Source organism: Desulfosporosinus acidiphilus SJ4, from assembly GCF_000255115.2.
In the GTDB taxonomy this organism is placed as follows: domain Bacteria; phylum Bacillota; class Desulfitobacteriia; order Desulfitobacteriales; family Desulfitobacteriaceae; genus Desulfosporosinus; species Desulfosporosinus acidiphilus.
The window spans coordinates 346,028-403,698 of record NC_018068.1 but is presented as its reverse complement, the minus strand read 5'-3'; the positions used below and the strand labels follow the sequence as shown (position 1 = coordinate 403,698).

At 40.8% G+C, this 57,671-nt stretch carries 57 protein-coding genes (1 of these 57 cut by a window edge); 20 read left to right on the top strand and 37 right to left on the bottom strand.

Going from position 1 to position 57,671, the window contains the following annotated elements; all coding sequences use genetic code 11:
• The 3 genes from DESACI_RS01960 to DESACI_RS01950 form a co-directional block, all read right to left on the bottom strand.
• On the bottom strand, positions 1–257 hold the 5' end (the start) of the coding sequence (locus DESACI_RS01960) for an NADH peroxidase (protein WP_014825481.1). 292 nt of this gene lie to the left of the window's left edge; the window shows 257 of its 549 coding nt (coding positions 1–257); its start codon is at positions 255–257; its stop codon lies beyond the left edge, outside the window.
• A gap of 143 nt (positions 258–400) precedes the next feature.
• Entirely contained in the window at positions 401–1,075 is a 675-nt protein-coding gene (locus tag DESACI_RS01955; RefSeq protein ID WP_014825480.1) for an SOS response-associated peptidase, read from the bottom strand.
• A 122-nt stretch (positions 1,076–1,197) separates the two neighbouring features.
• Positions 1,198–1,746 (bottom strand): hydrolase, encoded by a 549-nt coding sequence (locus DESACI_RS01950; RefSeq protein ID WP_014825479.1) that lies wholly within the window; start codon positions 1,744–1,746, stop codon positions 1,198–1,200.
• 324 nt (positions 1,747–2,070) lie between these two features.
• Here DESACI_RS01950 and DESACI_RS01945 point away from each other — a divergent pair, with 324 nt between their 5' ends.
• From DESACI_RS01945 to DESACI_RS01915, 7 genes are all read left to right on the top strand, one after another.
• Positions 2,071–2,292 (top strand): hypothetical protein, encoded by a 222-nt coding sequence (locus tag DESACI_RS01945; RefSeq protein WP_014825478.1) that lies wholly within the window; start codon positions 2,071–2,073, stop codon positions 2,290–2,292.
• A gap of 271 nt (positions 2,293–2,563) precedes the next feature.
• Positions 2,564–3,913: a YeiH family protein gene (locus DESACI_RS01940; protein WP_014825477.1), complete on the top strand. Its 1,350-nt coding sequence runs from the start codon at positions 2,564–2,566 to the stop codon at positions 3,911–3,913.
• 542 nt (positions 3,914–4,455) lie between these two features.
• The gene (locus tag DESACI_RS01935; protein WP_014825476.1) at positions 4,456–5,805 is read left to right on the top strand and encodes a YeiH family protein; all 1,350 of its coding nucleotides are present in this window, start codon (positions 4,456–4,458) and stop codon (positions 5,803–5,805) included.
• Positions 5,806–6,094: 289 nt separating this feature from the next.
• Positions 6,095–6,463 carry a hypothetical protein gene (locus tag DESACI_RS01930; RefSeq protein WP_014825475.1) on the top strand — a complete coding sequence of 123 codons (369 nt, stop codon included), beginning with the start codon at positions 6,095–6,097 and terminating at the stop codon, positions 6,461–6,463.
• Positions 6,464–6,503: 40 nt separating this feature from the next.
• Positions 6,504–8,639 (top strand): ATP-binding protein, encoded by a 2,136-nt coding sequence (locus DESACI_RS01925; protein WP_014825474.1) that lies wholly within the window; start codon positions 6,504–6,506, stop codon positions 8,637–8,639.
• A 4-nt stretch (positions 8,640–8,643) separates the two neighbouring features.
• Complete coding sequence (locus DESACI_RS01920; RefSeq protein ID WP_014825473.1) at positions 8,644–10,056, top strand: sigma-54-dependent transcriptional regulator; 1,413 nt, start codon at positions 8,644–8,646, stop codon at positions 10,054–10,056.
• Positions 10,057–10,138: 82 nt separating this feature from the next.
• A complete protein-coding gene (locus DESACI_RS01915; protein WP_014825472.1) occupies positions 10,139–11,002 on the top strand; it encodes a pyridoxamine kinase in 864 nt (287 codons plus the stop codon).
• A gap of 109 nt (positions 11,003–11,111) precedes the next feature.
• On the opposite strand, the gene DESACI_RS01910 is transcribed toward DESACI_RS01915, so the two are convergent.
• Entirely contained in the window at positions 11,112–11,681 is a 570-nt protein-coding gene (locus DESACI_RS01910; protein ID WP_014825471.1) for a DJ-1/PfpI family protein, read from the bottom strand.
• Between the two features lie 144 nt (positions 11,682–11,825).
• Between DESACI_RS01910 and DESACI_RS01905 the strand changes: the two genes are divergently transcribed.
• From DESACI_RS01905 to DESACI_RS01895, 3 genes are read left to right on the top strand one after another with little or no spacing between them, the layout of a single operon-like run.
• A complete protein-coding gene (locus tag DESACI_RS01905; protein WP_014825470.1) occupies positions 11,826–12,194 on the top strand; it encodes a GntR family transcriptional regulator in 369 nt (122 codons plus the stop codon).
• The gene (locus DESACI_RS01900; protein ID WP_014825469.1) at positions 12,194–12,892 is read left to right on the top strand and encodes an ABC transporter ATP-binding protein; all 699 of its coding nucleotides are present in this window, start codon (positions 12,194–12,196) and stop codon (positions 12,890–12,892) included. Before DESACI_RS01905 ends, DESACI_RS01900 begins: the two co-directional genes overlap by 1 nt.
• The gene (locus tag DESACI_RS01895) at positions 12,886–13,683 is read left to right on the top strand and encodes a hypothetical protein (protein WP_014825468.1); all 798 of its coding nucleotides are present in this window, start codon (positions 12,886–12,888) and stop codon (positions 13,681–13,683) included. Before DESACI_RS01900 ends, DESACI_RS01895 begins: the two co-directional genes overlap by 7 nt.
• 199 nt (positions 13,684–13,882) lie before the next feature.
• Here DESACI_RS01895 and DESACI_RS01890 read toward each other — a convergent pair whose 3' ends face one another.
• The 12 genes from DESACI_RS01890 to DESACI_RS01835 form a co-directional block, all read right to left on the bottom strand.
• Complete coding sequence (locus DESACI_RS01890; protein WP_014825467.1) at positions 13,883–15,550, bottom strand: tetratricopeptide repeat-containing diguanylate cyclase; 1,668 nt, start codon at positions 15,548–15,550, stop codon at positions 13,883–13,885.
• A 260-nt stretch (positions 15,551–15,810) separates the two neighbouring features.
• Positions 15,811–16,449 (bottom strand): tRNA (guanosine(46)-N7)-methyltransferase TrmB, encoded by a 639-nt coding sequence (gene trmB, locus DESACI_RS01885; protein ID WP_014825466.1) that lies wholly within the window; start codon positions 16,447–16,449, stop codon positions 15,811–15,813.
• 271 nt (positions 16,450–16,720) lie between these two features.
• Positions 16,721–17,713 (bottom strand): ABC transporter ATP-binding protein, encoded by a 993-nt coding sequence (locus tag DESACI_RS01880; protein ID WP_014825465.1) that lies wholly within the window; start codon positions 17,711–17,713, stop codon positions 16,721–16,723.
• 33 nt (positions 17,714–17,746) lie between these two features.
• A complete protein-coding gene (locus tag DESACI_RS01875) occupies positions 17,747–18,559 on the bottom strand; it encodes an ABC transporter permease (RefSeq protein ID WP_014825464.1) in 813 nt (270 codons plus the stop codon).
• A gap of 2 nt (positions 18,560–18,561) precedes the next feature.
• Positions 18,562–19,350, bottom strand: a complete 789-nt coding sequence (locus DESACI_RS01870; protein ID WP_014825463.1) for an ABC transporter permease — start codon at positions 19,348–19,350, stop codon at positions 18,562–18,564.
• Positions 19,351–19,429: 79 nt separating this feature from the next.
• Positions 19,430–20,287 carry a damage-control phosphatase ARMT1 family protein gene (locus DESACI_RS01865; protein WP_014825462.1) on the bottom strand — a complete coding sequence of 286 codons (858 nt, stop codon included), beginning with the start codon at positions 20,285–20,287 and terminating at the stop codon, positions 19,430–19,432.
• Between the two features lie 332 nt (positions 20,288–20,619).
• Complete coding sequence (locus tag DESACI_RS01860) at positions 20,620–21,168, bottom strand: DUF4153 domain-containing protein (protein WP_041275936.1); 549 nt, start codon at positions 21,166–21,168, stop codon at positions 20,620–20,622.
• Between the two features lie 179 nt (positions 21,169–21,347).
• On the bottom strand, positions 21,348–23,288 hold the full coding sequence (locus DESACI_RS01855; protein ID WP_014825461.1) for an endonuclease MutS2: 1,941 nt from the start codon (positions 23,286–23,288) through the stop codon (positions 21,348–21,350).
• 557 nt (positions 23,289–23,845) lie between these two features.
• Positions 23,846–24,595 carry an AAA family ATPase gene (locus DESACI_RS01850; RefSeq protein WP_014825460.1) on the bottom strand — a complete coding sequence of 250 codons (750 nt, stop codon included), beginning with the start codon at positions 24,593–24,595 and terminating at the stop codon, positions 23,846–23,848.
• Positions 24,596–24,642: 47 nt separating this feature from the next.
• Positions 24,643–25,146, bottom strand: coding sequence for a PaaI family thioesterase (locus DESACI_RS01845; RefSeq protein ID WP_014825459.1), 504 nt, complete (start codon positions 25,144–25,146; stop codon positions 24,643–24,645).
• A 260-nt stretch (positions 25,147–25,406) separates the two neighbouring features.
• A complete protein-coding gene (locus tag DESACI_RS01840) occupies positions 25,407–25,730 on the bottom strand; it encodes a thioredoxin family protein (protein ID WP_014825458.1) in 324 nt (107 codons plus the stop codon).
• A 184-nt stretch (positions 25,731–25,914) separates the two neighbouring features.
• On the bottom strand, positions 25,915–26,154 hold the full coding sequence (locus tag DESACI_RS01835) for a CDGSH iron-sulfur domain-containing protein (RefSeq protein WP_014825457.1): 240 nt from the start codon (positions 26,152–26,154) through the stop codon (positions 25,915–25,917).
• 267 nt (positions 26,155–26,421) lie between these two features.
• Between DESACI_RS01835 and DESACI_RS01830 the strand changes: the two genes are divergently transcribed.
• On the top strand, positions 26,422–27,012 hold the full coding sequence (locus DESACI_RS01830; protein ID WP_014825456.1) for an RNA polymerase sigma factor: 591 nt from the start codon (positions 26,422–26,424) through the stop codon (positions 27,010–27,012).
• A 96-nt stretch (positions 27,013–27,108) separates the two neighbouring features.
• Positions 27,109–27,246 carry a hypothetical protein gene (locus DESACI_RS24720; protein WP_014825455.1) on the top strand — a complete coding sequence of 46 codons (138 nt, stop codon included), beginning with the start codon at positions 27,109–27,111 and terminating at the stop codon, positions 27,244–27,246.
• Between the two features lie 79 nt (positions 27,247–27,325).
• On the opposite strand, the gene DESACI_RS01825 is transcribed toward DESACI_RS24720, so the two are convergent.
• Complete coding sequence (locus tag DESACI_RS01825) at positions 27,326–29,779, bottom strand: CoA-disulfide reductase (protein WP_014825454.1); 2,454 nt, start codon at positions 29,777–29,779, stop codon at positions 27,326–27,328.
• 483 nt (positions 29,780–30,262) lie between these two features.
• On the opposite strand from DESACI_RS01825, the gene DESACI_RS01820 reads away from it, so the two are divergent.
• Together DESACI_RS01820 and DESACI_RS01815 are read left to right on the top strand one after the other, a co-directional pair.
• On the top strand, positions 30,263–30,688 hold the full coding sequence (locus DESACI_RS01820; RefSeq protein ID WP_014825453.1) for a MarR family winged helix-turn-helix transcriptional regulator: 426 nt from the start codon (positions 30,263–30,265) through the stop codon (positions 30,686–30,688).
• Between the two features lie 216 nt (positions 30,689–30,904).
• A complete protein-coding gene (locus DESACI_RS01815; RefSeq protein WP_014825452.1) occupies positions 30,905–31,624 on the top strand; it encodes a DUF169 domain-containing protein in 720 nt (239 codons plus the stop codon).
• A gap of 136 nt (positions 31,625–31,760) precedes the next feature.
• On the opposite strand, the gene DESACI_RS01810 is transcribed toward DESACI_RS01815, so the two are convergent.
• Positions 31,761–32,576 carry a nitroreductase family protein gene (locus DESACI_RS01810; RefSeq protein WP_014825451.1) on the bottom strand — a complete coding sequence of 272 codons (816 nt, stop codon included), beginning with the start codon at positions 32,574–32,576 and terminating at the stop codon, positions 31,761–31,763.
• Between the two features lie 149 nt (positions 32,577–32,725).
• Positions 32,726–33,331 carry a TetR/AcrR family transcriptional regulator gene (locus tag DESACI_RS01805; RefSeq protein WP_041275935.1) on the bottom strand — a complete coding sequence of 202 codons (606 nt, stop codon included), beginning with the start codon at positions 33,329–33,331 and terminating at the stop codon, positions 32,726–32,728.
• A gap of 864 nt (positions 33,332–34,195) precedes the next feature.
• Here DESACI_RS01805 and DESACI_RS01800 point away from each other — a divergent pair.
• A complete protein-coding gene (locus DESACI_RS01800) occupies positions 34,196–35,707 on the top strand; it encodes an IS5 family transposase (protein ID WP_049804021.1) in 1,512 nt (503 codons plus the stop codon).
• Between the two features lie 179 nt (positions 35,708–35,886).
• Here the strand turns inward: DESACI_RS01800 and DESACI_RS01795 are convergent, their stop codons facing one another.
• A complete protein-coding gene (locus tag DESACI_RS01795) occupies positions 35,887–36,981 on the bottom strand; it encodes a plasmid pRiA4b ORF-3 family protein (protein ID WP_014825448.1) in 1,095 nt (364 codons plus the stop codon).
• 48 nt (positions 36,982–37,029) lie between these two features.
• On the bottom strand, positions 37,030–37,641 hold the full coding sequence (locus DESACI_RS01790) for a 3'-5' exonuclease (protein WP_014825447.1): 612 nt from the start codon (positions 37,639–37,641) through the stop codon (positions 37,030–37,032).
• Between the two features lie 152 nt (positions 37,642–37,793).
• On the opposite strand from DESACI_RS01790, the gene DESACI_RS01785 reads away from it, so the two are divergent.
• Positions 37,794–38,030: a DUF2922 domain-containing protein gene (locus DESACI_RS01785; RefSeq protein WP_014825446.1), complete on the top strand. Its 237-nt coding sequence runs from the start codon at positions 37,794–37,796 to the stop codon at positions 38,028–38,030.
• Positions 38,031–38,159: 129 nt separating this feature from the next.
• Here DESACI_RS01785 and DESACI_RS01780 read toward each other — a convergent pair whose 3' ends face one another.
• Entirely contained in the window at positions 38,160–38,372 is a 213-nt protein-coding gene (locus tag DESACI_RS01780; RefSeq protein WP_014825445.1) for a helix-turn-helix domain-containing protein, read from the bottom strand.
• 125 nt (positions 38,373–38,497) lie between these two features.
• Between DESACI_RS01780 and DESACI_RS24950 the strand changes: the two genes are divergently transcribed.
• On the top strand, positions 38,498–38,653 hold the full coding sequence (locus tag DESACI_RS24950; protein WP_207643922.1) for a hypothetical protein: 156 nt from the start codon (positions 38,498–38,500) through the stop codon (positions 38,651–38,653).
• 99 nt (positions 38,654–38,752) lie between these two features.
• Here DESACI_RS24950 and DESACI_RS01775 read toward each other — a convergent pair whose 3' ends face one another.
• The 3 genes from DESACI_RS01775 to DESACI_RS01765 all read right to left on the bottom strand — a co-directional run bounded on the left by DESACI_RS01775 (position 38,753) and on the right by DESACI_RS01765 (position 43,013).
• The gene (locus tag DESACI_RS01775; RefSeq protein ID WP_014825443.1) at positions 38,753–41,983 is read right to left on the bottom strand and encodes a DEAD/DEAH box helicase; all 3,231 of its coding nucleotides are present in this window, start codon (positions 41,981–41,983) and stop codon (positions 38,753–38,755) included.
• A 217-nt stretch (positions 41,984–42,200) separates the two neighbouring features.
• A complete protein-coding gene (locus DESACI_RS01770; RefSeq protein ID WP_014825442.1) occupies positions 42,201–42,662 on the bottom strand; it encodes a hypothetical protein in 462 nt (153 codons plus the stop codon).
• A gap of 96 nt (positions 42,663–42,758) precedes the next feature.
• Positions 42,759–43,013, bottom strand: a complete 255-nt coding sequence (locus DESACI_RS01765; RefSeq protein ID WP_014825441.1) for a DUF7660 family protein — start codon at positions 43,011–43,013, stop codon at positions 42,759–42,761.
• Positions 43,014–43,247: 234 nt separating this feature from the next.
• Here DESACI_RS01765 and DESACI_RS01760 point away from each other — a divergent pair, with 234 nt between their 5' ends.
• Positions 43,248–43,607, top strand: a complete 360-nt coding sequence (locus DESACI_RS01760; protein ID WP_014825440.1) for a hypothetical protein — start codon at positions 43,248–43,250, stop codon at positions 43,605–43,607.
• A gap of 168 nt (positions 43,608–43,775) precedes the next feature.
• Here the strand turns inward: DESACI_RS01760 and DESACI_RS01755 are convergent, their stop codons facing one another.
• The 7 genes from DESACI_RS01755 to DESACI_RS01725 form a co-directional block, all read right to left on the bottom strand.
• Entirely contained in the window at positions 43,776–44,306 is a 531-nt protein-coding gene (locus DESACI_RS01755) for a histidine phosphatase family protein (protein WP_014825439.1), read from the bottom strand.
• A gap of 140 nt (positions 44,307–44,446) precedes the next feature.
• On the bottom strand, positions 44,447–44,920 hold the full coding sequence (locus DESACI_RS01750; protein ID WP_014825438.1) for a hypothetical protein: 474 nt from the start codon (positions 44,918–44,920) through the stop codon (positions 44,447–44,449).
• A gap of 369 nt (positions 44,921–45,289) precedes the next feature.
• The gene (locus tag DESACI_RS01745; protein WP_014825437.1) at positions 45,290–45,553 is read right to left on the bottom strand and encodes a hypothetical protein; all 264 of its coding nucleotides are present in this window, start codon (positions 45,551–45,553) and stop codon (positions 45,290–45,292) included.
• Between the two features lie 192 nt (positions 45,554–45,745).
• Positions 45,746–46,282, bottom strand: a complete 537-nt coding sequence (locus DESACI_RS01740; protein ID WP_014825436.1) for a hypothetical protein — start codon at positions 46,280–46,282, stop codon at positions 45,746–45,748.
• 221 nt (positions 46,283–46,503) lie between these two features.
• A complete protein-coding gene (locus DESACI_RS01735) occupies positions 46,504–46,836 on the bottom strand; it encodes a hypothetical protein (RefSeq protein ID WP_014825435.1) in 333 nt (110 codons plus the stop codon).
• A gap of 352 nt (positions 46,837–47,188) precedes the next feature.
• On the bottom strand, positions 47,189–47,941 hold the full coding sequence (locus DESACI_RS01730; RefSeq protein WP_014825434.1) for an NERD domain-containing protein: 753 nt from the start codon (positions 47,939–47,941) through the stop codon (positions 47,189–47,191).
• Between the two features lie 109 nt (positions 47,942–48,050).
• Positions 48,051–50,309: a DEAD/DEAH box helicase gene (locus DESACI_RS01725; protein ID WP_014825433.1), complete on the bottom strand. Its 2,259-nt coding sequence runs from the start codon at positions 50,307–50,309 to the stop codon at positions 48,051–48,053.
• Between the two features lie 723 nt (positions 50,310–51,032).
• On the opposite strand from DESACI_RS01725, the gene DESACI_RS01720 reads away from it, so the two are divergent.
• Positions 51,033–52,073, top strand: a complete 1,041-nt coding sequence (locus DESACI_RS01720; RefSeq protein WP_014825432.1) for a DUF362 domain-containing protein — start codon at positions 51,033–51,035, stop codon at positions 52,071–52,073.
• 24 nt (positions 52,074–52,097) lie between these two features.
• Here the strand turns inward: DESACI_RS01720 and DESACI_RS01715 are convergent, their stop codons facing one another.
• Positions 52,098–52,307 carry a hypothetical protein gene (locus tag DESACI_RS01715; RefSeq protein ID WP_041275934.1) on the bottom strand — a complete coding sequence of 70 codons (210 nt, stop codon included), beginning with the start codon at positions 52,305–52,307 and terminating at the stop codon, positions 52,098–52,100.
• Between the two features lie 64 nt (positions 52,308–52,371).
• On the bottom strand, positions 52,372–53,202 hold the full coding sequence (locus tag DESACI_RS01710) for a hypothetical protein (RefSeq protein ID WP_014825431.1): 831 nt from the start codon (positions 53,200–53,202) through the stop codon (positions 52,372–52,374).
• An 81-nt stretch (positions 53,203–53,283) separates the two neighbouring features.
• Here DESACI_RS01710 and DESACI_RS01705 point away from each other — a divergent pair, with 81 nt between their 5' ends.
• Positions 53,284–54,519, top strand: coding sequence for a hypothetical protein (locus tag DESACI_RS01705; RefSeq protein ID WP_014825430.1), 1,236 nt, complete (start codon positions 53,284–53,286; stop codon positions 54,517–54,519).
• A gap of 114 nt (positions 54,520–54,633) precedes the next feature.
• Here DESACI_RS01705 and DESACI_RS01700 read toward each other — a convergent pair whose 3' ends face one another.
• The 3 genes from DESACI_RS01700 to DESACI_RS01690 all read right to left on the bottom strand — a co-directional run bounded on the left by DESACI_RS01700 (position 54,634) and on the right by DESACI_RS01690 (position 57,212).
• Positions 54,634–55,089, bottom strand: coding sequence for a TetR/AcrR family transcriptional regulator (locus tag DESACI_RS01700; RefSeq protein WP_242833114.1), 456 nt, complete (start codon positions 55,087–55,089; stop codon positions 54,634–54,636).
• A 71-nt stretch (positions 55,090–55,160) separates the two neighbouring features.
• Positions 55,161–56,528 (bottom strand): MATE family efflux transporter, encoded by a 1,368-nt coding sequence (locus DESACI_RS01695; RefSeq protein WP_014825429.1) that lies wholly within the window; start codon positions 56,526–56,528, stop codon positions 55,161–55,163.
• A gap of 105 nt (positions 56,529–56,633) precedes the next feature.
• Positions 56,634–57,212, bottom strand: a complete 579-nt coding sequence (locus DESACI_RS01690) for a MarR family winged helix-turn-helix transcriptional regulator (RefSeq protein ID WP_014825428.1) — start codon at positions 57,210–57,212, stop codon at positions 56,634–56,636.
• Between the last annotated feature and the right edge of the window lie 459 nt (positions 57,213–57,671).

The following is a 57,671-nucleotide window of genomic DNA, read 5'->3' as shown; positions in this document are numbered from 1 at the left end:
TCACGGTCTGCTTGGCGTGACATCGCAAGATACATACCCACCTCTGTGCATTCACCCATGAAATTTGCTCTTAATCCTTCCAGTAATTCATCATCACATCCTGTTGCTGCAACACCAATCCTGTGTTCATCTGCAAAGTTTAATTCATCGGTCATTTCTTTAAATTTATCTTTGGTGGCTTTACAAATTGGGCAAACTTCCGGTGGATTATCACCTTCATGAACATATCCACAAACAGTGCAAATAAACTTTTTCATGCAAAATTCCTCCATAAAGAAAGTGGTTTTATACAAGTACCAAAAACCTCATTTAATATTATTTCCTCCAAAATATTTGTTATCCAATAAGTTGTCTTTTGGATTTTCATCACACTCTGAAGCCGGCATCATCAAACTGATACTCAAAATAAACTGCTTGCACCTATAACGCACTCGGGACCTTCATAGCTTGGCGAGTTTACCAGGGGCAATACTTCATAGGCATCCATCTGCTCCGCCGGATAGGGTGTCAAAAGGCTCTGAGCCTCACCACCGGAGACAACATCGACATTTAACCAAAGAGCCTCATTTTTCTGAGGCAGGATAACAGGCATTCGCTGATGGATTGTCTCCATCAGCGTGTTCGAAGATGTAGTAACAATCGTACAGGAATTTACCCTTTGTCCCGCCGGTGTCAGCCAGGAATCCCATAAACCGGCAAAGGCAAAAGGCCTGCCGTCGTGAAGTGTAATGCGGTAAGGTTTCTTAACCCGCCCTTCCCTTTTCCACTCATAAAAGCCATCCGCCAGAACCAGACAGCGTCTTTGTTCCAGGGACTTACGAAAGCTCTGCTTTTCCTTTAACGTTTCCCCACGGGCATTAATCATTTTGTTCCCTATACGTTCATCTTTGGCCCAATTGGGTATTAAACCCCAACGAAACATACATAGACGATTGCGGCCATTCTGACGGAGCACACCGGGAACTTGTTGGGACGGGGCAATATTATATCGCGGCTCAAACTCAAATTCTATCTGTTCAAACTCAAAACGCTTTTCAAGGTCCTTGACTTGGATCAAGGAGAATCGTCCGCACATCTTAACCCTCAACCTTTCTAGTGAACTCGTTCAGCTAAAGCTGAACATCGGGGCTTCGATGACGAAAGTGTCCTGTGGACCGTTTCGCCGAAAGCGCCTATCATTTCATCGTTCAAGATGGTCTATTTTATGAGTGCAGAAAGTTCCTTAAAAAGAGGTGTCCCCGCTTGTTTCATTAAATCAAAAAATATAGTCTCAGTATTCGAAACAACTGCTCCCATGGCTGACATAAGGGCTAACCCGTTGCGAAAATTTTCTTTGGTTCTTGAAGATATCGCATCAGTCGCTGCAATAACATGGTAACCTTGAGCCAATAAATCTCTGACCGTTTGGAATACACAAACATGAGTTTCCATCCCGGTTATGATGATCTTTTTTCTCCCCAATACTTGGAGAGCCGAAGCCACTTCGCTGGTACATCCTGAAAACGTAATCTTTTCGAACGTTAAGGATCGGACAAGATTGTTGCTTACTTCCGGCACGGTCTTCCCCAAACCCTTGGGATATTGTTCTGTTACAATAATCGGAATTCCTAATTTTTGAGCGATGGAAATTAAGGTATTGGTGTTTTTAATAACTTTTTCTCCATATTTCATGGATGGGACTAATCGTTCTTGAATGTCGATAACCATGAGAACAGTATCTTCCCCATTTAAATAATACTTTTCCACATTAACACTCCCTCTAAATCATCATCTAATCAATAGCGTTATTCACGCCTATAACGTTTTCTTTACTTCACTGCATTCCTCTTATCCTCATGTCCACGGATCACGGTATAATTTACCATAACTTACGTCATCAACGTCCCTACAAGTATTAACCTAGGTATAAAGTTTTATTAATATTTAGTTAATACTCGAAGTATATAATTAATAGAAGGCAGCGCTCGAGAAAAGGGGTGAGGCTATTACTGCTTGTTGAGTCAGATGTCATTGAAGTCAATACTTTTTTAATTGGACCCTCAACCAATCTTATCAAAGGAGGCTGAATCAATGACCCCTCAATACAAGTTTTCTTTATTAAATACAACCGAGGCCACATATTACCTTGAAGTATCAAGGTTTAAGTTTAAGAAACTAATCCAGGAAGGATTTCTAAATCCTCAGATTTGGACGATACGCAGCGGTAAAGAGCTTCGGCTTTTCGACCCGTTGGAGTTAACGAAAGTCAAAAAAATGTTAAAAAAGGAAGGGTATCGCTACCAAAACGCCTGAAAAATAAGATCTCCTTTTTAAAGAATATTATATCATGGGGGTGCTCAAAAATTATTGGGCGCCTGTTTTTTTCACTTATATGCTTCTGCCATCGCAAACCCAGCACATGTCAAGTTTTCTTGATTAGTGAGTCCCGGCAGTCTTCTTCCCTGTAAATAAACAATAAACCAGAAAAGTAAATTTCTATTAAATCCAAGATTATACTATATCCAGTGCTAACTTAGTATATAATGAAGTTAAGTTAGGGTGGTTGAGTATAGGAGGGGTGCTATTGGGTTATGCAGCAATCAAAAAATCAACAAACCCATCAGGAGGTTGGTCCGACCTTTGGAGACAGGAAGATTATTGGGCCATGTGGTTGGGACTGACCATTGTATTATCAGCCATCATTTTTTGGGGTCTTGGCAATAGCTTTATGAATTGGATTGTACTTAAAATACCTGAATATAGTGATTATAGGACTGCAATAACTTATATAGGCAGCCATAAAAGTGCTCTTTTGGCACTTTACATGTTTTTTCTTGTTTTATTTTCAGTTGCCATGAAAGCCCTTACCGGAGAAGTTAAACGATTTTTCGTAGGATTCACGTTTCTTTTTTTCCTGAGTCTTCTCGTTTCGGTATGGGGTTCTTGGGATGTTATGAAACGCTATAACTTTGAGACTCCGCTCCTGGCACTAGTTATAGGACTAATGATCAGCAATTTCCTGAAAATCCCTTATTGGTTAAGCACCGCTCTCCAAACGCAATTATATGTAAAAATTGGGATTGTCCTGATGGGGGCTTCCCTACCCGTCATTTTAATTCTCCAAGCCGGTTCAACGGCTTTTGCCCAAGCAACCATTATTGCGGTGGCTACATTTCTAACCATCTACTGGACAGGAACAAAAATCTTCTCCCTCGATAAACGCTTTGCTGCAACACTTGCAGCAGGAGGCTCCATCTGCGGAGTTTCAGCCGCCATCGCCGTGGGAGGGACTGTGAAGGCAGAAAAGCAGCATGTATCCATGGCAATTTCCTTAATAATTCTCTGTTCTATCATCATGATTTTCATTCTTCCCCTTGCTATTAAAGCCTTAAATATTTTACCCGGTCCGGCAGGCGCTTGGATTGGCACAGCAGAATTTGCAGATGCTCCCGGAATGGCCGCGGCTGCTGCTATTAATGAACAAGCGATTAAAACCTTTACTCTTATGAAGGTTGTAGGCCGTGACATGTTTATTGGTATCTGGTGTTTTATTATGGCCCTTACTTCAATCACAAGATGGGATAAACGGCATGGCACTACCAATCCCAATGCTCTTGATATTTGGATTCGCTTTCCTAAATTTGTATTAGGCTTTATTATTGCTTCTATTATTATTACCTTATTTGCTGCTTCTTCTGATTTAATGACTTCCAAAGTTCTCAATGATCACATTATTAGTCCTATTATCGAATTAAGAAATTGGGCATTTATTTTTACCTTTCTCTCCATCGGTTTATCCAGCCGCTTAAAAGAACTTGCTTCCGTGGGTTGGAAACCCTTTGCGGCATTTACTGCCGGCGTGTTAGTAAATATTCCTCTTGGATATTTGTTGTCGGTTGTAATCATGGGGAACTATTGGATAACGGTTAAGTAATCTCGTGAAAAATATACAGGGGGCCGGGTAAAAACTTAACTCAGAAAACCCAGTGGGTGTTAAATGGCTAAAGGCGTTCTCACATCACTATTATTAGTGGGGTGAGAACGCCTTTCTTTAATGATTAGGTAAACAAACATCATACAATGACATTTTGTCAGGACAATTTGGCAATAGTGACAAATTGTCACTATTGCCAAACCATAAAGATACGTTAAGTTAAGGAGATAAAAACCCTATCGCGGCGGATTTCCCTTTAAAAAGGAGACTTGGCATAGCAATTGCTTATATGATTATATGGAAATTAAACTAATTGATCCAAGGTATCACGAGTATTGACCAAACTTTTACCTATTTGTAGCGGAGCAATCCAAAGAGTTTTTATACACTGCTGCTTCGAGACGCAGGGATATCCAAAAAGTTTGGGCTCTACAAAAAAGCGGGGGGTGGGATAAGCATATACGTCTCAAAGTATGGCGACTCGTTGAATTCATCTTGTACATTTTTACACTTTCACAAAGTCAAAAAGGAGTGAAAAACATATGAGCACCAACATGTCTACCCAAACAAAACCGTCAGGCGGGCTGGGGGATCTTTTTAAGAAAGAGGATTACTGGGCTGTCTGGTTAGGACTCGGTATCGTCGTAGTCGCTCTTCTCTTATGGATTTCCGGCAACAAGTTTATGAGTTCCATCGCCGTAAATTTCCCCGGAAACTGGACTGATTTTAGCAAAATTACGGCCTTTATTTCGGCCAATCTCACGAATCTTTTTCTGTTATGGTTAGTATTTACCGTTATTTTTACCGTAGCTGTTAAAACCTTAGGCCATAAAGTCGGGGAATTTATTCTAGGCTTTACCCTTCTCTTCATAGCCAGTATTGTTATTTATATTCTCGGGGCAAGCAAATTCTCTAATCACTATAATCTGGAGTCTCCCCTCTGGGCTCTTGTGATCGGTATGATTATCGCTAATCTGTTTAGACTTCCGGAATGGTTTAATACCTCATTAAGAACAGAATTCTATGTCAAGACAGGTATTGTTCTCTTGGGAGCAACTCTTCCTTTTACCATGATAGTTCAAGCCGGACCGGCCGCCTTTTTGCAAGCAACCGTTATTGCAGTATCAACTTACTTAACCATTTACTTTATAGGCACGAGAGTACTAAAACTTGATCATCGCTTTGCCGCTACACTAGCTGCCGGAGGATCAATCTGCGGCGTTTCGGCTTCGATTGCCATCGGCAGTTCAGTTAAATCTGAAAAGCAGCATGTTTCCGTTGCTATTTCCTTGGTTGTTGTCTGGGCTATTGTTATGGTTATTGCCCTACCTTTCGTCATTAAAGCTTTGGGAATTCCTGATGGTCCCGGCGGAGCCTGGATTGGAACCTCTGAGTTTGCTGATGCCGCCGGTATGGCCGCTGCTGCTGCCATCAGCGAACAAGCAATCAGAACCTTTACGCTGATGAAGGTTGTCGGGCGGGATATGTGGATTGGAATCTGGTGTTTCATTATGGCTTTAATTTCTGTAACAAAGTGGGAAAAAGATGAGAACGGAGCTAAACCCCAAGCCGGTGAAATCTGGGCTCGTTTCCCCAAATTCGTTATTGGTTTCTTCATTGCCTCGATTCTTTTAACAATTATCGTTGCATCTTCCGCTCCCGCTTCTGCCGCCTCTGTTACAGCAAATGTTATCGGCCCGATTAAAGTTTTAAGAAGCTGGACCTTTATTTTTACCTTCCTCTGTATTGGACTGACAACTCGTTTCAGAGATTTAACTTCTGTTGGTTGGAAGCCCTTTGCAGCTTTCACCGCGGGAGTATGTGTCAATGTTCCGTTAGGTTTCATCTTCTCAACCATTATTCTCGGAGGATTTTGGCAGGCAGTTAAGTAGTCTTGTCTCTAAAATTTAGTTAGCTGCTAAGACACTGTCTTCTTACTTATTAACCCCTGTTTTAGACCACAAAATAGTAACACCCATGCCGGTGGATAGAATACAACCGAACGTTTTAGTTTCTTTTAGTATCATAATATAGGGCGAAAAAACTTATAGTAGGTTTTTTTGCCCTATACCTATATTCGCAAAACAGTTAAAATAATCCTAGAGCAAATTTGTTTGCAGGTTCACTGGAATACCATAGAACTAAAACACCCTAGAATTGATGAGAATAGGAGCCTGACCTATGAATATTAACAATGAGACCTGTGTACAAAGGGTAATTATTCAACTGTACCACCAGAACTTTCCAAAATTGAAAAACAAAAATAATACCCTTATTACTGAAGTGACCCTGGGAAAAGACGTTAAACCCGAAGATGTAAGGGCTTGGAAAAACTATTTGACTGATCGCTTAGAGCGGATTGCCCAGATGATGGAAATACTTCTAAACGCTCACGATGATTGGGCCATAACCGGAAGAAAAGGTTTTGTTCAGATGGAAACTCAATCTTTCGAGGTCAATAATGTCATCCGCATTTTAAGCGAACATGGTTTCCATAAGGATGAGTACATCATTAAATTGGATTATACCCGCAAATGGGGAGTTCTCTGATAATCGTTTTCGAAGTAAGCCGGTGGACGGAGGCCAAAGGGTGAATAACAGCTCAATTCCTTGGTGGATGCGCATAAAAGTTCATTTTTTATTATTTGGTGTTACCATGTCCATTCTTCCGCTGTTCTTTCTTGGATATTTAGGTTTTACATCCGTGCGTCAAAATCTGGAAAAGGATATCTATGCTCAAAATTTTGAGCAGGTGACAGTCCTGGCTCATGAGTTAAAAGATACCTTTGCAAATCTTGAGAACAGTTTAACCCTAACCAAACCAACCAGCGCCTACGCCCTGGTTGGTAAAGATAAAACGTTGCGCCAGGTTATTCTGGAAACACTTTTGCAAAAGGATCCCTTAATCGAAAAAATTCAGGTCAGCGATATAAATTATAAAGTGATCGACCAAATTTCTTATCAGGAAGGGGTATCTGCTCCCTCTCCTGCTGCAAAACTTGAAAATATTATTTCGCCGGGAACATTCCCGGCAATCAGTAAGGTACTTTACACCCATGATAAACGGCCGAAAATCTACTTAACGGTGACCATTCAAGACCCCGCGACAAAAAGGAACATTGGTTATCTCCAAGCTCAAATTGACGTCAATAGAATCATCAATCGCTATGATAGTCTCCAATTAGGTGAAGGTGAATACATATTTTTCGTGGATCAAACCGGGAATTTAATGGGTACCAGTGACTCCTTTCTTCGTTTGCATCCGGATAAAATACGTGATAATGCTGCCGTCCAAAGCTTTCTGGACGGTAAAGCTTATTCTCAAGGAAGTGAGTACAAAAGTCTCAGCGGGATATCCGTGGTCGGAAGCTATACCTCAGTGGGTTCGCCAAATTGGGCAGTTGTCATTGAGCAGCCCACACGAGAAGCTAATAAACCAATTAATGAGTTTGCCTTACGGCTTATCATAATCGCCATCTTAATTATGGTCTTAGTTATGATTCTGAGCATCGCGTTTGGCTTACAAGTCGTGCATCCCATTGAAAATCTTGAAGCCCAAGTCCAGCAAATTATTTCAACAGGAAACTTAGAATCTCATATTCCGATCGAGAGTTGGGATGAAATCGGAAGACTGGTCAAATCCTTCAATCAACTGCTGAATTCTTTAGATGAGAAAAACGAAAATCTGAAAAATGAAAAGGAACTTTTAACCACTGTCGTTGACGGAGTCGGTGCAGGAATGGTTCTTTTAAATACCGAACGAAGGATCATTTGGTGGAATTCGAAATTTGCTGAATGGTTTGGGGATAATTTAGCAGATAGCCCCTGCGACCAAGTTGTTAACGTCAAAGAATCTGAAAATGTCCAATTGGAAAACGGCCGTACAATCTCCGTTTTTGTGCACGAAGAACGACGGTATTTTCGCCAAATGTATTACAATTTATCGCCCGATAATCCCGAGAATGCGGCTTATTTACTCTTGCTAGACGACGTGACTCAAGAAGTGGAAATGGAAGCTCGCATGATCGAAACCGATAAAATGGCAGCGGTTGGACTTTTGGCTTCGGGGGTAGCTCATGAGATTAACAACCCCTTGGCAATAGTCGCTGCCCATTGTGAAGATTTACTGGACCGCATGAATGAAGAGGAACCTCAACCAACAACTGAAGAATTTAAAGGCGGCTTTAAAATCGTCCTAGAACAAATTGTCCGCTGCAAAAAAATTACCGACCGTTTACTGGGTTTTGCTCGGAAACGCAGTAATGAAGGAACAGACCTTATCGATATTGCTGCCGCCAGCATGCAGGCAGTGGAACTTATTGCTCATAAAGCGAAACAAAAGCAGCTTGAAATAAAACTTCAATTGGAAAGCAGTCTTTACTCCTTGGGTAATGAAAATGAGTGGCAGCAAGTTGTCCTAAACCTGCTTACCAATGCCTTAGATGCCTCTCCTGAAAGCGGTATTATTGAAGTTAAGGGATACCGGGATGGTGAAACCATAAACTTCATAGTCCAAGATTATGGGGAAGGAATTTCTCAGGCCAATCTAAAAAAAGCTTTTGATCCATTCTTTACCACAAAATCCATCGGCCAAGGAACAGGGTTGGGCTTATATGTCAGTTATGGAATTGTTCTGAAAATGCAGGGCGCGATGGCTCTGGAAAGTACGGAAGGACAAGGAACATGCGTCAAAATAACCTTGCCCTTCCATAAGGCAGGTGATTAAATCCATGAAACAATGGCAAAAGATTCTAATCTTAGACGATGAGGAAGCGTTGCGAACCATAATAGCCCAGCGTTTAAAGCGTAAAGGCTACGAGGTTCTGGAAGCCGGCACCGCTCAAGAAGGTTTATCTTTTCTCAAAGAAACCCTGATTGACGCAGTCCTCTTGGACATCAAGCTGCCGGATGGGGATGGACTTGCCCTTTTACCAACCTTTAAACAATTCCAGCCCGATCTCCAGGTCGTGATGTTAACCGGGAACGGTACCATCGAATCAGCCATTGAGGCAATGAAGCTGGGAGCGTATGATTACCTGACCAAACCCTGTAATTTGTCCGAACTTGAAATCACGCTGCAAAAGGCCCTTGAAAAACAAGAATTGCTGCGCGAAAATAAAGGGCTGAGACAGGTGGTGAACCGTCAGACTCCGGAACTAAAAATGATCGCTGAAAGTACGGCCATGTTGGCGCTCCTGGAAATGACCCGCAAAGTAGCTCAAACTGATGCCTCCGTCCTCGTTCAGGGAGAAAGCGGCGTAGGCAAAGAATTAATTGCTAAAACCATCCATTTCTGCAGTTCACGATTTAACCGGCCTTTCATTCCGGTAAACTCAGGGGCCATTCCTGAATCCTTAATTGAGAGCGAGCTTTTCGGACATGAAAAAGGAGCCTTTACCGGCGCAGCAGCACAAAAAATTGGTTTAGTAGAAATGGCCGACAAGGGCACCCTCTTTCTGGATGAAATTGGAGAAATGCCTTTATCCATTCAAATCAAATTGTTACGATTTTTAGAGAGCGGTGAATTCCGGCGCGTCGGTGATACCCGGCTGCGGCGGGTAGATGTTCGGATTGTCGCGGCAACCAACCGAGATCTCCGCCTGGAAATCAGTCAAGGAAGGTTTCGCGAAGATTTATTTTACCGTTTAAACGGTTTAACCTTAATTGTTCCACCCTTGCGTGAACGGCGAGACGATATTCTTCCGCTGTCAAGATACTTTCTTGAAAGCCACTGTGCCAAATCACAGGACCCTGCTTACACGTTATTACCTGAAACGGAGGAAAAATTACTCAATTATAGTTTTCCCGGAAATGTTCGCGAGCTCTGTCATCTAATTGAGCGGGGCCGAATTTTAGCTATTGACGGAAAGATAACTTCTAAAGACATCTGGGGAGAATCAGAGCATATTCCGAAACCGTCTCCCGTTATCCATTCGGAAGCAGAGTTTTCGGATTTGTTCAGAAGCAATCATTACCCTACGTTAGAAGAGGTAGAAAAGCACTACATCGCAGCTACTCTTAAAAAGGCAAAGGGCAATAAAACTCAAACAGCCGGTTTATTGGGCATCAGTGTTAGAAATCTGTATCGAAAGTTACAGAGTTATGAGGTTGATCCCTCAAGAGTCGGCTCTATGAACGAGTAAAGGGTTTTCAGGATTATTTTAGGGAACTATTAAAAAGTCTCACGATTGGATGAAAAATCTTATGGAGAGAGGTTACAAAAAGATGGACAAACAAAAAAGAATCGCGGCAATTCACGATATTTCTTGTGTCGGCAGGTGTTCACTGACGGTTGCCCTGCCGATTCTCTCCGCGGCAGGCTTTGACACCAGTGTCTTGCCTACAGCTATCTTATCCACCCATACCGGTGGTTTTGAGGGTTTTACCTATAGGGATTTAACCACCGATATTAAACCTATATCGAATCATTGGCAATCCCTTAATATCAAATTTGACGCCTTATACAGCGGTTTTTTAGGGTCATTTGAACAAATTGATTTAGTAGCCGAACTCTTTGATACATTTAGAAGTAAAGAAACACTCGTCATGGTCGATCCGGTCATGGCGGACAACGGGGTTTTGTACTCTGTTTATTCCCCGGAAATGGCCAAGGGAATGAGTAAATTATGTGCTAAAGCAGATATTATTGTACCAAATTTAACCGAAGCTGCGTTTCTTTTAGAGGAAGAGTATGTCGGAGAAAATTACTCTCAGGAATACATTGAATCGTTGCTTAAAAGGCTTTCAGTTTTAGGGGCAAAAAAGATTGTTCTGACAGGCATTTCCTTTAAAAGAGGGACATTAGGTGCTGCTTCCCTCGACAATGGCACGGGCAAGATCAGTTATGCCTTCAATGCCAGCGTTGACGGTCACTTCCACGGCACAGGGGATGTTTTCAGCAGTACCTTATTAGCAGGACTCCTAAATAATTTTTCTCTCGAAGAAGCCCTGCAAATTGCGGTAAACTATACACTCAAGTGTATACAGTTAACTGAAAAGTCCGGTCAGGAAAAACGCTTCGGCGTATGTTTTGAACGAGCACTCCCTTACCTTATCCAGCAATTAGGATTACTTACCGAAGAGAGATAAGAAAAGACTCATTTTGCTGATTAATTCATTCATAATTAAAGACACCCTCTGGGTGTCTTACTTTTTTCTATTTTGGCTTTCCCGCCCAGACAGAGCTGGTCTAAGGGCTTTAATTCAATTCGCTATCTCTAACTAACTTAAGAAATTCCCTCATAAAACCGGGGAGATCGGGCCAAGCGTGGCCAGAAACAATATTGTTATCTACATGAAGCGTTTCTTTAGTATAGTTGGCACCTAAACCTTCCACATCAAGACTGCAAGCCGTGTAAGCCGTCATCGTACGCCCTTCGAAATACTTTTTGTCTTTTAAAGCACTCAGTACAAGAGCGGCGTGACAGATTGCCCCTACAGGCTTCCCTGCCTCCAAAAAATGCCCGACAATACAGGGAATGTTCTCATCGAGGCGAATATATTCCGGAGCACGGCCTCCAGGAATGATCAAACCATCATATTGGGTTGGATCAACATCGGCAAAAGAACTATGGGATTCCAGTTGATAGCCCGGTTTCTCAGTATATGTTTCCCAGCCCTCGAAATCATGAACAACGGTACGCAGCACTTTCTTGCTTGGCGAAGCAATAACAGCTTCAAATCCTTCTTCTAAGACACGAAAATAGGGATAATAAACTTCCAGAGCTTCTACGGCGTCCCCAGCAATGATTAAAATCTTTTTAGCCATATAATGTTCTCCTCCTGTTAAAAATTTGTACAGTTCCATTATATTACATAAAGACTGAAGGTAGGACAGTTTCCTCTTGACATTTATCCGAAATAATGTATTATTGTATTAAGCGCTTAATACAATAATACACGAGGTGATAACATGCCATGGGATCTGAAATCTGATAGACCCATTTACACCCAGCTTGTTGAGCAGATCAAACTAATGGTGTTTTCCGGAGTTTATCCTCCCGGATCAAAACTGCCTTCAGTGCGGGATATGGCACAAGAGGCCGCGGTAAATCCCAATACCATGCAGCGAGCTCTAGTGAAGTTGGAAGAAGATGGCCTCATAATAACCCACCGCACCAGCGGTCGGTCGATAACGGAGGATGCGAGAATGATTGAACTGGCAAAAACCAAATTGGCCCGGGATCAAATCTATGATTTCCTAGAAAAAATGCGACTAATGGGCTTTGATCAGAAAGAGATTTTAGCAATCATTACTAATATGGCAAAGGAGATGAAATAATGAGCACTATTTTAGAATGCAACGGCCTTACGAAAAAATTTGGCAGCAAAACCGCTTTATCTGCCGTTGATCTAAAAATTGAGCGTGGACAGATTGTAGGGCTTCTGGGACCAAACGGCAGTGGAAAAAGTACCCTCATTAAGTTAGCAAACGAACTCTTGACACCGACTGCCGGAACTATGCTCATTGGCGGCAAGAAACCAGGCGTTGAGACTAAAAAAGTTGTGTCTTACCTTCCTGAAAGGACCTATTTAAATGATTGGATGCGCGTCCATCAAATCATCGAATTTTTTTCTGATTTCTATACTGATTTCAAAGCCGAGAAGGCTTATGACATGCTGAAGAGACTGAATATCAGCCCTGATGATCGATTAAAAACCATGTCCAAAGGGACAAAGGAAAAAGTACAGCTGATTCTTGTTATGAGCCGGGAAGCAGAGCTTTATCTTTTAGATGAACCCATAGGCGGGGTGGACCCGGCAGCTCGGGATTATATACTAGAAACAATTTTGGGTAATTATAATGAAAATGCAACGATAATTATCTCATCCCACCTAATATCAGATATTGAGAAAATACTGGATTATGTGATCTTTCTCAATCAAGGCAACGTGGTATTGACATCTTCGGTAGATGATATACGAGATGCCAAAGGGAAATCTGTAGATCTCTTATTCAGGGAGGTGTTCAAATGCTAACTAAACTTTTGAAATATGAAATAAAAGCAACCGGAAGAATGTTCCTTCCCATCTTTCTTTCCTTACTGGTGTTCGCCGTCATCAATAAAATTCTTTCAGTGTTTGATAACCAGTCATGGCAAATACCCTCAAAAATCAGTATGGTTTTCTATGTCATAATTATGGCGGGGATGTTCGTGATGACCCTTACGGTGATGATTCAAAGATTTTATAAAAACCTGCTTTCTGATGAGGGCTATTTAATGTATACGCTTCCCGTTAAGTCTTGGAAGCACATTCTCAGCAAACTGCTGGTATCCATGCTGTGGATGATCGCCAGTGTTATTGCCGCCATGATTTCGATAGAGATAATTTCTTACAAACAAGGAACTCTTGGTAAAATCATTCAGGGTTTGGCAGTATTTCACAATCAAGTAACCGGCTATTTAGGAGCCCCAGCCTATCTTCTGATACTTGAGCTAATCCTTGGCGGACTTATAACCTTAGCTTCAGGCATATTAATGGTATATACCTCTATAGCTATCGGGCATTTGTTCAGCAGGCATAAAATAATAGTATCATTCGGAGCCTTTATCGCCCTGAATACGATTACTCAAATCTACATCATACTGGCATGTCGGATTCCTAAGATAGTCCATTCAGTAAATATTGTCTTTTACAATGTTACCTCCAATGACTTTTTTCGCCTTGAATTAATATTTATGTATGGATTAATTTTGATCGGAATACCCTGTGCGTCTTACTTCGCAGCCACTAATTTCATTTTGAGCAAACGGCTTAATTTGGAATAAAGGCAGCCAAAATTCATGCACCGTTCATGGTTTCAGAGACACTCGGCCAATCCATACTGCGGGATTTTGCGTAATGAGTCGCAGGGTGGAGATAAGCTCGGCTGCTTATCGTCATGGCCTGCGGCAGCTAAATTAGACTGACAGTACAAAAGAGTTCAGCGGTATAATAACCGCTGAACTCTTTTGAATAACTAGAGATTTATAGTAAACGTACTGCACATACCTGATTACGTCCCTGCCTTTTGGCCTGATACAACAATTTATCCGCAACACTCACTAATTCTACGATGGTTGATTCAAAGGTTGGGACAGTAGTAGCCAGACCAAGGCTGACCGTAATATAGGGAATTGTTGAAGACTGATCATGAGCTATTTTCTGCCGTTCTATTCCTTTCTTCATCTGGTTGGCAATATTTAGAGCGTCCTCATAACTAGTATTGGATAAAATGGCAGCAAATTCTTCTCCTCCAAATCTCCCGATAAAATCGGAAGACCGTTTCAAAATGCCGGCTAAGAACTTGGCAACGTTTCTTAAACACTTATCGCCCTGCAAGTGTCCGTAAGAATCATTGTAACGTTTAAAATTATCAATATCCACAATGATTAAAGATAAGGGCTTCCCTTCACGCAAGCAACGATTCCATTCTCTTTTAAGAGTCTCCTCAAAGGAGCGTCTATTGGGAATTCCAGTGACTTCATCCAACGTTGAAAGAAGTTTCAATTTCTGGTTATCTTTTTCTAACTGTTCTTGGTACTTTGACATCTTTTGATTGGCTTTCTTTAATTCAATATTACTGAGCCTATATAGTTCAGCTTCCTTTTTCACCTGTTCAAGGCGAGATTCAGCGGCTGCTAATTTCAAATGTTCTTTTACTTTTTCATTCCTTACTTTGTTTCTTGAATGATTATACTTTTTATAATGGTCCAGAGCCGCTGCAAAATCCCCCTTACCTTCATAATAAGAAGATAGAGATAAATGGATTTTAGCCAGTTCATTCTCAGCAGAGATCTCTTCAGCAAGTATCAACGCCTTTTGAAGATACGCAAAGCCCTCATCTTGACTTTGCTTAATGAGCAACTTACCAATCCTCAGCAAAACATTGACTCTGTAATACTTATTGCCACAATTCTCAAGAATGCACAGGCTATTCAGATAATATCTTAAGGCAATCTGTTCTTTTTTCAATTTATCGTAGACTTCCCCCAGGCTGCTTAACGCTTCACCAATTTTTATCCTATCGCCAATTTTCTTGCTGTAGTTAAGGCTCTCCCGACAAAGATTTAAACTCTCATTCTCTTGATCCAGGCTGCTATAGACATGTCCCATATTTATTAGAATTCCGGCCATATTCGTAAAGTTATTTAAATGTTTACTTGTAGCAAACGCCTTTTTGTAATATGCTAAAGCTTCTTGATATTGCTCCAGTTGGCGGTGAATTTCACCTATATTATTAAAAATTAAGGCAGTAAACTCTTCGTCACCACTGGAGTTGGCTATCGCTAAAGAATTTCTGAAATATTCCAGAGCAAACTCATAATTTCCTAAGTAGAAATAGTTAATCCCTAATAAGTTTAATGCTTTCATTTGCCCTTGATTGTGCCCCATCTTTTCAAATAGTTGGACAACAGTCAGCATGTCTTTAACACACTTGGAAGTATTGGAGAGCCCTCTGTTAGCGTAGCCGGTTACTAAAAGACTAATAGCCCTTTCCTCTTGAAAATTATATTTTTGCGCCAAATAACTGGCGCACTTGCAGAGCTTTAATGCCTTGTGCGGCTCTTGAAAAACAATTTCATAGGAACGAGCATTCAAAATCTTAATCCGTTTGATGAGCTCGATATTTTTATGCTTTTTGGTCTCTAACACCTTATACAGCTTTGATCCCCCGCTTAATATCTTTAAAATTTGTCATTCGAGCTATCAAACCTAAATTGGAAGCCCTTGACTGTAAGCTTCCTAGTCAATACCTCTTCTACATTCTTCCTCCATTTCCTTCCATGATAAGAATAATAAATTCCTGAATTTTACTAAATTTATTGTTTTTTCATGTTGAAATATCCTTTAAAAAAGGATATAGAGTAATAAAAATGTCGGGATCTGTCAATATCCCGACTAAATTTCCTTCTTTATTTAATATTTATGAACCTGCCAAACATGATTTTGATTCCTTGATTACAAAACTTCTCTTCATACTCTGTCATAATGTTATGGTTGAAATCACTTTGGTGTAAATCATAAGTCCGATAGAGCTCCTTAAAACCCGCGGTTTTAAAATACTCAAGACTATCCGCAAAAAGTAATTCACTGTCCGTCTTAAACCAAATTTCCCCTCCCTTTAGCAAAAAGGTTTGATAACGTCTAAGGAAATTCGGATGGGTTAGCCTTCTCTTATGGTGTCGTTTATTAGGCCAAGGATTGCAAAAATTAATGTAAAGTTTCTCAATTTCATCCGGAGCAAAGATGTCTTCGATATTCCCGATATTCATCGGAATAACCTTTAGGTTATTCAAGCGGCCTTCATTAGCCTTTCTTAAAACATAAACTAAAAGTTCTTCATAAACATCAATGGCAAGGTAGTTGGTATCGTCACAACTTCCGGCGAGTTCATTGATAAAACGTCCTCGGCCGCAGCCTAATTCTAAATGGATGGGATTTTTATTGCCGAAAAGCTCTTTCCATTTCCCCTTGTGCTGTGAAGGGTTGAAAATCGCCTTATTATCTCTTTCCAATTCGGGCCTTGCCCACCACTTTTTTCTCAGCCGCATCTATTTGTCTCCTCCATTTATGACAATCAAATGGTCAATCAGTCATAGATTAACGCATCCTAGCAATATCGTACAACCCATATTGCTAGTCAGTCTATAGCAAATACTGGAGATCACCGGCATTTTGGGTTTATATAAGAACAACAGCGAAGCTATTGATATCGCCAGAGACGTTTCTCGAACTGACCCGATATTATTTTAGATAATTTTGCTCAAGAGTGGCAGAAATTTGTTGATGATCGTCTATCCGGAAACGATGATACGTTAGAATCTAAAACTCACAGTCCAGTCCGCTTTCATAAATATTGCGAATCATAACCTCAATTTCGGGATCTTGGATTGATAAATCCTTAATTTCATAGTTCTCCGAGATGCGACTGATGAGCTGGGAGGCGCTCATCACGTCACGATTGAATTGCAGCCATTTCCGATACCCCTCCTGTTTAATAACCTTTGCCCCATCAATAGAGAAATTGGCTATTTCCTCTTCTAAATCAATGATCAGGACCCGCTCTTTCCCAAACCGTTCTTTGATCTTCGCGATTTCTCCGTCATACATTACTTGACCATGATCAATTAGAATCATTCTCTGACAAAGCTTTTCAATATCGGACATATCATGAGTTGTAAGGATAACCGTAACCCCTCTCTCCCGGTTTATTTCCCGGATGAAGTTTCGCATCCGTTCTTTCGCCACCACATCTAAACCAATAGTGGGTTCATCGAGAAAGAGGATTACCGGATCATGGAGTAAAGAAGCAGCAATGTCTGCCCGCATTCGCTGACCCAAAGACAATTGCCGAACAGGGGTATGCAAAAATTCTTCAAGGCCTAAAATCTCGGTAAATCTGGCCATATTTCGCCGATACCGCTCATCAGGAATTTGAAATACCTGCCGCAGGAGTTCAAAGGATTCAATGGTCGGTAAATCCCACCAAAGTTGAGTCCTCTGGCCGAAGACTACTCCTATTTGCCGCGCATTTTTTTGGCGTTCTTTAAAGGGGACAATACCATTAACTCGAATATCGCCGGAAGACGGCACGAGAATCCCGGTCAGCATCTTGATCGTCGTGGATTTGCCGGCTCCGTTGGGGCCAATATAGCCAACAATTTCCCCCGGATGAATGGCAAAAGAAATATCCTGCACTGCCAGTTTTGTTGTGTATTCTCTGTAAAAGAGACTCCTCAGCGCTCCCCTGATCCCCTCTTGTCGTTTGGCTATTTGAAACTCTTTCGAGAGATGGTTTACTTCTATTAAACTCATAAAATAAATGTCCTCCCCAACCAGAAATAAACCTTATGAACCTGCACTTTTATAGCGATTTAAGCCCAACATCCAGAATTGAAAACAAAGCCAGAAGAAAACAACTCCCACCAAAATACTGAACATACCCCAGCAGGACGGGTAGATACTGCTTGTTTTTCCCAAGAGAATAAGGGACGGAAGGTAATTCACAAAGGCAAACGGCAAAATAAAGGTCACCGCTAACTGAACAATCCGCGGATAAATTGTAAGCGGGTAGTTCATGAGGCTTTTGGCCGGCCACATGACAACCCAATAAACTTGTTCCGAACGAGTGGTCCAAAACGCTAAAGCCGAGATAGCGATCAAAAGTCCTCCTTGAATGAGAGTTCCGCCGATGACGGCACCCCCAAAAACAAGCCACTGCCCGGCATTCCAGTGAAGATGAAGTTTGCCGTAAGCCAGTACTACTGCAACAATACTAAAGAGAAATTGCCCAAAAGCACCGACGTCAAATTTCATGGACATGAAGTGAAAAAAGGGATGGATTGGTCGAACCAAAAAGCGATCAAAGGTTCCTTGGACAATAAATTGATCTAAGGTCCGAAAATGAAAGAAAAAAACAACGCATACACCCCAGGATAATACTGAGAGAGCGAAGAGAAAGAGGAGTTCCCAAAAACTCCAGCCCCCGATGGCCCCAAAGGAATAAAGCAAGACCCACATGGTAATGGCTGTTCCGGCATAGGTCATAGCCCAACCCAAAATATTCATAATAAAAGCATAGCGATATTGCATCTGCGTTCGAATGCTGACACCTATCATATAAAAGTACATTTTTATTCCTCTGAGCAACAACCGAAGCACATCTATCCCCCCTGAATAACAATTTTCCCGGATGCCTTAGCCCAAACAAAACGCAGCAGAGCAAAGCATGCTGCTAACCAGACAACCTGAGTAAAAAGTGCCATCAGCAGGGGCTGCCCACTTAGCTGTCCGACAAAAATGGAGTTCGGCACAAAATATATTCCTTGAAAAGGTAAGTAAAGGGCTAAATGTTCAAGCCATTTCGGAAAAAACCACAAAGGAACTGCTGAACCTGAAAATAAAAAAATTGAGAAATAGAAAACATCCTCTACACCTCCGGTTTCAACGAGCCAAAAGGTAAATAAACCAAAGGTCAGCTCGATACAATAACGAATAAAATAGCCCATTACCGCCGAAACAATAAACAAAAGGCCTTGGGAAAGGGATACAGGCATTGTGGGTTTAAAGACCAGAAAAATGACCGTATAAATTGGCAGTACAGCCGTAAGAAAATAGAAAAGGATACTCCCCAAATCAGTAAAGAGCATACGCAGTGGATAATCATAAGGTCTGAGCATCTCCATCGCGATATCTCCGGTCCGTACCCGTTCCTGAATCTCCCACAGCGGGGTCCCTGCACTATGAATTCCCTGAAGAGCTTGGCTTATTAAGATATAGCTCAACATAGAATGAAAGGTAACATTTCCCACCGAAGCTTTTCCCTTATAAAGGGCATACCAAATAAACCCCCAAAGGAAAAGCATGATGACATTGCCCAGAATTCGCGTCCAGGCATCAAAACGATACGCCGCCGCCCTTTGGAAGGACTTGCGAGTGAACACTCCATACATTCTCAAAACTCCAACCATGGTCTGCCTTCCCAACTTATTATTTTCCCAAAAAAGGAAAAGCTTGATAAATCCATTCACTTCAGCTAAGACAAAATACCATTTCGCCCAGTTGAACCCCTAAATTCTCGGCCACAATTTCACACTTTGCCCGCAGCAGAAAATAAAGTCTTTGATCCTCTTTGCCCAGAGCCTCCAGCGATTCATAATTGGCCTGCCCTTTACAAACGATTAAATCAGCCATTTTATAGGCTTGTAAGAATTCATCGGAGCAATCTTTGAGAACAGTCCCCAAAAAGATGCTGCCATTGGAAATAACACGAGCTTGCTCTGTCATACCTACATGCTCCGCGTCCTCCATCGTAGCATCATTCAAAATTGGTTGATCCTTAACCGCATATGTTACTCTGATCCCCAGCTCGGACAGCTGTTCAGCCAAAAGCCGATCGAAAGCAATTTCTCCGCTGTTATCTCCAAGAATTAAGATTTCCTTGGCTTCTTTTAATTTTGTTTGGAAAGACGAATAATCATCCCGGGCAAAATTTTTCTCCATAGCCTCCCGAATGCTTCCTTCAACATCGAAGTCCTTCAGAATGCCCATATCGATAATATTCCCGGCAACTGCAATTTTCAAAGACATCATGAGGGGATCTGAACTCTGCTTAATTCTCTCCTTTAGCTGGGGGAGAAGTTTAAGCGCCAATTCATTAGACTCCTTCTTGGCCTCATGAAACGGATCCTTGTTTCCTAAGAGCTCGTTGACTTTTCTCAAAACAATCGTCGAATTTTCGGCGGGGGTTCCTTGAGGATCTAATTGCGGAAAGAGAGGCAGCGTCTGATGAATAATTTCTCTCATTTCGTCCTCAGAGATATCGGTTTGAGCTAAGGTATTGATAGTTTGTTTGATATAGCAGGGGATACAATCCAAGACAACGTTCAATGTGGGAGCCTCCTTGTTATTTATCTTCATTTAATAAGCTACTTATCTTAATTAACTCGTTGTTTTTATTTAATATACAGCAATCCTCAATTTAAGTTATCCCATTTCAAGTAATATATTTCAGGTTCTTTCACTCAGTAGTAAAATTCAACATCTTATTTAACTGCTCCTGCCAAGCCTCACAGAAAGTGCAGTAAGATAGTAATGAACAGCGGTAACTGTTAACACAACCTAATTGCCATCAATTAATTCATGTCATTCGAAAACATAGTGCTGCTCCTTCTAAAAGTAATTGCTGGTGTAATAAACGCTGAGAATTTCTGAGTCTGAGCTTAGTGCTGTAATAGGACTTTACTTGCCCTGTACATGGAGATATTGAAAGACTGCCAGGGCCTCTCTTTAGCCAATGCTTGTTTTTTATTGGTAAGCCCTTTCTCCAGCTGATTAGCCAGCAATTGATCCGATGTACCGGCAGCAAGTTCTTCGAGCTTGGGAACAACATCATAAGATAGAGTTGTCAAATATGTAATGTCTATAGGATTTCCCTTGTTGTAACGTTCAATATTATTTTTAACAATGATACTGTCTATATTAACATAATTGATCAGTGTATAGGAGACCACTGATATAATTAGGTAAGATTTAAGTAATTGCGTCCTTTGATGCCATATTTTACATAAGGTAACAACTAACAATACAAACAGATAAGCCATTAAAGCATGGGTTAGCACTCTCAGATAAGTAAAACCGTATACCTGTTCATACAAGGACATTCTGAAATGAGCAGACAACACTATGATGAAGGTAAAAAGCACCAGCGCTGTGTTTAAGATCTTTACAACCTTATCAAGGATAGTACCCGATGATTTCAGAAAATTCATGTTCTATCGCCCTGCGTATCAACCCGTGATTTACTTCCTTTCTAATGAGGGCAAAAGAGCCGGATCACCTTGTGATCCGGCCATTTAGGAAGGTACTGCATCCGGCAATGATTCCATCACTGCTCTTCATGAATCTCTATTGTTTGTATAATATAATGCAAGGATTAATCACTAAACTTTTAATCCTCCTCATATTCGATCACGACATCGTGCCCTTTTTCTAATTGGTGTCTGGCCTTTCGGTTTTCAACCGTATCAAAAACAATCGAAAAATCATAATCCTCAGGGTAAAGTTCGCTTGTAGGAATGAAAAGCTTAATCCGCTTGTGATTGATAAGCTGCTTCTTATCTTTTATCTGTACTCCCAGTTCGCCCTTTTCATTGGCTCTCTTGTAAATAAGGCCAAGCAATTTTTGCGGGTAAACCGTTACACAGTCTCCGATATTAAAGCTTTCGCTCCGTGAGGGCGATTTTTCCTTCGGAACTTCTTTTTGAATTTTACTGTAGGGAACGGTATCAGCATCCGTCTTAGTCTTATCCTCGTCAAACAGAATAGTATTTCTGTCGCTTGACCCCGAAGATCTGCCTCGATATGCTTCCACTTGAGCTCGCTTTAGCATATGCCCCGGGAATCCTAATCTTTGGGCAATAAATAAGGCACAGCTTTCTCCAGCCTCGCCGATTTGCAGCTTGTATAAAGGCTGTAGATTTTCTCGATCAAACTCCATGCGTGCATTCATAAGTCCTTTAGTGTTCTTGGCAAAATCCTTTATTTCCGGGTAATGGGTGGTCGCAACAAAAAGACAGCCTCTCTGAATTAATTCAGCTAAAATTGCAACTGCCAGTCCCATTCCCTCGGCAGGATCTGTACCGGAACCTAACTCATCAAGCAAAACAAGACTTTCGCCGGATACGCCTTTAAGAATGGCAACGATGTTTTTAATATGGGACGAAAAAGTGGATAGATTCTCAGAAATACTTTGACCATCACCAATATCGCAGAAAATACTATTATGCATACAAAAGACGCTGCCCTGGGACACAGGAACATGAAGCCCGCTTTGAGCCATCATGGACAGTAAGCCAATCGTCTTTAAGGCCACGGTCTTACCGCCTGTATTTGGCCCGGTAATTACAATACCGTTAATTGCTTCATCGCGAAGATCCCCTCCTAGTTCAAAATCAAGAGGGACGCATTGATCTTGCTTCAATAGGGGATGCCTTCCCTGCTTTATGACTATTTTTCGTTCCGTTGTAATAAAGACAGGAATTGCCTTCATATCCATAGACAGCTTGGCCTTGGCAAATATAAAATCTAAGGTTTCCATACAGTCCTTGTTGATCCTCAACTCATTCATATGCTCATCAACGAGGACAGTAAGGGTATATAATATTTTTCTCATCTCATTCTCTTCATCAATTGCTAAAACGGCCAGTTCTTCCTGCAGTTTTCTAACGGCTGTAGGCTCAATAAAATACGTGCCGCCTGAACTCGAAGTATCAACTATTGTACCGCTTAACTGATTTTTATAGCCTTTTTTAACCGGCAAGACAAACCGTCCGTTACGGATGGTGACATATCCATCACTGAACCATTCTTTTTTACTGCGAAGGATAGCGTCAAGCTTTAGATTAACGGCTGATTTTGTGTTCTCTATTTTTCTGCGTATATCCCGAAGAGCGGGAGAAGCGTTATCGTCCACCGCTTCATTTCTGATGCAGCGCTCAATCTCCTCTAAGAGCATGTCGAGAGAACTTAAAGAATGACCATAAAAGGCGATCTCCGTATTAAACGCTTCAGCCTTTTTAAGATATTTCTTCATTCTTTTGCAGGAAGAAATAAAATCACAGATACCTGTAAACTGTTCAGGAGTCAGCATAGAGCCTTTCACGGTTAAATCTAAAATTTTATCAAGCTCTTTCATGGCCGCAAGCGGCGGCGTACCTATACCCTCTAACATTTTCCGCGCCTCTGTTGTTTCCTGCATTTTGGATTTACACTCCCGCTCGCTTAAAAATGGCTTTAGAGAGAGCAATTTATCCTGTGCCTTTTGAGAAAGTGCGTATTTCGCCAAAGTTTCAAGTATACTATTAAATTCCAGCGTATTGTCGGTATTCATCAATAAATCCTCCTTATAACAATGAAATTGCCCACAAGAGAAGCTGTCTTATTTTAAAGATCTTTAAGATCTCCAAAATATGCAGACTACTCCTGTGGGCAATGATTTTAACTGACGTATAAAATCACATAACGATATTGAGAAAATAAATAAAGTGCAGCAGGACATGCCTGTTACACTCTACATAACTATAACGAAATCTTCGCCATAGTTTCAATGCCAGCTTGGTTGACCTTATCGTCAAAGGTTGACACTGTTATAACTCAAATGGTTATTGTAGGCAGTAATCTGTAAGGCGTTATCCAAAAGCGCAAACGTTGCACTTTCAGAAAGGCACACTTAAAAAGCGGGTTTAACACCCACGTTTTACAAGGCAGCCTCTCTCAACTGTTTAGTTGAAAATCACCATTACAGACACATTTAACAAAAAAACCATCCTCTCGTTTTAAGGTATAACCTAGTTTATTATAGTTCTGTAGCAAATGTCAATTATATCAGAATGTTTAGTCTTGATATATTTCACGGAGGGCCATTAACCACGAACTGACTCGTTCACATTATTCCAGAAGTACTCGTAGCATCTTCTTAGGGTTATTAATAAAAGCACGTGTAACCTGATAATGTTCGGTATCCTCATACTTTACAGTTTCAATTCCTTCTTTAATTTCGTATATCCATGCCTGGGGATACGCCATTATGATTGGGGAATGAGTTGCAATAATAAACTGAGACCCTTCCCCAACCAAATCATGCATTATGGAAAGCATAGACATTTGCCGCGTTGGTGATAAAGCTGCCTCAGGTTCATCCAGAATGTAAATGCCTTTACCGCCGAATCTATTTTGAAATAAAGCAAAAAACGACTCTCCATGTGATTGCTCATGCAGTGATATGCCGCCATAGGAGTTAATGATTGACGGTCCACCGGATTCTGAATCCAAGTCATCGATATTTGAAGCGAAATTATAAAAACTTTCCGCTCTTAAAAAGAAGCCATCCCGAGGCCTTTGAGTGCCTTTGACAACTTTAATATAATTATTCAGTCCAGAATGAGTAGCTTTAGACGTAAAATTGAAATTCTTAGTGCCTCCTTCAGCATTAAACCCATAAGCTACGGCTATTGATTCTAAGATCGTTGACTTCCCGGAACCATTTTCTCCCACAATAAATGTGACTTGCGGATGAAATGATAACCTCTGCAGACTCTTGATTGCCGGGAGGTTAAAAGGATATTCCGAAAATGATGGGACTCTTTCCCTATCTAATTCAATATATCTTATGTACTGTTTAACACTGATTGAGTCCATTGCATCATCTCTCCATCAACTGTTGTACCTAAGTACTTACTAAAACATTAAACCTCTATTTCAGTGGGTTCGTTTTTTGACGATACAATTCGCCATTCTTGTTCGTCCTCATTAAAGTCTGCTATTTTATCGATGGGCATTTTCATGTACTTGCCCCAAGCTGTTGCTGCAATTTCCCCATCAGGCAAGAGTATTTCCCCTGTCCCTTCAAACAATCGTTTAGAATCTTTAGTAATTCTGCCCACAACTCGTAATTCTTCATCCAGGGGAATAGGCTTTTTATATTTTATATTCAATTCAACGGTAACTCCCCAAATCGTATCATCCTGGATCATGATTGCTCTGCCAATCGTTTCATCCAAGATTGCTCCAGCAATTCCGCCGTGCAGTCTTCCCGGATAACTTTGGTGTTCCTCAAGGGGGTTAAAGATAGCAATCAATTCATTCATGTCGGTTTCGTAAAAAGACGCTTTTAATCCGAGGTCATTCTTTAAGCCGCAGACTAAGCATTTCTTACTATTTTGCTGTTTCTTTAGGACTTTCTGTTTCATCGTTCTCCCTCCATGGTTTACCATTTCCTCAATTATACCTCGTTTTGCTGCTCTTCCGAAACCACTTTCGGGGATTCTGTCATTTTCCGGATAAAATAGACGACATTCATCCAATGGACTAATCTATCTACGGAAACCTCTGGGAAATAGGCCCTTTTTTCGGCTCAAAACTAACAAAGTGGGTCCCGAAGAACCCACATTGTATAAACAGATGAGAACGTCGGATTGAATTTTAAACCGTTATACTCGTGCAGATTGCATTAGGCAAAGTGATTTAAGATTCTTTCTATATTCCGGAAATCAATAAATCTGCTTTCCCGCAGAATTTCTCGGCCTTCATGAACTATCAAAACTGTCGGCACTGTAAATACCAAGGCTTGCCCGGCTATTTCCCTCTGTTCATCAATAGATATCGTGACGACCTTAACCGGATACCCCTCAACGAGATTCATCAACTTAGGAAAAACAGCCCGGCAGACATTACAAGTCTTCGAGGAAAAATAGAGAATCATCAATTCCACCTCAGACTTTAACTTCTCAAGCTGCGCTTCTGTTTGAATTTGAATCGCAGATTCAATACTCATACGAATAACTCTCCCCCTTTACGGTCACCGGGCCATCCTATACGAACCTGCTCAGGCTTTGAGCTAACCCGGTTTATTGGGCTTAGTAAAAAGCGTTTATTCTCTAAAGGACATTATATCTGATTAAAGAAAATCGCACTCTAAACTAAGAGCGCGATTTTCCTATTATATCAATTATTAAACCTTATAGATTATTATGCGTTCCATCGCAGTAAGGTGGATTCTTGGTGTGTTTACATGCACACAGGTACGCTGTTTCATCTTTTTGTGCTGTAAATGCGGTTGGTGTAAAAGAGGTCCCTTCGTGTGCTCCATTGCAAAATGGTTGCTTAGCACTTTTTCCACAGGTGCAGTAATAATATGTTTCACCTTTTTTAAGGTCCACAGGGATGGGGGACTTTTGGGCGATAACAGGTTGCTCCATTAAAATATCACTCCTATACAAGTTTATATGTTGTTTATCCTTTACAAAGTCTCATTATTTATTCTACTTACTCCTTACACACTTCAATAATTATAAAGCGGGACTTTTCAGAGGCTTCGATTCTAAAGTTTTCTTCAAGAATTCGACTTTAGGATAGTTTGTCTACCATATAATAAAAAAATCCCTTACACTTATACTATCCATAGTTGAATTAGTTCGTCTAAATTATATGACCTAACTAAATAATAATCATTCTGGAGGTTCAATATGCAAATCAAGCGTAACATTTATGGACCGGATAGTGCGGAAAATCAAGATAGTTTTGAAGAACTAATTAGTAAGAATGAAGATAAAATATTGAATCTCATTTACGGTATGACTGGAGATTATCATCTGGCTCAAGATTTAACTCAAGAATCATTCTTAAAAGCCTTTCTATCCAAGCAATCATTTAATGGCCAAGCTAAATTCTCAACATGGTTATATCGTATCGCGGTTAATACAACTATTGACTACAAACGTAAAAGCTGTGTACGGAAGGAGAACTCCTCTGAAGAAATAGAGAATATAAATAATACCACAGAGCCAGACCCTGATAATAAATGTCAAAAAACTGCAATGAAGGAAATTCTCTTTAAAGCTATCTCTCAGCTCCCCGATCAGCAGCGGGAAATCTTTACTCTCAGAGAAATTAACGGCTGCTCTACTAAAGAAGTTGCCGAAATCCTATCTATATCGAACGAACTTGTGAAATGGCGCTTGCACAAAGCTCGTACGATGCTTCGGAAATCTTTGTCCAATGGTAATATGTATAAAAATATAGGTTCGTTTAAATTAGGACCTGCTGGTATAGAATGAAAAAATAATTTTAAATAAATCTATCGGTATGCTATCCAATCCTCCCTTTGTTCGTCTTAATTATGTAACTAAGATAATACGAAGGGGGGGGTTTTAATGTTTGATGCAGCGAAAAAACAAACTGCCATCGAAGCACTTGCCGCATTGTGCCACCACTGTGGAGATAAACACACGGATGAATGTCCATTGGCCAAAGCAATTGCTGCGGCAAAGCTAATTCCGACCCAGGAATAAAATTCATTTACAATGAACGCAAAAGGCCCAACTGTCATCTATAATGACGGTCGGGCCTTACATACTTTAAACTGCATGCTTAGATAAACAAATTTACGTTGGAATCCTCTGCTTCCCCTAAATAATAACCGACTCCGCCAACTTTAATGCCGTCGAGTAATTCCTCTTGTTTGATCCCCATGACATCCATTGACATTTGGCAGGCTACTATCTCTACTCCATTGCACATTGCGGCCTTGATGAGGTCTTCAAGGGAAGAAACGTTTTTATCCTTCATAACCTTTCTGATCATTTTTCCACCCATACCCAGCATATTCATCTTAGATAACTTAAGGCGTTTGCTTCCTCTCGGCATCATCATGCTAAACATCTTATCCATGAAACCCTTCTGAGTGTTGACTTTTTCATGTTTTCGCAGGATATTCAGACCCCAGAAGGTGAAAAACATCGTTACTTTTTTCCCCATGGCTGCAGCTCCATTGGCAATAATAAAGGATGCTATGGCCTTATCTAAATCTCCGCTAAAAACAAGTATGCTCTTATTATCCTTTAAGTTTGCCGCTGCCGACTCTTGCTTAAGCGGGTCCCTTTGGGCGCCCTTTTTGATGAAGGCTGAAATGACACCCCCGGCCTTGGCCACATCGATCAATTGATTGTTGGTTCTTTTCGCCCAGGCTTTAATATCCTCATAAAAACCAGGATCAGATGCCAAAATCTTGAGTACTTGGCCTTGTTGTAAAGTGTCCATAGCCGCTTTCACCTGCATTAATGGTCCGGGACAGCACAACCCGCAGGCATCAATACTTTTATCAAAATACCCCTGAGGTGTATTCTTTGCCTCTCCGCCTCCCGGAGCGGACTGCCGACTCTCGGAGTCTGAGTTTTGAGGCTGGAATTCTTGCAGAGAGACAGTTTTATAGCCGCCGGTAATATTTAATACCTTATAGCCATTTTGGCTCAAAATCCTGTCGGCAACGTAACCCCTTAAACCTACCTGACAGTAGCCAATGATCTGTTTGTTCTTATCGAGCTCACCCATTCTATCTCTTAAGCTATCCAGGGGAATGTTGAGAGAACCGGGTATGTGTCCATTGCTGAATTCCTCTTCCGTTCGCACATCGAGAAGGATTGAATCGTTAAGTTGAGACAACTCAATATCCTTCCAGGCCGCCACATGAGTTCTTCCCGCCAGAACGTTTTGAGCCAGAAATCCAGCCATATTGACAGGGTCTTTGGCCGATGAGAAGGGCGGAGCATAGGCTAATTCCAATTCCGCTAAATCGTCGACCGTGCCTTTTAAGCGAATAGCAGCTGCAATAACATCGATTCGTTTATCAACGCCATCGTAACCGATTCCCTGGGCTCCCAATATTTGTCCCTGATCATTAAAAATCAGTTTCAAAGTCAGCTGTAAAGCAGCCGGGTAATAAGAGGCGTGAGCCACAGGATGAACATAGACAACCCGGTAAGGCAGATTTGCTTTTTGCAGAGTGCGCTCATTGGCTCCTGTGCTGGCCGCCGTTAAACTGAAAACTTTGAGAATCGATGTTCCCTGAGTGCCTTTGTAAATCGAATTCAAACCCGCAATATTATCGGCAGCAATTCTTCCTTGCTTATTTGCCGGCCCAGCCAAGGGGACAGCCGTCTTTGCTCCCGTAATAAAGTCAATAACCTCTATAGCATCCCCGACTGCGTAAACTCCCTTGACATTGGTTTCCATTCTTTCATCAACGACGATATGACCTTTCGGCCCTAACTCTATACCTGAATTTTTTAGAAAGGCAGTATCAGGAGCCACCCCGATGGCTAGAATGACCAGATCAGCAGAAACCACTTTTGAGCTGCTCAAGGTCACCTCGATTTGGCTTCCAATTTCTTTAAAGGCTTTGACACCGTCAGCCAAGATAAGATCCACGCCATTTTCGACTAATTCCTTTTCAGCCATGACCACCATGTCTGAATCAAAAGGTGCTAAAATGTGGGGAGCGGCTTCAACTAAGGTAACCTTCAAGCCTCTCTCGATCAGGTTCTCGGCCATTTCGACCCCGACGAAACCTCCGCCGATAACTATGGCACTATTTATACCCTTGTGATCAACATAGGCCTTAATCCTGTCTGTATCCGGAATGTTTCTTAAGGTGAATATTTTCGAACTGTCTATCCCTGGAATATTCGGCCGGAGAGCTTTGGCTCCGGGTGAAAGAACAAGGTCATCATAAGATTCTTCATAGATCCCTTGCTCCTTGCTTCTGACGGTAACCAGTTTCTTTTCCGTATCAATACCTATAACTTCACTATTGATTCTTACATCAATGTTAAACCTTGCTTTCATAGCTTCAGGAGTTTGAACGAGAAGCTTCTCTCTTTCTTTGATCGTTTCGCCGATATAATAGGGAAGACCGCAATTGGCGAAAGAAATATAGTCATCTCTTTCAAACAGGATAATCTGAGCTTTTTCATCAAGTCTTCTTAAACGTGCAGCAGCAGAGGCTCCCCCAGCTACTCCACCAACGATCAGGACCTTTTTCATCATGAATTCCTCCCAAATCATACTAATTTTTAGTTTGAACTTTTAAAAGCAAACTTTTAGCCGTTTGCAATTTTTGTGGATGTACTTGTGATAATAAGAACTTGAAACAGTTATATTATACCCCGCCAGGGTAATGGGGTCAATGGGAAATAAATAACAAAGTAATCGCCGGCAAAACTTACCTTATTAACAGAGACAGCATTGCCTGATTCGTCACCAATTTCCTGTGAACTCGTTTAGCTAAAGCTGAACATCAGAGCTTTGGTGACGTAAGTGTCCCGTGGACAGTTTCACCGAAAGCGCCTAGCCAATAACAAATGCTATCACACTGAAGTACTCCCACCGAAGCAGTAAACGCGGACCACTCCCACTGATAGAAGTAGGAGTCCCTCGACTAGAGAATAAATGGAGAGACTGACTTATGTATTGACTGAAAATTGCGACGCGTATATAATATAGTTGTCATAACAACTGAGGTGATAGCAGATGGAATTTAAATTAGAGGATTCATTGGGGTTTATCCTAAATAAGACAAATACAAAACTTAAAAATAAGTTATTTCAACGATTTAATGACTATAATGTTACGCCGGAACAATGGTCTGTCCTTAACTGTTTATGGGCACAAGAAGGTCTTACCCCTAAAGAGTTGGCAGATATCATCTTTAAAGATAAACCAAATACTAATCGCATTCTTGAAAAGTTACAAATGAAAGATTTAATTGTCCGTAAGCCTCATCCTGTTGATAAAAGAGCTTATCAGGTCTTCTTGACAAATAACGGATGGGCATTAAGAGAGGAATTAATTCCTAAAGCTATGCAATTACTGGAGGAAGCTACCATGGGAATAGAAAAACAAAAAGCTGCAGAATTGATAAGACTATTAAATCAAATCTATGATAATCTCGATTAGTTATTATTTATCATTATAGTTGTTGTGACAACCATAATGATAATTGGCTTTGGTAATAGTTTTAAGGGAAATAGGAAAGGAGGAACTAATAACGAAGCCGGTTCAGTTAAATAATGGTTGCATGACAATCGGTAGTTGTTTTAGCTTTGCAAGGAATAACCTGATTTCTATGACCTGCTGGATTAATAACTGAAATATGAATAAGGAGGAGTTAGTATGAAAAGTAAGATCGCCGATGCTATTAAACTTAAGTATCAACCTGTTGCCGTATTTCGTTCAGACTCTAAACCTGAGGGAGCCTTGCAGTTTAAGGAAGGGAAATGGGGCTGCACAATCTCTATGTTAAATGCCGCAGCCAAAGGTCGTGTTGCCGCATTTGATAACAAAACCACAACATGTAGTGGCGGGAAAGTCGGCTTAGGTTTTCAACGGTTTCAATTAGGTTTTATTGAATATTTCCTCTCAACGGGCGGCGTAGGAGGCAAAGAAGGAGAATTCTATAAGAAAAATCCTGAACTGGCCGCAAAATTTGCCACCGGATTGCCGGACGTTGAGGCAAAACCTTATCTTATTTTTAAGCCTTTGGCTGAATTAGCTCAGGACGAAACGCCGGAAGTCATTATCTTCCTGGTAAATGCCGACCAGCTTTCCGCTCTGGTACAGTTCGCCAATTACGATAAACCTACCCAAGACAATGTTAAAATCGAATTTGGTGCCGGTTGTCATCAATCTGTACTATATCCTCTGGCCCAAGCTGAGGAGAAAGAACCCAAGTGTGTTATAGGACTAACCGACCCTTCGGCAAGAAAATATATCAACAAAGATATTCTTTCGTTCAGTATTCCCTTTAAACGATTTTTGGAGTTAGAAGGGCAAGTAGAAGAGAGTTTTTTAACCAAAGAAACATGGCTCGGCATAGCGTCACGAATTGAATAAATAGGATCGAACCTTTGTCAACCAAAGACTTAGAGGAAATATATGCCAAACCCTAAATAAAAGTAGCCGAAAGCCCACCTTTTCAATCCCGGGCTTTCGGCTATATCTCAAAAATAGGTCTGAAAATCCTTCACCTTTAGTCCCGCCACGACACTTGCAACGGATTTCTGTCCACTAATCGTTTATAAGTATACTTTGGGAACCCTACTAACAATCCACCGGTGACAACCCTGTTTTCCGGCAGCTTCAAAATATCTAATAATGGTTTATACTTGGCAGAGGCGCACCCTTCAAAGAATCCCGCCCAACATGTTCCCAATTCAATAGCCGGCGCATAGAGTTCTGCGTAAGCGAGGGAGAAATGTGTATTATCACGTCCACGAGGTTGAAAGTTCTTTGAAGTTATGGCCACGATCAGACAGGGAGCGTTTCGTAAAATAACATCTTGACCGGTTTTGCGATAGGTGTCCACGACTCCAGCATAATACTGTGCCCAGGCAGAACCACTATTTACTTGCTCTTCCATCCAATCAACTGTGGCCGCCGTTATTTGGCGGAGTGTTTCTGGGTTATCAATGACGAGATACTCAACACCTTGAGTGTTACCTCCGGTTGGAGCCAATCGCGCGATATCAAGGAGCTGCATTATTTTTTCCCGCGTTACAGGATTTTGTTTGTAGCGACGAATAGATCGCCGGGAACGAAGAAAGCGAGCTGCCGTGTCCGCGTCAAGGACAGGCACCTTTTCCAGCGGCAACTGTTTGGCAAGCGGCGCCTTCACATTGTCCATTGCCGCCACAGGACAGACAGCCACACAGTGTCCACAGGCAATACAATTCCGCTCTGTGGCCTGCGGTTCTTGATTCTCCATAATGATACATCCTGAGGGGCAGACTTCTGCACAAAGTCCACAATGGATACATTTCTCTAGGTTAACTTGAATCAGCTCCATAGTTATCACTCCTACTTTCCACTTTTTCTAGTCTTCTGCAAATTTTTCATACACCAGTGAATACTTTACTTAAAATGACCATTCGTTTAAGTATGATTTAAAAAAATACTTTAGCAAGGGCTATATATTGCTAATAGTATAAATGACGTTTACGGTATTAGTATCTTTTCAAATAATGTCTCAATTGTATTTTTCACTGGTTTCGTTGATTTTTCGATCTTCATTCGTAACAGACTGCCTTGCCAAGCATCCCAGAACAAATCAGCTAAACATTCTGCCGACAAATCGATCCTAACTTTACCACTCTTCTGGCCACTTAGTAAACGTTGCGCTAATATCTCTTTGAATTCACCGACAGCAATATCTAACGCCACGCGACATTCTTCACTGGCTTCACTAATCTCACCTGCTAAGTTACCTAGCAAACACCCCTTCTTGGGATCAGCAGATTCATATGCTGCAGCGAGTTGTACAAAAACTGTACTTAACGCCAAATAAGCATCGCCATGGTCTTCTGCCTCCAACAAAGTTTTCCATTGCTCAATATGTGTTTCGGTATAAAAACGAATAATTTCTACGCCGAACTCTTCCTTGCTGGCAAAATAATTATAGAATGAGCCTTTAGGTATACCTGCAATGGTGGCGATTTCTTGAATACCAGTGGCATTAAAGCCTTTTTGCTCCAAAAGAGATAAACCGGTTTCTAATAGCTTTCTTTTCGTTTGTTCTAAATCTGCACATTTTTTTCTAGCCATGCTCTTAATTATATAACCGGTCATATTAATTGTAAATAGTTCTTTGCCAATGAACGTATTTCGTCCAATCCTATGAGGCAGTAACCTATCACTCAATCAATACTTGGTTTAAAGATTTTTTAAACAAGTAGTTTTATTTTTAAGCCGGAATGTTTCGTTAAGAACATTCCGGCTTAAAAATTTTCCTAACCCCATTGATCTTATCTGCTCCTCATAAGTAAAATGCATAAAAAATAAAAAGCTAATGGTGTCTTTTCAAACCATTAGCTTAAGTATATCTAAAAATTTTAGCCAAATTCACAGTCCTCACCTCTTAGGCAGTGGGCTTACTAAATGTAATCCTCTGTTTCTATTTAACGACGTATAGTTTACATCTCTAGTTTTCAATGCGCGCTGCTGCCTATAATCTATGAAAACAACTCCATAAATAGCAATCATTACAATAATACCCAAAATTCCTGATAGCATTTGAAATCCCCCCGTAATCCATCCTGGTTGATTTGTTCTTAGGTATAGAATAACACAATACTCAAGCTTTGTAATATTTAAATTGTGTATTTGTCAAATAGTTATTTTTTATGTTTGTTGCTGTTCCCGTTTAAAACTTGAAACATCTTTAATCCACAAAACGTATTATTGTGGGTGAAAACCAAAGCAAAATTGCTATTAACTTGCTTGGTTTTTAGTAACATTCTATTTTCGAATTCATTTGAGATACATAATACGTCCTTCCATAATTAACTTAGGGATTACTGAATAACCTCGAAACCTGCATGGGAGTAGGAACTAAGGCCATTTTCGTGGTATAATAAAGCAAGATAAAGGATGAATATGGTCGAAAAACCTTGCAGATGGGGGACGAAAATGTACCGAAAACCTACAGGTCAAATTAGCTTACTCGAAGACTTCAGATTTTTTGCAGGCGGCAAACTTGATGCGAATAACCGTTGGGTCAAGATGGCCGATTTGATTCCCTGGAACGTTGTTGAAGAGCGATATGCTTCTCATTTCCCAAAGCATACTGGAAATGTTGCGAAACCAGTTCGTGTCGCATTGGGTGCCCTCATCATCAAAGAAAAGTGTGGATTTTCCGACGAAGAAACCGTCCAACAAATCATGGAAAACCCCTATTTGCAATACTTCATCGGGCTGGAGGAATTTCAAACCACTCCACCGTTCGATTCATCGAGTATGGTCCATTTTCGGAAACGCCTCGACGCTAAGGTAATTGCTGAACTGAACGAAGCCTTATGTAAGGGAGAAACAAAGACGGAAACTGAAGATCATAAAGATCAAAACACTCCCCCACCAAGTTCAGGTTGTACAGACGACAATCGTCGTGAAGATCAAGCAAGCAGTGAGCAACCACCCCAACAAAACCACGGAAAACTCATTTTGGATGCCACATGCACCCCGGCCGATGTGAAATATCCCACGGATTTTTCTCTACTAAATGACGCACGGGAAAAGTTAGAGGCCATGGTGGACACCTTGCATGAGAATCAAATAGGGAAAGAGCTCAAGCCAAGAACCTATCGACAAAAGGCACGTAAACTCTATCTGAAGTTAGAAAAGAATCGGAAACCCAGAAGTCGTGAAATCCGCAAGGCCATTCGGAAACAGCTGAGCTTCGTTACAAGAGACCTTCAGATCGTCTTGAAACTATCAGCCAAGTACCCAGAAGGACTCAGTAAACGGCAGCAAAAAGACTTAGAAACCATACAAACACTCTTTGAACAGCAAAAAACCATGTATGACAAACGAGTCCACACTATAGAAGAGCGTATCGTGAGCATTAGCCAACCGCATGTTCGCCCGATTGTGAGGGGTAAAAAAACAGCAGCCACAGAATTTGGAGCGAAAGTTGCCATAAGTATCGTCAACGGATTTGCTTGGATCGAGAAGTTGAGTTGGGAAGCCTTTAATGAGGGCACCACCCTGATTGATTCGGTAGAAACCTATAAGGAGCGCCATGGAAACTATCCTGAATCCGTGATTGCCGATAAAATATATCGGAACCGAGACAACCTGCAGTACTGCAAGTTACATGGCATTCGGCTTAACGGGCCCAAACTAGGTCGACCCTCGAAGGATAAAAAAGAGCATTTAGAACAAAGGCGGCTAGAGAAACAAGAGGCAGGCCTAAGAAATGCAGTCGAGGCGAAATTCGGTGAAGGAAAACGTCGTTATGGACTAGGTCGAATAATGGTACGTCTCAAAGAAACGAGTGAGACGGTCATTGGCTTACAGTTCATCATCATGAACCTGGGGAAGCGCCTCCGGGATCTTTTGTACCTTTTTTGGGAAACGCCTTTTTTCGAGTTGGGAGATTTTGTTTGTTGCCTAGAAACTAAAAATATGGGGACTGTTCAGTAATCCCTAACTTATCTAATATCTAGAAATAAAAACTTATAATAATCATCATTTCTACATTTTCCGCATTATTCCTTGATTTCATCCCAAGCCAGCTAAATCTGCAAAAAGGCTAACGCGAGACAAACGTTGTCTCGCGTTGCTTCATTTTTTATGCTTAATATTAGTTGCTATTAATATCACTATAAACGCAAGATAGTTTCTAACCTATTATTGATTAATTCCATATCAAAGTTTCTATACCATTGGCTCTGAGCCCACTTCTGCATCGTTCTATAGTCAACATGGTTCGGGTCTGCCATAATTTTTAAAAATTCCACGTATCCCGGAATGCCCCCCACATCTTCCGGAGGTGCATTCCCTTCCCCCATTAAGCAAACCGGATAGGTTTTATTATACTCAGCATTTGTCCCCCGAATGGTGATTTCGTGCTCCCAGTTATCGCCGTAATCATAGCAATACGTTATCTTATAACGCTGGTTGGCATATTCCGAGAAGTTAACCTCTGAATCTAAACGTATTGGGCAGTCCGGGCTTGGTTCAAAAACTTCTTCAAATTCACTTATCACCTTTAAAATGCACTTATTTGCCTCGTCCAAAATATCAAAATCATACATATGATAACTTTTCCAACCGAATACTGCTTGTAGTATCATATGAAGCTGTTTGAACGTAATATCTACAGGAGTAATAAACCGTCTCCAGGCTGTATGGCGATCTAAATTCAGCTTGACCATGATATCGACAGCCTCACACTGAACGATTTCTTCCCCGGCAAAAAGCTTGAAATCTCTGTATAAAAGGGCATGCGGGTATGTATAATCCGCTTCCTGGGTGACTTTGATGAGTTCATGATTCATCCTTTTGGCAACCTTCGTCTGATAAAGTTCCTTTGTTTCTAAGCAATCATCGAATATGTTTACCCTTTCACAGGCTCTATTGAGGCGAGCAACATATTTAGCACCTCTGGTCTTAGAAAAAACTAACTCTCCGGCTGCTTTCAAATACCTTTCGATGATTTCGCTCTTTATTTTCTCGTCTCTCAAGCAATTTCTAATTCCTTGGATAAGTAACTCATTGATGTGTTTGAAATCGTTAGCTTTCAAACCATGCAGAACAAATCCATAGCGATTGCTGTCATTGACTGCGACAAGTGTCTTTCTGCGCTTCACCGTGATTAAATGCACGCTCCAACAAAATAAATCGTTTTCTTCAATTCCTTTCCCAGGCACTATCCCCATCTCGTCATTTAGTTTTTTGGTACAGCATATTTGCATTTTTTCCCTCCTAAGTTCAAGAACTTACTATATCTATCAGACAAGATTCTAAGCTTTTTTAGATGTTCGCTTCGCTATGCTGCACGGGTTATATCCTCCTGTATATAATTTACCAAGCCTCATTCCCACAAGCGCCGCAAGTTCTTTTATGGTGGTCACTCCCCTGGCAGATAAGGCTGATAATAGAACATTGCCGCAGGCAATGGCATCTTCTAAGGCGTTATGATGGGTAAAATCATGGTTAAGAAATTTGCAAACCGTATCAAGTCTATAGTTATCTAAGCCGCTCCACGTCTTAAGTGCCGTTTTATAAGTACATAAATAGTCTACTTCAGGATATGGAATTTCGTATAAGTCCAAAACATGACGCAACACCGACATGTCAAAGGAAGCGTTGTGAGCAATAACATAGGCATTCTCAAAGAGAGGACTAATCTGCCCATAAATGAGATCGAATTCCGGAGCATCCTTCACATCTTGCGCTTTAATTCCATGGATTGAGACATTCAAAGGGTCAAAGTAACGATACCGACGATGTGGTTTTATAAGCCAATAGTGAGTATCAACGACCTGTCCTTCTTCTAAAACTGCAATCCCGACCGAGCAGGCGCTGCCAATAAATTCGTTCGCAGTTTCAAAGTCTATACACACGGCTCTCATTGAACTTTCCTCCTATATCCTTCCATTCTTTGAGCATGCCATTCAGAAAATTGTCTTTTACGATTTTCAGCTCAGTAACTCATACATAATTCTGCTTCTTTCTGCTAAACCCTGCCTGCAACGACTGCAATTTCTTACGAAATGCATAACAAATAACATCAGAGGGGCCGCTGGATTTTAACTCGTTTACAACTGCCGGCGGCAAAACGTTTGCCATCACCATCCCCGATCCGAGGGAAGACGTGGATAAGGCACAGGCCGAAGCCGTTATGGACACGATCATTCGTAAGAATGTATTTCTTACGCCCAGCGGCGAGCTGATTGGAAAGCGGGATATTAAGATTGTTGGAACCACGACCAACGACTTATACGACCCGCCGCAAGCATAGGTGAAGCAAATAAGAAAGGCGGCCGCGTGGCCGCCACTTCTCGCTTAACTTGTGGCAAGACAAACTAAGTGCCGAGATATACAGTGCATCCTATCATACTTTTAATTTTCAGCTATGATCCTCTGAACATTAACGATAGGGTTTTTTGTTATTAGTCAGTCCCACCAGATAGTCGATACTGGTTTTATAGAATTCAGCAAGTTTAATAAGCGAGGAACTAGGAATATCCAGGCCACCGCTTTCATATCTGGAATAGGTTGTTTGGCTTACCTTCAGCAAGGTCGCAAGCTCTTGCTGAGTCAAATCCTTGTCCTCTCGTAAATCACGCAATCGTTGGTACATGATACTCACCCCAACACTATTTTATAGTATGCGATAATTGCATATTGATTATTATGCGAAAAACGCATAAAATAGTGAGTGTAAACCACTATTTGAGGTGAAGAACATTGGTAAATTATAAAGAAATGTATAGTATACTCTTCAACAAAATGACAGATATCATTGAAGAAATTCAGCAGACACAGCGCCAAACTGAAGAAATGTATTTAAATAGTAAAGACAGCGAATTTGTTCTTCTGAAGACAGGCCAGGATTCAGACCGCCCAGGAAAGCAAGAATAATTGGTAGTGTTAAATAGCCCCCACCTGGGATTAGATGAGAGCTATAACTATTTAACTTCTTCACTACAATGGCAATCCTTGCGCCTTAACTGCAGAAATTTAAACTTTAACCGTCTTCTTCATCACAAACCCCGGCAGCGGCTCCTTCATCTTCCAGACAATACTTATGGGTGCTGAACCATAGTGACTTTGAAAATCGGCAAAGCCCAGACAAGTAAAGGGAGAAGCAAACACTCCCTCTTTCTTATACTCCCTCACAAAAAATAACACATTCCCACCACTAGTTCCTTGGTTAAGATACCTCTGCCCTGTCAGGGATTCCACCGTTGTTCGACTTTGGGACTGCCAATGAAATAGCTCTTCATTGATGGAATAATCTTGATACATGGTTGATGGAGAATAATCCTTTTCCGCCTTGTTCAAGGTAACGAAAAACACATCTAGTTTCTTCTCAGCTAGGTAGAGAACTCCTTCTCGAAATGAGCTCCTCTTTTGTTCCGTATGTTTTCCCAGAGCCACCAAAATCTGATCAAAGGTATAAGCACAATATAAGTCCACTGGGTATTCATCCTCAAATCCAACCAATGGCTTATCGACAAAATTAATATTGCCGAACTGATAGTCCAGCAAATCTAATAGTTCTTGGTATAGTAGCTGATCATTAATGACCCAATAGATCGCCTCTTCTATACAAACAAACCTATTTCCCAGATCACTCAGCCCCTTGCCCCACAAGGTATAGTGAAGCATGGTTAGCATTGTCCGTTCTACCGCGGTCAATGAAGGCAATAAAGAACCTTTACCTAAAAGAATTTGTGGCAGGATCTTCTGCATAAACTTAATCCAGCGCCTGGAATTCAGCAAAGATAATCTCCCCAACGCTGAAGCCAGCACTCTTTCTCTCTCTGTATCTACCTGATAACCCTTGAGTAAACCAGCTTGAGCTGCAAGGCCCACAACCGTTACCCTTTTGCTATAGACATCAGTGGGTGTTACATGATAACCCTCGAAAAACTCCCTTACCTTTAGCTCCTGTTTAGTTTCTATAAGATCATATAGCTTGCTGATTATATTACGCTTCGTATTAATCGCATCTCGAATGTTCTCTAGAATATAGTTCTGGGCTTGTTTTTCCAATTGGATGGAACAGCCTCTAGGTACATTGGCAAAACCCGTCTTAATCTCCTGCTCAATGGTTTTTCGTGACCTAGATAACAGCGCTTTAAAACGGTCTTCAAATGAATACTTCTGATGTGCTTGTCCGACAAAATCCAAGACCGTCAGTGCTTCTTTCCCTTCGCAGAGCCTTAGCCCCCGCCCTAACTGCTGCAAGAAGACGGTCAAGCTTTCCGTTGGTCGCAGAAAAAGAACGGTATTCACTTCAGGAATATCAATTCCTTCATTATAGATATCCACAACAAAAACAAAGGTGATTTCCTTCGTTACCAGGCGCCGCTTCACGCTATCCCTCACAACGCTCTCCGATTCCGCGACTAGAAATTCTGAAAGAATCCCCGCTTTGTTAAAAACCTGAGCCATAAATTCAGCATGCTTTTTACTTAAACAAAAACCAATTCCGAAGATTTCGGAACGATCCAGACAATATCGTTCCAGGGCGTTTATAATATACCCAACTCGCTTTTCAGCGACGGCCTTTTCGAAAACATAGAGGTTTTCCAGCTCCCGCTCATCGTAATTGCCGGAAACCCATTGTACCTGGCGAAGGTCAACATTATCCGTCACCCCAAAATAATGAAAGGGACTGAGCAATTTCCGTTCAATAGCTTCCCATAACCGGATTTCGGCAGCTACTCTGCCCTCAAAATAGGAATAGATGCTTCGTCCGTCCGCTCTTTCAGGGGTTGCCGTCAGTCCGAGTAGTACCTTAGGCTTATAATACTCTAAAAGTTCTTGGTAGGATGGGGCAGCGGCGTGATGGAATTCGTCAATCACAATATAATCATAGAAGTCAGGCGAAGTGACCTCAGTTAAATCCTTCGAATTAAAGGATTGGATGGTAACAAATAAATAATCAAAGCTATCCGGCTTTAGACCACCCACCATTATGGAGCCAAAGTTGAGATCCTTGAGTATCCCTCGAAAGCAAGATAAACTCTGACTTAATATTTCCTTTCGGTGGGCGACAAAGAGCAGTCTGTTGGGTCTATTGGGGTTTGCTCTGCAAAAGTCCCGGTAATCAAAAGCAGCTATGACTGTCTTACCCGTCCCCGTGGCCGCAACGACCAGGTTTTTGAATGAGTGATGCACTTCCCGCTCAGCCTTCAATTTGTCCAGAATTTCTTGCTGATAATAGTAAGGTTTCAGATCAAAGTGAAACGCTAAGTCATTCGCTTCATCTTGACTGTTTCTTCGCTCAGACTTCAAAGCTTTTCTTAAACGCTCGGAATCAATTCCTGCAATAAAAGGCGTAAACTCAGGATTGTTCCAATACCCTTCAAAGGTGGCCCGGATTTTCTCCAGAATATCCCCTGAGTCAAATTGAGATAACTTAATATTCCATTCCAATCCGCTGGTCATCGCAGACTCAGAGATATTCGACGATCCGATATAAACAGTGCTGAAGCCTGTATCCCTCCAAAAGACATAGGTTTTAGCGTGAAGGCGAGTCCGTTCAGTATCATAGGAGATATGTATTTCAGTATTAGTCAGTTTACTAAGCTGTTCCACGGCTTTAAAATCCGTGGCTCCCAGATAGGAGGTGGTGATAACCCGCAGTTTGCCGCCGCCCATTGTAAACTGGGTCAGCTCATTAATGATTAACCGCAAGCCGCTCCACTTGATAAAGGAAACCAGAAAATCAATTCTGTCACTGCTTAAGATTTCCTTTTTTAGTTCGGATATCATGCTTGGCTCATGGACCGCGCCAGTAAAGAGGGAGTTCTCTGAGATAGAAGTCTCTGGTCTCACGATCCTTTCAGAGGCGGGTAAAGCTTTTGGACTGCTTGCTTTCTTGTCTACCAAGGCTAATAAGATCTGGGCATCCTGACTAATTAGGAAACTCTCAACTCGTTTTAAGGTCTCCTGATCCTTCTTAAAACTAAAGCTTCCCTTCTGAATACACTCGGCTATGAACTGCAAAATACCATTACATAAATTAACGCGGTCTCTGACGACAGCATCCCCATCTTCGATATAATCAAAAATCTCGCGTAGAATTTTCGTTATGTAATCTGCCAGAATCTTAGAAGACTCAGCCGAATCAAGAGGCTGAGTATCTTTAATGACAAGTTGCTGATCCACTTTATTCAGGTTATCGTTGATGATTCCGTTAATGATTTGCTCGTATAGGCCATAGATGATTTCTGACATGATTCACCTCTAACAAGGGACTGTATTAGTTAATTCCTTAAGAGCTAAGTATATGGATGGCACTATACCTCTGGCGCGATGGTTTAGTGACATCCTACTTTTTGCGCTTTTATCTAGGTTTATCGGGACTTCTAATTATTAACCTTATCGGTATATGATTTATGAAATTCAATTTATTAAGTACATATGCGGAGACATAACGGCAAATAGTATGGTTTTATAAACACCAAAAATGAAATACTGATTTTTTCTCATTTACTGCAAATTCGCAGAGGATATATAAGTCTTTTAACGCTTCAATTCCTTCTGCTGTCAATTCGATTTTTTCATTTGGATGCTCCTTCATCATCTGATTGAACCACTCCTTGGCAAGATGCTCCAAATTGTCTGCTGGAACTTTTAAAAAATAGTTAATCCAGTTGTTAGCTACTTGAAATAACCCATAATCTCTCTCGTTAACAATCAGCACCAAATACTCTCTTAAGGTTATCGGATTTAAATTATTAAACTTCGAGGCAGAAATTGACAAAGAGTTCAGATCCTTAGGGGCAAGATGAAGAGAAAAATCGGCTTTTTTTATGATACAACCTGGCTGATCAAATAGATCAAAATCTAAATTCTTTGATGCTTTTCTAATTAATTTATCGTTTCCTAACAAGAACTCTAATGTTAGTCCCATTTTCTATTCCTCCTAGAGATTCCCAAGTAGACTAAACCGGTATGTTGTATGGTTTTTGTTGCTCAAATAAAAAATACACTAGTTATTTAATAGTCGCTACTCATACATTTTTGAAGCAAGTAAAATGTGTGCAATCAATTGCCAAGGAGTAAATTTAGAAATATCAATATTTAAGTTTTTCTCCCAACCATCTATGTCATTTAACCAAGCTTGCATTGCTTCAAGATATCTCTCAAGGGTTGGGTTTTCCCAGGTGATAGAATTGCTTATTAAATCGACTCTTAACTCGCGGATAAACCTAACAAGGTCATCTTTATTATAAATACTCTTTACCATACTTTGTAAATCCATATTTCACCTCAAAATAAGCTACTTGACATTATCCTAATGATGCCGCCCTATGCTTTATTAGAGATGGGACGGTACCGATTGATTTACCAATAGGAATAAATGGGGGCGAGATTAAGCAATAGTTATTGTTTTATTAGCTTCAGCGAAAACTGCCCCCTTTACATTTCATATTCCTAATGACTGGAACGATGTTGTGAAGTATATTAAATTTAGGAAAGAACGGAGGATGGAGTAATGAAGGCCGAGAAATATAAATCGATTTTCAAGGAAAGATGGAAATTTTACCTTATTGGATATTTAATCGCATATTTTATACCCATTATTCTTTATGGGATTCCTAGTTGGCAATATCTTTTTCCAACCAGAATATTTGGCATTTCAGGTGCACTATTAATTGGGACCGCATTTTACTATGGTTCAAAAAAATTACCTGTAGTTGAAATTACTTTTCGGTCATTAAAATATGTAGGGTTTATGTTGGTATTGATGTTATTGACACTTGCTTTAAAAGAATTGATTTTAAGTATTTCAGGTTTTGATATTACTCCATTTATCGGCATACCTAATACAACCAAACAAGGAAACTTCCAGTAATCCTACCTCGCTGCTTCAGACCTATAATTTTTAAAGTTTCCATTATTAGCCTTACCCGAAGTTAGGTATGGTCAATTGAACTTGAAATTATGCTTATTTTCAGATAATAAATATTTCGGAGCGTTTATTTTTCCGCTTTTGCCTTATCCGTGCTGAGCAACTCGTAATTTAAATTTTTGAATTATCCAATGTAAGCAACCCACCGTTTTCAGCAACTGCTTTACCGAAATCATAGTCCTTGGGCTTGCCATTGAAATAATAGTTTATTATTCTCGCGTTTGCAGCGTGAGTAACGATTAAGATGTTTTTCTCCTTGTGTTCTTCCATAATCATATCACAAAAATCGCAGTTCCTTTTTGTAAATTCTTTGAAGCTTTCCGTGCCCATGTCGCCGCTGCTGATTGCTTGCCAAAACAATTTCATCGCATCCGCAGTTTCCTCTGTACCCTCAAATTCACCACAGTTTATTTCGGCGAGCCTTTCATCAAGCACAATCGCTCCTTTGTAGATAATTTCGCAGGTTTGGCGTGCTCGTTTTTGGGGACTGCAAAAACACGTATCAAAACTAACACTACTCAAATTTTTAGCTTGCAGTTTTGCCTGTTCTATTCCTGTTTGGTTCAACTCGGTATCTGTGCAGCCATTGAACTTCTTGAATAAGTTCCAATCGGTTTGACCTTGACGGACAAGGTATATCATAGTTATGTATCCTCCGTTAATAAAAATTTCCTATTTCGCACTTTTCTACTTTCGTTCATTGTTAAATTCATAGTTTTGAGTCCTATAATGAAGGTTACGTTAAGTCCCCTCGCCCAAATAGGTACGAGGGGACAGTTAATCTATGTAATGATGGTTATACAACAAGCTGTATTCCAAAGTATTTCAAAATCAAAACTTTGAATTTCCGAAAAATCACAATTCTTTTTTAATATTTCATCCATTTTGTTAATCCCCAACCAAAGAGACCAGAGCTCAATATAAACACCTTTAAGGAAATTATCTTGAAGATATTCTTGGAATTGCCTTTTGCACCTTAAGTTAAACTTACCACCAAGCCAATAAATATATTTCTTTTTGATATATTCTTCTATCCCATTAGGAGGTTTGGTACATATTGATATTTGCAATCCAGTAGTATCCGCACCATCCGGAATAAATAATGTTTTACAATCATCCGGAAGTTTATCAAGATCCCAAAAAGATTTAGGTTTAGGATTCATCTCCTTTAAATCCTTAACGGTTCGTCTTATAATACCGGACAAATCAATTTCTGGTAATTCACAGTCAGAGGCTATAAATGTAAATCTACTCAAATAATCACACATCCCATAAAAGTATTTGTCAATTGTGCGAAAAATGTATCCAATCCCCGCCAGTACCGGCAGCGCACTGGTCTATTGATTATTGAACATTTTAGCCGTCTATTATTTTTACTTTAGGCCACCTTTGAACATAACGGTTTACTTCATCATCTGTCGCTCCCCACCTCAACTGCCAAGGTCGATAGAGTAAGAAGTAGATAAATAGAACAATTAACACTACTATAACGGTCAAAAAGTACATGTAAACCTTCCCAACTTTCTTGAATGTGAAGAACTTATAAAGTCTCCAAAAAAACACTTGCATCGGTCAATGGCGTATAAACGTTGGTTATGACAATAGCACCCGCGTATTGCTGATTTCTATTGTTTATCGAATTTATCTCCACGGGTAAAAAGAAGTACCTCTCCTAAGCCTCCAATTAGTATTAATATAATTCCTAATCCATTAAAGATTCTTATCGATTCTTGGAGATAGACCACGTATGTATTGGTATCGATGCTACCACCCTGTTGTTGTACGATACTATTAGCATGCTCTTGGCCTAACCAAATACTATTTAATGTCAATACAAATCCGACAATTAACACTATTAGAAAAATAATGTATGCTTGTTTTTTTCTCATCAATGAAGGCATCTCCTTTCAGTACAATGACAAAGTTATTATCCAACAATAAAGAATTACCTCTTTTTTTAAGTTGCGTCCGATAAAACAGATTACGTAAAGAGCTGCCATATACCTTGTGGCAGCTCTCGAATTCTATACATAAGCACATACAAACGAGCCCTTTATGCGCCGTTGGCAAAGTTGACATTATCAATCTTTTTTATAGGACTCTTCATCTCTCTCTAATCCTGCGTATTTAAACATATTCAATAGGTTCACCAACCCCTTTGATCCTAAAAAAACTCCAATCCCAAAGATAATTTGAATTAATGACCCTACTATACCAGGTAGTAATCTTGCTATCATGTTTGGAACCCCAGGTGGCGTCGTAAGCATGCTCGTCAGATTCGTTACAATTTTAGGTAAAGAATTTCCTATCAAAAGTAGCCCTATAGCCGAAAATACTATTCTCTGTATATCATTGGCCTTTATACTAGAACCATCGTTAGTAAAACCCCCTACTTCAACCATAGTCGAAGATAGCCTGCCTGAAAGAACCCAAAGCAAAACTCCAAAGATAATAGGAAATATGTAAGGGACAATAATAGCGATCAAATTTTCAAGCCCAATTCGGTTTGGGGTTATGATTGAAGTAGTTAGCACATCTGCAATAATGTCAATTCCTTGAATGATCACATAGATACCAAGAATCTTGCAAGCCAGCCTAGCGATCTCGCGTTTATTCACTCTACTCTCCCCCGGTTTTTTATTTGGCCCAAATGGCGCATAACACCTTATTGACTAGGTTCGTGTAATCTCGAAATCAAGAGATATTACCGAATTAGGTTCGTAATATTTAACTCTATATGTCTTCGCCTTATTGGAATAAATATCCTTCTGCGTCCGATAAAGAGCGTTATGTAATGAACGGCCTCTATATCTAAATTAAATGAGGGACTATTGCTAACCTAGGGAAATAACTGTACTACCTTTACATTAAGAAATAATAAAAAAGGAATTGCAAATCCAATCAGAATACTAATTAATCCAATTACATCTGAATGTTTTACAAAAGGCTTCCACTGATTTCTTTTCATACTAATTTTAATAAACCACAAGAAAAACATAAATGGCACTAAATAAACTAATAGTACAGTAAGAAGATTCTTAAAATTTTTTACTACAAATTGTTGATATGCAATGAAGAAACTTGATAGTATCCAATAAATTATGCCAGAAATTATCCTATGAAAAATAAATTGTAGTTTTTCTAAATTAGCTTTACCTTCTTTATGGTCCATTTTCTAGCTCCACCTCAGCTTTGCAAACTTCGTTAACTAATCCTCATAAATGTCTTTTATCGTCTAACATTTTCGCCTTATTGGAATAAATATCCTTCTGCGTCCTATAAAAGACATTACGCATACTTATTAAAAAGTAAATTCTTCAATTTGGACCATATTTGACCGTGAGTGACATTTAGGTGTTTTTGGATTTCTACTTGTTTGCAGGCTGAAAGCGTGTTTTTACTTAAATGTATAAGTTCATTTTACTCTTGTTTTCGTCGATTTACTGTAATCTTCACATTCGCATTATAGACATTATCAACACTTTTACTTGATGACTCCACTTTCCAAAATCAAGATTAATTGCCTAACTAGTAATAGTAAACCTACACTTCGGATAATTTTTACACCCTATGAAATCTCCATATTTGCCCTTTCTCATGATTAACTCCCCACCACACTTAGGACAACTATTTGCACTTACTAGGTTCGCCTCTTCAGCTTTTTTCTTATGTATTTCCTCGACATGCTGAGTTCTGGCTTCCTTATCTCTTACATTTAGTGCTAATAGTCTTGAATATATCTCTTCCTTTTGCTGCTCAGTAATGGTTTCGGCTGTAAACTCTCTAATCGTATTAAGCAATTTTACCGAATATATAACCTTAGTATTTGTCTTAACCTTTAAATCTGCATTAATCGAAAAGACAATGATCGGCACGTAATTCAACTCTTTATATTCTTGTAAATTCTGTTTTAGAGCCTGAATATGACCATAGTTTTGTCTTATCGGATTAAAGAACTTTTCCTTCCGCTTGTAAATTACCTGTGTCCAAGACTCCCCGTGCTCATCTCCCAAAATCCAGCCCTTATAATTCTTTGTCTCGATTACAAAAATCCCGTAATTTGACACGACTACATGATCTATCTGGGACGTCTTCCCATCAACTCTCAACATTAGATCATTTATAACCTTATATTTTGTTGGATCTAACCTTGTTAGAAACGCCGATATTGTTTTCTCACCAATGATCCCTTTGATTTTGGCCTTATATAAGCGATAAACAAAAACAACTAGAACTAAAAGCCAAAAATACCATAGCTCCAAGAAAGCCTTTATCATTTGATCATCTCCCCCCACTTTCCCTCTCTAAGCGTATTCAAAGCCCATAGTCTTCTTCGTTTCCCTAAACTTCTTCAAAAGCATGGCTAAAAGAACTCTTATCTAAGCACTAAACCCACTTCCTATAATACACCTCCAACCTCTCGTCACACCGCCTAACAATCCACTCCTTCTCCTCCCACGACAACTTCCTCCAAACATGCCGATTAAACTCCACATACTCAATATTCCGACACCGGCTCATAAATCGCATATCCTCAAACCGCTTAAACGGATTGCTAAAGATGTTTCTCTCAACATCCTTTCTCATATATCCTTCTTTGCAATACAAACTGGATTTCTTCTCTACCACCAGCCCGCCCTCTTTTCTAGCCTTATAAAAATCCGTGAAGTAATTAACGATGTCCTCGACCCTAACTCTTCCGTTTTCGTCCACATGCTCAAGCATGGCTTTGAGCAATACCGGTTTATAGGAAAAACTCATATCCATCGTCCTGACCATGTCCATAAACTTATCTTTCATATTGGCAGGATTGATCAGCTCCCAGCCGTACTGTTTAGCATAGCTCTCCACGGTTGCTTCATTAAAATACTTAAAGCTCCTTTTATCCCCGAAGGGTACCTCTAAATCGGGGGTTATCTTTCCTTCACGCAGGTACCGTTCAATGGTTTCTGTTTGCACATCGACCATCCTCACGAACTCCAGCTGAGATATCATCCCTTTCACTTCATCCTGCCAGTTAAAGAGATCAATCAGTTCATAATCCGCGGCATTCACCGGGAAATCCAGAAAAACGGCCGGTTTTTCTCCTCTGGCGATTAAATCTCTGTCCAGCTCAAACTGTTTCTGGGAAGCAACAACGTACTCTCCCGCCCTATATTCCCTCAGGTTAAACATCCTGTGCAGAGAGTAGGGCATGTTAAACAAGCTGGCATTATCAATAAAATCAAAGACCATCAGGTAGTCCTTACCCGAGCACTTGCGCATCCCTCTGCCCAGTTGCTGAACATAAAGTGTCTTGGAGAGCGTCGGCCTGGCCATGAACAAAACTTCTGTTTTCGGACTATCCCATCCCTCGTTTAAAAGGTCACAGGCACATAAGACTTGGATATCCCCATTTTCGTACAGGTCTAAAATCCGTGACCTTTCCGCTGACTTCATAGACCCGGAAACAGCCTCACAACTAATTCCCTGTTGCTTAAACAATGCAGAAATCTCCTGAGCATGATGTACGGAAGCACAAAATACTACGGTTTTCTTATCCCTAACATAATTCAGATAGGTTTCAGCTATAAGCTTATTTCTCCCCGGCACGAAGAGCTTGCTTTCTAAATCCTGGGCGTAATATTTAATCCCATTGATTCTCACCGTAGAAAGATCCACATTAGTCTTAACCCGGATACACCGGATAGGAACAAGTTCCCCTAATTCCACGGCTTGCTGCAAATCTAGTTTATGGGCCACATTCTTAAAATCTTCAAGGATACTCTCTCCATCCGCTCGATCCGGGGTAGCGGTTAGCCCCAGAGTGAATTCAGGTTTGAAGTAACTCAAAACCTTCCTATAAGTATCTGCCGTTCCGTGATGACATTCATCGACGATGATATAGCCGAAGTCATCCGGTTTAAACCGTTCTAGATTTCTGGCAACACTCTGAATGCTGCTGCAAACAACATATGCATCTTTAGCCTTTTCTTCTGCAACATAGAGACCGGTCTCCGCCTGATCCCAAAGTTCTTCAAACGTGCCTTTAGCCTGGGTTATTAGTTCTTTGGTATGAGCCAAAAACAGGGTTCTTTTCCCCAGTCGTTTGGCATCACTAACTGCGGTTACAGTTTTCCCGGTTCCGGTAGCATGATAGAGCAGAGCGATGCTCTCCCCTTGATCACGCATGGTCTGCAGGCTGTCTAAAGCAGCTTGTTGATGCTCGCGCAGTTCAATGACCTTGCCCTTTTGCTTAGGCAGATAATCTTCCAGCATCCTAAAGGAGGGGATTTCCCCGACAAAAATCCGCAGCTCGTCCTTGACCTTCTCGGGTTGATGCTTCAGTTGGTTGTATACCCAGCGGTAAATCTTCCAGTTTTGATAGATCAGGCTGTTTTGCTTGGTAAGGTCATCATAATATTTATTAGAAGAAACCTTATGGGGATTATGATAGGTTTCACCATCAATCTCTATGGCTATTTTTAAGTCTGCGCTTTCCAGGGCAAAATCAATGGAGCGTCTATGTCCATAAATATCGGTGACCGGATACTGAAGAAATAGATACTCTGCTTGATCCGGACCAAAGGTATCACAGAACAACTCGACAAAGAGATCTTCAGCAATACTGCCCAGGCTTCCCTTACGCTTGATCCTTTCTGTCAATTTGCTTCAACCCCTTAACCGTCGATAACTTCTTTCATCAGGAGCTTATCCCGGAAAGCGCCTCTCTCCTCGACCTTTTGCTGTCTGATTCCCTCGAATTCCTACCGAGAAACCCCTTTATAATCCAGGATGGCGTAGACCACTTCCACTAAATCTGCCAGTTCTTCAACGCTTTGGCTGTCCAATCCTTAGCGTTAATTCAATCCTCAAGTGATTTTGTCTTACGGTCTTTATAAAAATAAAAAAGAGCGATCAGCCACCCTCTTTTCCCCCTTTACCTCCGGGATTACTGATTCATACTCCATCAGCATATATCAACTTGTTTTAGTTCTTGATCATTCATGACCCGGCAACTCCTTTTATCAAGGACTGAGTGCCTGGGCGTGTTTGGACTAATTTTTTCTGTTCATCATAAAGATGCACCGAAGACTCCCCCTAGCCTGTTATCAGGCCTTATGGACAACGTTTGACGTATACCTTTCTTTTTCGCCGAACCTCCTGCTTTTCCTTCCATCAATCACCAAATATTTCAAAAACTATCTAAAGGGGCGCCATTCAGTCTTAAATACCGATTGACGCCCTTTCAAGCTGTAATTTTTATAGTTCTTATTGTCATTTTCAATAATAACAAGCGGCCCTTTATATTTCAGAAAATAAGATCTAAAATATTAGAAGACAAAGGCTATAGTGTAAATAAGCCTTTTCGTTAAAGGAGTTGAGATTATGAGCATCGTAGAAATCATGGATACAAGCTATGAAACTTGTCATGAGGCCATCGCCAAAGTATTTCAACAGTTTCCTTTAGATATAGAAGGAAAAAAAGTAGTGATTAAACCGAACGTGCTGCGCAGCGCTGCTCCGGAAGAGGGTATAACTACCCACCCGGCAGTTCTAAAAGCCGTAATCCAGGAAGTCGTCAAACGAAACCCCGCCTCTCTGATCGTCGGTGATAATCCGGGCGTGTTCTCCTATGGCATGAATGAGAAGGCCTTTCAAGACACGGGCTTAATGGATGCGGCCGGTACATATTATCGCAACATAAGTGCAGAAACTGTTCAGATGAGTATTAATTCTCCCTATATAGAATCGGCCCTAGTATCTCGGGCAATTATTGACGCCGATATCTATATTAGTATCCCGAAATTTAAGACCCACGGTCTTACAGGCATATCTTGCGCAATTAAAAATAACTTCGGGCTCTTAGCCGGGGCCCTTAAGGCTCAAACCCATAAAAAAGCGGGCAATCCCTTCAACTTCGCCGAAGCCTTAGTCGAAGTATTTGCCCTGAAAGTTCCCGATCTGATTATTGTAGATGGTGTTTTAGCTATGGAAGGTAACGGTCCTGCATCTAAAGATTTGGTTAATCTTGGGAAAGTCTTAGCCGGTACAGACCCGGTCGCTGTAGACACTGTCGCAGCCTATATGATGGGTTTCTCCGAACAGCCTCGCAGCATTCAAATAGCAGCGGCCAAGGGATATGGTCTTAATGACCTTTCCAAAATCACGGTTCATGGGAAGCTTGAAGTTATACCTGGTTTCAAGCTTCCGCAATCCGGGCCGCCGGGCGGTGCCATTATGGAATCTGTGACCGCGCTCAGGCCAAAGATCAATCATGAATTATGCACTCTTTGTGCTACCTGTGTAGAACATTGCCCCAATGGTGCTTTAACCATGGATGAATACCCGTCTGTGGCTCCGGAAAAGTGCATTACATGCTATTGCTGCCAAGAGCTTTGCCCGCAAAAAGCGATCGAATTAAAGTAAATTTTTCAAACCCCCTTGGGAAAATTAATTTCCTAAGGGGGTTTCTCGCATAGCCTTTACCAATCTTCCACCCATTTCTAAGGCTTTCTGGCAGTCCATCGGGAATTGTTTCTCTTTCACTTCAGCTTTATGTTTTACGTCAAACATTGAAGCTTCATACTTGAAGTAATCATCGAACTGATAGGTATCTGCTGCTGTTATAAGTTCTGAAGTTCCATTAAGTAATTGCAGCAAGTTCTTATTATGATTAAATACAGCATGGGAAGCTCCAGCTTCTGCGCAGCTACAGAAGGAAATTCTACAGATTAATCACTTCAGCGCTGATTTCCTTTAGTTTCGTTCTTCGCTTTTCGGATACCTCTCGATAGATCTCCAGCACAGCTTTATTAATAACTGCTCCAAAATAGGCAGTGATAATGGCCCCCAGGACAATACCTTTGAACCCCATGCTTGCCAAAGGGTAAATACCTATTCCCACGAGCGAAAAGGAAATGCCAAAGGAAAAGGCCATCTTGATGGTTAACCTCAGGTTTTCAAAAAAGAACCTAATTCCAAGTTTGAAATTATCGATGAGACTTACATCATCTACTACGATTGAGTACTTAACGTAAAGCAAAGGAAGAAATACTAAACCAAAATAACCATAACTTAATTCCCTTTTTATTAAGATCAAGAGAATGGGGATAACCCCTAAGAGGCTAAGGATAAAAAACTTAAACCATAATTTATTACCATCTCTGAGAAAGTCTTTGAAGGTCACCTTTTTATGCCCCGCCTGGCTGATAACGGCTAAATAACCACTGTCCAAAAAACTTGTGACCAAAAGAACCGCTAGAAGGAGTAACAGGTTGGTCAAGTTGATTTGATTGATCACTCCTCGAAAAGCGCTTGAATAATTATATTGAAAGATCAGTGAGGGGAAATCTTCCAGGAAATATCTAATACTGGGCGGGGCTGATATAAACCCCAGCTTTAAATTGAATAGTTTGGCGACAGGCACGTACTCACTCTTGAAAATCTTTTCAAAAAGACTAAGTTCTCCAATATCTAAAATGACGGGCAGCAAAATAATCCAAAGAACCTTATGAATCGCTTTAAACTGTTCGTACAATATCTCAGTAACAGCCATGGACTCTGCTCCTTTAAGTTTCCTAATTTGTGATATAATTAATTATTATACCATATTATGGAGGGGAGTTTTGGCTATCGGATGAAGAAATACTTGATGTTCTTATTGACACTTGCAGTCTTAATAGCTGCAGTTATCACTCAAATTTCTGCCTATACAGCACTTCCTAAACCCAACCTTCGGGAACCTTTTCTGAAATTTACGTCCCCAAAGTTCGGCCAAATTAAAACCATGGTTTGGCTGAATAATTTTATCTTAGCTGACAATGCTGTCTTAGTTTTAGCGACCCATCTCAAGGATAATCGTCGCTATTCTAATTTATTCTATTTGGATGTTACAAACGGTAAGAGTACACTCCTCGCGGAATTTCCGACGCACCCTTACCTGGACAATGTGATTTTGTTCTCTAATAATAGTATAATTACCGCTTATAATGAAGGAATTGTTAAAACAAGGCTTACCAGGGATGATAAGCAGAATTTGCATGCCGACCAGGAACTCATACCGATTAATGGTTTTAACGAAGCCAATAGTATGGATTTCAAAGGCAATCTCTATTACTCGAAAGTTAATGATCATTTGTTGTATGTAAAGAATTTTGAGCAACTGACCTTTCCCTTTTTTAATACAGATAACCAACCCAACCAGGATCTGACCTTCTTACGAAAACCTTATCAAATAGTCAATGCCAACACCCTGGACCGTACTCTGACCTATACCTCACTTACCGGAAACGGGATTGACCTCTACTCCATGGATTTTACCGGTCTGCCCTTAACCTTCAATAATGCACCGCTGATCAGCAAGGTTGTTCAGGCCCAAGCTATCGAGGATGGTTACGGCTTTATCGGTATGAAGTTTAGCGATGACCCTTCTAAGACCTCTGCTGATCAAACCTTGGATATTTTTATGGTGCGAAGAAATACATCGGATGACCCTAATCTACTGAAATTAGATACGATTCCATTCAACACAGATCCTCTCGGTGCGCTGCCTGCTATGTCCTCAACAACCTTCAATGAAGATTATACCTTAGCCTATACCAGTTATGATGAGAGCCACAGGGGCAAGCTGATTATCTGTAACTATGAACAAAAACCCAAAGTCATCCTCGAAAATGAGAATCTCTTTGGGCCAATTAGTATTGCCAGAAAAAATATCCCTAATCCCACGGGTCCTTCAGTTAAAGATGGTTCCAGAAGCAACTATATCCTATATTTTACCTTAGATAAGGATAGGGTCAGAGTGAAGATCTGTGACGAACAAGGGAAGTTTGTTAAGGATCTTACGAATATGCTTATGGGAAATGTGGATTAACGGTGTTTGGCCTATCGAGTTGAACTAAAGTTTGGTTATTTGTTCGTCAATGTAGAAATAGTTTACCTTCATCCCCATCGACATCCACTTTCCGGCCCTCTTTAATCACACGCATTATATCTTGGACCCTCCTCTGAAATTGGCCCCCTCTAAGAATAGATCGACCATATTAGCGATCTCTTTACGCAGTTCTATCTTTGATGAATCATTCAACCACTCCATGACAATAAAGCCACGCAGAAAGTCTAATTGTTTGACCAACAGGTTAGCCGAGATATCTTGCCTGATTTCACCTGCCTCCTGACCTAACTTAATAATCTCGGCAAGAAGGCTTTGAGTACCGCCGCTTTCGTATCCTGCTCCCTGAGACATGTTTTTGAAACGATAGCCTAAGCTAATCCCTATAAGCTCCGGGTTAATTTCTACTTCTTTATATACCTTGTCCAATGTATTGAGCAGACGCGATCTTGTATCGGGGAAGTCTGGCAGTGCGACCAAGGCCTGCTGGGTAAATTCTTTGGAAAGGCCTCTTACATAGTCGTCGACAATGGCCTCTTTGGCTGTATCCACCAAACGGCGAAATTCAGGCTCAAGTTGCGGACATTCCTCGGCAAAAAATTCTGTAAGGGTGACATTGTAGACTATGCTTTATGGTACGCGGGATTAATTTTTCTCCAGGTTCCCAGAAACAGGATAAGTCCTACTAAACAGGTGAGTCCTTCTGAATTTGTATTAGCCCAAATAACGCCATTGACAGCAAAGAACAAATTTCCGAAAATCAAAATGGGAATAAATACAATACCCCTCAGAGAGGATATAACAGTGGATTGTACACCTGTGCCAAACGCTTGAAAGATACCTGTAAAAAATGCAGATAGGCCGGCAAATACGGTGGAGCAAAGCTGGGCAATAAGAATTTTTTGGCCGACAGCTATAACCTCAGGATCAATACTAAAGATGCCAATGACTTGTGACCTGAGTCCGAACAGGATGACTGACAACCCCAAAGTAATACCCATCATGTAGAATAGGGTTGTTTTGATAATTTGCCTTAGTCGCTCCTGATTCTTTGCTGAATAAGAATAGGCAATCAGCGGTACGGCTCCCAATGAAAAACCCATTCCCACAAAGTCAATAATTTGAATAACTCTTTGAGAAATACCTAACCCGGCAACAACACTATTGCCATAGAGGATGGAATAATGATTAAAAAGCAAGGTGGTAATTACCATAAAACCATCCAGCAAAAATGCTGAAATCCCAACCTTAATAATAGTTTTATAGATCTCTTTACTTGGCTTAAAATCCTTAATTGATACACTCTGAACGGTACTTTTTCGCTGCAGATAATAGATGAACCATACTACAGAGACTACATTACCAAGCACAGAAGCAAGGGCGGCCCCCGTAATATCCAGATGAAGAAGAAAGATGAAAATGGGGTCGAGTATGATATTAATGACGACACCGGATATCAAGCCAATCATCGAGGCAGTGGATGCCCCCTCCGCTCGGACCATTTCCTCCAGCGAAAGATTAGCAATAACAAACGGAGAGCCAATCACAAACACCAGAATATAATTTCTTGTGTAGAGCAAGGTATCACCCTTTGCTCCCAAAAGCTGCAAGAGGGGCGATAGCAACGGCAGACACAATGCCATAAAGATAATCCCAGTGATTATTGATGACCAAAAGTTTATGGAACAAACTCTTTTGGCCATTTCTGGATTTTCTTCACCTAAAATTCTTGATACATAAGTTCCCGCGCCCACTCCGAACAGGTGGCCCAGGGCCATTAAGATGCATGAAAATGCCAAGGCCAGAGTCACTGAGGCCATCATCGCTGTGTTTTCAAGTTTTCCAATAAAAAAGGCATCCGTAATATTGTAGATAATGGTAACAATAAAGCTCAGTATCATAGGAATAACCATGTGCATAATTGCTTTGGAAACGGGTGCCTTTTCCAGATAGTAGAGTGATGCTTGATCCGTTTTTCCCATGTTTTCCATATCAAAATCCTCCTTTGCCTAGTAAACCTCAAAATTGGCGCAAAAAAATAAAGGCACTGTTCCAGAGGTTGCCGCAGTGCCTTCAGATCGCTGCTGTACTACTGATTATTTTTCTTCAGGTTTATCCGGGTATGAGCCAGGGCGTCGTCCATATCCCATTCCGGGCCGAGGACCAAATTGAAAAGGTCGATCAAAGGGATTTCCTCCGCGTAAGCGTGGGTCGAAATTAAATTCCGATTCTTCATCCCCAAGTTGAGTTTCAAGTGTTTTAATAATACGGTCAAGAAAGCCGCTCATGGTCTTTTGTTCTTCTTCACTCAGACATTTAAATAATTTGTCAAAGCTGAATTCCTGCTCGGTTGATTCGGTTGCTTTAAGTCCTTCTTTTGTAAGCTTAATATTCATAACCCGGCGGTCGGTTTCCGATGGTTCGCGAGTAATGTAGCCGTTTTTCTCCAGCTTTGAAAGAAGTTCTCCTAAGGACTGCGGTCTCATGTCCAGCAGGTAGGATAAATCTTTTTGGCTAATTTCCGGCTGCAGCTTAAGAATCGCTAAAACTCTGCCCTGCCCTCTGCGGGGATCTCCCATTGGACCAAAATGCATGTGGTTTTGTTGATGGTACCTGTGCAGGAGCCATTCAACCCGCGTCAGTTGCATAATCAAGTCAAAGTTATTTTCCACCATTTATTCCCCTCCTTCTATTGACTTCGTGTTTTGTAAGGTACCTTATGATTGGATTCTACAGGTACCTTAGTATTTTGTCAACGTTTTTTTAAAGGTACCTTATAATTGAGAGAAATGACAAATCGGTTATGATATGAATAAGCTTTTTGCTGCCCAATCTAATCCCAGTGTTTCCGAGATCCTTGCCGCAGCATACAAAAACTTCAATAAACCACCTTCTCGAATGAAGGTAGTTGTTTAATTTTCCATTTGCATTTCCAAAAGACATATAAGATGGCTAAGGTTATGGCCCCCAGTAAAACAGTAAAAATCCCGACGGTCCATCGGCTGCCTTTTTCCTCAGGTAGGCCCATCTCCACCATTTTAGTAAGAGATCGAGCCAAGATAAAAGTATAATAATTTGCAGAACTAAAATTCAACCTTATATTTGTAAGACTAACTTCCATCTCAAAGCGTGGT

What these genes read in the sequence shown, in the direction of transcription:
- DESACI_RS01805 (WP_041275935.1), bottom strand. Translation starts at nt 33,331, where the DNA reads ATGGCTAGAAAAAAATGTGCAGATTTAGAACAAACGAAAAGAAAGCTA.
- DESACI_RS01760 (WP_014825440.1), top strand. Translation starts at nt 43,248, where the DNA reads ATGAAGGCCGAGAAATATAAATCGATTTTCAAGGAAAGATGGAAATTT.
- DESACI_RS01900 (WP_014825469.1), top strand. Translation starts at nt 12,194, where the DNA reads ATGAGCACTATTTTAGAATGCAACGGCCTTACGAAAAAATTTGGCAGC.
- DESACI_RS01880 (WP_014825465.1), bottom strand. Translation starts at nt 17,713, where the DNA reads ATGAGTTTAATAGAAGTAAACCATCTCTCGAAAGAGTTTCAAATAGCC.
- DESACI_RS01860 (WP_041275936.1), bottom strand. Translation starts at nt 21,168, where the DNA reads ATGAATTTTCTGAAATCATCGGGTACTATCCTTGATAAGGTTGTAAAG.
- DESACI_RS01915 (WP_014825472.1), top strand. Translation starts at nt 10,139, where the DNA reads ATGGACAAACAAAAAAGAATCGCGGCAATTCACGATATTTCTTGTGTC.
- DESACI_RS01720 (WP_014825432.1), top strand. Translation starts at nt 51,033, where the DNA reads ATGAGCATCGTAGAAATCATGGATACAAGCTATGAAACTTGTCATGAG.
- DESACI_RS01935 (WP_014825476.1), top strand. Translation starts at nt 4,456, where the DNA reads ATGAGCACCAACATGTCTACCCAAACAAAACCGTCAGGCGGGCTGGGG.
- DESACI_RS01895 (WP_014825468.1), top strand. Translation starts at nt 12,886, where the DNA reads ATGCTAACTAAACTTTTGAAATATGAAATAAAAGCAACCGGAAGAATG.
- DESACI_RS01810 (WP_014825451.1), bottom strand. Translation starts at nt 32,576, where the DNA reads ATGGAGCTGATTCAAGTTAACCTAGAGAAATGTATCCATTGTGGACTT.
- DESACI_RS01690 (WP_014825428.1), bottom strand. Translation starts at nt 57,212, where the DNA reads ATGGTGGAAAATAACTTTGACTTGATTATGCAACTGACGCGGGTTGAA.
- DESACI_RS01830 (WP_014825456.1), top strand. Translation starts at nt 26,422, where the DNA reads ATGCAAATCAAGCGTAACATTTATGGACCGGATAGTGCGGAAAATCAA.
- DESACI_RS01800 (WP_049804021.1), top strand. Translation starts at nt 34,196, where the DNA reads ATGTACCGAAAACCTACAGGTCAAATTAGCTTACTCGAAGACTTCAGA.
- DESACI_RS01870 (WP_014825463.1), bottom strand. Translation starts at nt 19,350, where the DNA reads ATGTATGGAGTGTTCACTCGCAAGTCCTTCCAAAGGGCGGCGGCGTAT.
- DESACI_RS01910 (WP_014825471.1), bottom strand. Translation starts at nt 11,681, where the DNA reads ATGGCTAAAAAGATTTTAATCATTGCTGGGGACGCCGTAGAAGCTCTG.
- DESACI_RS01755 (WP_014825439.1), bottom strand. Translation starts at nt 44,306, where the DNA reads ATGATATACCTTGTCCGTCAAGGTCAAACCGATTGGAACTTATTCAAG.
- DESACI_RS01825 (WP_014825454.1), bottom strand. Translation starts at nt 29,779, where the DNA reads ATGATGAAAAAGGTCCTGATCGTTGGTGGAGTAGCTGGGGGAGCCTCT.
- DESACI_RS01745 (WP_014825437.1), bottom strand. Translation starts at nt 45,553, where the DNA reads ATGAGAAAAAAACAAGCATACATTATTTTTCTAATAGTGTTAATTGTC.
- DESACI_RS01920 (WP_014825473.1), top strand. Translation starts at nt 8,644, where the DNA reads ATGAAACAATGGCAAAAGATTCTAATCTTAGACGATGAGGAAGCGTTG.
- DESACI_RS01765 (WP_014825441.1), bottom strand. Translation starts at nt 43,013, where the DNA reads ATGGATTTACAAAGTATGGTAAAGAGTATTTATAATAAAGATGACCTT.
- DESACI_RS01705 (WP_014825430.1), top strand. Translation starts at nt 53,284, where the DNA reads ATGAAGAAATACTTGATGTTCTTATTGACACTTGCAGTCTTAATAGCT.
- DESACI_RS01815 (WP_014825452.1), top strand. Translation starts at nt 30,905, where the DNA reads ATGAAAAGTAAGATCGCCGATGCTATTAAACTTAAGTATCAACCTGTT.
- DESACI_RS01775 (WP_014825443.1), bottom strand. Translation starts at nt 41,983, where the DNA reads ATGTCAGAAATCATCTATGGCCTATACGAGCAAATCATTAACGGAATC.
- DESACI_RS01730 (WP_014825434.1), bottom strand. Translation starts at nt 47,941, where the DNA reads ATGATAAAGGCTTTCTTGGAGCTATGGTATTTTTGGCTTTTAGTTCTA.
- DESACI_RS01955 (WP_014825480.1), bottom strand. Translation starts at nt 1,075, where the DNA reads ATGTGCGGACGATTCTCCTTGATCCAAGTCAAGGACCTTGAAAAGCGT.
- DESACI_RS01790 (WP_014825447.1), bottom strand. Translation starts at nt 37,641, where the DNA reads ATGAGAGCCGTGTGTATAGACTTTGAAACTGCGAACGAATTTATTGGC.
- DESACI_RS01855 (WP_014825461.1), bottom strand. Translation starts at nt 23,288, where the DNA reads ATGAATACCGACAATACGCTGGAATTTAATAGTATACTTGAAACTTTG.
- trmB (WP_014825466.1), bottom strand. Translation starts at nt 16,449, where the DNA reads ATGCGGCTGAGAAAAAAGTGGTGGGCAAGGCCCGAATTGGAAAGAGAT.
- DESACI_RS01770 (WP_014825442.1), bottom strand. Translation starts at nt 42,662, where the DNA reads ATGGGACTAACATTAGAGTTCTTGTTAGGAAACGATAAATTAATTAGA.
- DESACI_RS01930 (WP_014825475.1), top strand. Translation starts at nt 6,095, where the DNA reads ATGAATATTAACAATGAGACCTGTGTACAAAGGGTAATTATTCAACTG.
- DESACI_RS01795 (WP_014825448.1), bottom strand. Translation starts at nt 36,981, where the DNA reads ATGCAAATATGCTGTACCAAAAAACTAAATGACGAGATGGGGATAGTG.
- DESACI_RS01780 (WP_014825445.1), bottom strand. Translation starts at nt 38,372, where the DNA reads ATGTACCAACGATTGCGTGATTTACGAGAGGACAAGGATTTGACTCAG.
- DESACI_RS01710 (WP_014825431.1), bottom strand. Translation starts at nt 53,202, where the DNA reads ATGGCTGTTACTGAGATATTGTACGAACAGTTTAAAGCGATTCATAAG.
- DESACI_RS24720 (WP_014825455.1), top strand. Translation starts at nt 27,109, where the DNA reads ATGTTTGATGCAGCGAAAAAACAAACTGCCATCGAAGCACTTGCCGCA.
- DESACI_RS01820 (WP_014825453.1), top strand. Translation starts at nt 30,263, where the DNA reads ATGGAATTTAAATTAGAGGATTCATTGGGGTTTATCCTAAATAAGACA.
- DESACI_RS01905 (WP_014825470.1), top strand. Translation starts at nt 11,826, where the DNA reads ATGCCATGGGATCTGAAATCTGATAGACCCATTTACACCCAGCTTGTT.
- DESACI_RS01850 (WP_014825460.1), bottom strand. Translation starts at nt 24,595, where the DNA reads ATGGACTCAATCAGTGTTAAACAGTACATAAGATATATTGAATTAGAT.
- DESACI_RS24950 (WP_207643922.1), top strand. Translation starts at nt 38,498, where the DNA reads ATGTATAGTATACTCTTCAACAAAATGACAGATATCATTGAAGAAATT.
- DESACI_RS01945 (WP_014825478.1), top strand. Translation starts at nt 2,071, where the DNA reads ATGACCCCTCAATACAAGTTTTCTTTATTAAATACAACCGAGGCCACA.
- DESACI_RS01845 (WP_014825459.1), bottom strand. Translation starts at nt 25,146, where the DNA reads ATGAAACAGAAAGTCCTAAAGAAACAGCAAAATAGTAAGAAATGCTTA.
- DESACI_RS01835 (WP_014825457.1), bottom strand. Translation starts at nt 26,154, where the DNA reads ATGGAGCAACCTGTTATCGCCCAAAAGTCCCCCATCCCTGTGGACCTT.
- DESACI_RS01735 (WP_014825435.1), bottom strand. Translation starts at nt 46,836, where the DNA reads ATGGACCATAAAGAAGGTAAAGCTAATTTAGAAAAACTACAATTTATT.
- DESACI_RS01695 (WP_014825429.1), bottom strand. Translation starts at nt 56,528, where the DNA reads ATGGAAAACATGGGAAAAACGGATCAAGCATCACTCTACTATCTGGAA.
- DESACI_RS01840 (WP_014825458.1), bottom strand. Translation starts at nt 25,730, where the DNA reads ATGAGTATTGAATCTGCGATTCAAATTCAAACAGAAGCGCAGCTTGAG.